Genomic DNA, 57,671 nt, shown 5'->3' on the forward strand with positions numbered 1-57,671 from the left:
TCAAAGGGACGAATCCTTGTGGTTCGACAACATCGACGCCATTTTTGAATCAAAGTACACCAAGGAACATCTTTATTTCTATGACAAAGAAGAGTATTCCTGTTATGCTGATTTTAGTGCTTTTCCCAATATTGACTTGCGATATTTTTTAATGCTTTATCAAACGATGTATTTGTCACCTCCCTTGGATACGAAGATTTCTGAATGGTTAAAGGGTTTTGATGTAACAGTACGGGAATTACTGACCTTGATTGAAAGAGGGCGCGTAAAGCTGATTCTTATAAATGATACTTCAAGATATGACCTGGGTTTCTTAAATGAGGTTTATGAATTGAGACCCAACGCCATAATCTCTAAAAGGGGTGTTTCTTGTCTGCAACAATGTGATATCGTAGAAATGTCAAATCGATACATCTTTAATGAAATGAAATTGGTTCAAGAACTGAAACTAATAAGTGAATTCTTGGCCAAAGAATTAAAAAAGGATACAAAGATGCTCTATAATGCATTAGTTTGGCCTATCAAGGCCCGACGTAAAAGCTTTGAGGTCTTACACCGGGGAGGTGTTCTCAGTGCTTCCCTCTACGGGGTGGACCAAATTATAGATAATCCTCCCAGTAGTGATATTAGTGAAGATACAAGCTTTTTATTGAAGATGTTTTCTTATGCCACCCATCTGTCACATTCTTTAAATGCTACCTATTTTCCAGTCAGGGGAGAAGAAGGGTATACTGATGAAAGTTATGCAGAAGTTATGGGGAAGCTTCTGAATTTTTACAGGAATGCAACAATAAGTAACCTTAAGGATTTTACGGATTGTGAGTCCTTTTTGGCCAATGGAAATACTTTTGTTTTACCCATTGAGCTGATTAAAATCAATCCCTACCCTTCCATTCTCGAATTCGAAGAGGTCTTGAGCAAGGAAATTGTATTTCCCAATAGCGAACGTTTAATCAAGACCCTTTCCCATCTCTCATTGGATGAGCAAAAGAAGAAAATTGCCTTCTATAATCGGGAGGTAACCAGATATCTTGGTAAAACACAAAAAACGGAACGCTTATTGGATTTAGGGGTCCAAACGTTATTCGAGATTATAGGGAGTCCCATGGGACTTCCAATAGGTTCGATTTTCAACTTTTCACAGTGGGCTACGAACAAGTACATGAAAAAAATTTCGCCAGCACAAAGAATCCAGGAAAAGATTGACCTTGCCCTAAATCAAAGTACCGATAGGAAGAATATTCATTTTTTATCCAAAATCAACCGAGTTGCGATGTTAAGAGAGGCATAACCTTTCTGGTAAAATCAAAAAGTTCGGACAGCAGCTAACACCATTTCATTGCAATTATTTTCACAACCCATCCAAATTGAACATATCCAACAACTTTGAACGGAAACCGGCCTGTCTTAAAATAAGGACATGGTGTCTTGCCCTTGTCACCCCTACCAACAATAGTCTTCTAGACCTGTCCATTCCAGCATTGTCATCCCGCAATTCGATAGGGGAAATGTGTTCATTTTGAAAAATGATGACACCATCAAATTCCTTCCCTTTGGACTTATAGGTGGTCATAACGTGTATGCCCTCCTCTTTGACCACATCTGATGACATTTGGGATTCCAAAACTGCCCTGTGTAGGATTCCACGTGCATCCACATATCCAGAATGTTCCAACCATGCATTTCCCAAGTCTCTCATGATGATTCTCCCTCGGTTGTATGCTACTAAAAATTCCGATTGTCGTGCGAATTTTTGTATTGGCCCCATTTCACAAGTAAACAGAAGTTCTTGTACATATTTCCAATCCTGTGCTGGATTGCCTGAAAATTGATGTTGACTAATTTTCTCAATCACTCCTTGAAAATAGGGTATGGTCTTACCACTAACTTTTCCGTCCTCCATTACTTTAGCTATCCAACCATCATATTTTGTACTTTCCTTTCTGTTTCCTTTTGCACTTTGGTAGTCCCTTAGGATTACCAAAACCCAAACCAAATGTTGCTTTTTGTCCAAAATGGGTTCCATCAGGCAGGCTACCAATCTACTGGAAAAGTTAGTGGCGGTCTCATCAAATTGAACCCTATGTGGTATTTTTCGGGCCTTAAGTGCACTTGAAACCATTTTAACTCCTTTCCACCAGGGGGTAAGGATGGCAATGTTCTTTGGTTTTTCTCCAGTTGCTTCTTCGATTTTGGAATTTAATATACCTACGCTTTGGCAAATACTACGGTCACGATATTTCGCAATTACAGCATACTTCATGGATGTCATACCTTTATATCCCCTATCTCTGGGACTATTATCGCGTAAGTCCCTTGCAAAATCTAGAATCTCTGTATTGGGATTCCGGAAATTATCCGATGCCAATGTTATTTCCAATGGATTGATTTGCTCCTTTATTTCCAAAAGCCGTCTCGGATCAATATCTGGTCTGTAATCAAAAATCTGTTGATCCAAATCGCCTAACAACAACAATTGGGAAATCCCGTGAAAAGCTTGTACAATTTGCCATTGTTCCGTGTCAGTATCTTGAGCTTCATCCACAATGATTAGGGGGAAGGCGCTCCCAATGGAATCCCGAATACGCTCACTCCTGGTGATGAGTTCCAATACAATTGCTGCAAAACGGTCAAAGGTTATCTTTCCTTCTTGATTGAAAAGGTCTTGTTTTTCCACTAGCCAAGCTGGGTCATCGTCCTTCCTGTCCCCTTTCAAAGCAGCTTCATCATGGGGTGGTATGATGGATATTTTTTTGGGACAACCCAAAAGATAGCCGTGGGTCTTTATAATTTCCAAAAAAAAGGCATGGAATGTCTGAACATACAACTTGGCACCAAGTTCCTTGAAATCAGGAAAGTTTTCCGCAGATTCTAAAATTCTGGCCCTGGCATTTCTGGAGAAACTGAGAAAAAGGATTTTCTCGCCTCGGTTCAATGATTGTTCCCGAATATAGGAGAATGCTTTGGCCAGGGCAATGGTGGTTTTGCCACACCCCGGGCCTCCTATGACCAACAAGTTTCTTTTACAGTCAAGGATGGCACGTCTATTTTCATCAATCTCAAGTGCCATGGGCTATTCCTCATCTGGTTCTGTGGCTCCATTCCCCTCCTCTTCAAATTCCATGAGTGGCACTTCCTCAGGTTGTTTGAACTTACGGTAGATTTCTTCCAGGAAAGTCTTAATTGTAATGGGGAGTTCTTCCATGGTACACTTTTCCACTAAAGAAGCCGAGCGCCTTTCCCCTTTCTTTTGTCTCAATGCCTCATCCAATAACTTTCCCACTGTGACATCATCCGGTTGCATTTCAGGGAGATGTGGTCCATTTGCAATCTCTCCATTTTCTTTGAGCTCTTGTAGAAATGCCCATTGAATGCTTACCGGCACCTCGTCCGCCAATAATTTCTCGATGGCCTTATGGTCAATTTCCTTGTAGAAGTCAAAAGCTTCATTCAGTTCTTGGATCTGGTCGGCGGAGCGCTGCATCTTATCAAAAAAAGCAAAGGTTGAAAGTCCTATTGATTTGAAAAACTTCCCCCAATCCGTAATATTTCCATCACCTTCAGCTTCAAAAATGGTCACTCCTGATAAATCGAATGGAAAATTGTCCCGATCCTGCTCCAGTATTTTTGCAGCAGCTGACAAGACTTCCAATTCAGTCAGACCTTCACCAACGATGACAGCATTTCCCAAGATTACCTCAGCTATGGAATGCCGTATTTTTCTCCGATAGTTCTTTGGTTTTAAACCGGCATAGGTAATATCCACACCAGTCACCTTGGAGCCTTCTTCCTTTTTCAGTATTTTGATGTTCTCCGGGTCGAACATTTCTATTACATATGGGGAATGGGAGGTCACAAATGCCTGAGTGGTCTGTTCCAACAAGTACTCAATGATTCGTCGTTGTGTATGGGGAGGCACCGCTATTTCCGGTTCTTCCATAGCGAATATGATGTTTTCCTTCTTTAGTTCTGCTATCGCGGAAAGCATTGCAAAGACCATAGTGCTGAGTGTTCCCGTGCCCAATCTCTGGAATGGAACCGGTTTCTGCTCCCCCGAAGATTTCATAAAAAAAGATAGAGTACTTCGAAGATGGTCCCTGGTCAATTGGGACACATGAAGAGTGGAAGCCTTTTCGTCGTTGGGAAGGGGAATATATTGTCCTATACGCAGCTCCAAGTTATCGAGTACTTTCCTAAGAACTCCGATGCTCTCCTCCAAAGGGGGGTCTAGCTCTTCAAGTCTGGTCCTTGTTTTCTCCCAAAATTTTGGCCGAATTTCACCAATTCGAAGTAGGATATCCAAAAGGGTTCCCCGCTCCAGACTCAACGCCCTTCTTCCAGTTCTTAATGCCCTGAGGTAGAGAAACCCTATTTCTCTTTTTCTGCGTTTTGGGACTTCTCTAAACTCTCCTTCATCTTCATCGGGGGAATGCGAGAAGTAGGTTTTTGCCGAAAACTCGTCCTCATCCCGATCATACTGACCAATGAATTGTAACCGCAGGCACATTTCAACGAATTCTTCATCGGTTGCTTCAATCTCCCCCTGATCAAGGATTTCTTGCCGTTTTTGATGCCAAAATTCCATATGATTTCGAAAGACGCCCTGCATCTCTATTGAAATGTCGGTGAGAATAACCTCTATATGGATTTGTTTTGGAGCTTCACCTTCCTCATAATAATAATCCCCATTGTAGAAATCATATTCATCGATGGCATCCATCCGGTTGAGACGGTCTGGACCCAAAACTAGATCAAGGGCTTCGCATATGGTGGATTTGCCAATATTATTTTTCCCCACCAATAAGGTATGGTCCTTAAAGAAAAGGGTGGCCTCCTGGATTCCCCTGAAATGGGTAATCTGCAATTTGCTTATTTTCATTTTGGTCAGTTCAGCTATTAAATGTAGTTCTTAACTTACAAATTTTCCCTTAGTATAGCTGGCTTTCACTTTAATTGTAGCGGAATCCTCGAGGAAATACACCTTTTAGGAATTGGAATGCTCGTTTACATCGGCATCAAGCAGGAAAAGCCTCTTGTTCTAAATAAGATATTTGGAGGCATCAATTCTTTCAGCTATTTCAGCAAATGCCATTGGTCTGGACCGCATTTTGAAATAGGCATCCCTGGCTTCATTGATAATGTCGTGAATATAAAACAGATCTAATCCTGATATTTGGGCCAATCGGTGTTTGCTGTTTTCCAATCCCGTAAGGAGTTTGGTGAAATCTTTCTGGTTGGCATTTTCATAGAACGATTTCAGGATTTCATACACGGTGCGAATGGGGTCAAAAAAATCATCCCCTTTGATCTCCTTAGACACCGATAGTTCAATTAATTCCAATAGTGCATTGATGGCTCCAGGTGCATAAAAATCGCCAAAGTCCACAGTGCTGAAAAACCGATGTTCCTTGCGATTGTACCTATTGCCAGCTCTAAGCCACTTGTTGAAAAAGGCAAGAGCCTTGGGATGACCTGCCCTAATAAGATACTTTATGGCGGTCAACCCTTCCATGCCCCCCTTATTTTTCTTTAATATCTCCATGGTCTTTTTGATTACGATTTCCTTCTGGCCTAAATTGATTAAGTGACCAGTGGCATCCCAATAAAGACTGTTATCGTCCTCTACAGGGGCTTCATTTTCCAAAATGTGCCGAAGCAACTGCACATCTCCTGTGGTCTCAACATATGACCCCAGCAATTTCCAACGACGATATCTGTTTTGGCTTTGGTCCAACAGATAGTCCCCAATCAGTGAATAAACTTCGCTCAACCCATGAGATAGCGCGAACTCTGCATGATTGATGAAAACAATGAACTCTTCCAAACCATTATGTAAATTTTTGATAACCCTGGCCTTGATCTTATCGATATCCACTTGCTCCAAAATATAGTCGTACCCTACCACGCCACCTTTTTCCAAATGATAATCGACCCAGAGCATGTCCAAATAGGTAGACTCTTGGTATTTGAAATCATAGCGTCTTCCAAAGAACCACAGGTACTCACAGATTAGGTAATTTTTGGATTGGTACCGTCCCAAAGCATGTTCGAAATCTCCATTTTTCTCATTCTTTAGGCACCACTTCTTAAGGTACGCAATATGCTCAGGTCGTTCAACAATATTCTTTTTTGATTGATTGGTCAATTCCCTTTTTATCTTGAACAGGATATAAAGCTCGTCATCGACGTATTTATGCACATCTGCTAATGTTATACTTTTACCTATCTGTCGCCTGGCATCATTGACAATTTCCAAGAAGGTGGGTAAGAACCGTTTTTGCAATTCTAGATCATCCCAGAAATTTTCCTTGTGGTCCCTCATGTCCTCCCAATCCAATTTGGACTTGCCAATTAAATCAAAATAGTCTTCTGCAAGTCTTTTGAGCCCTTTTCGATCAAACAAAAGGTCAAAGGAGCTTTGCTCTTTGGTTTCATGGTAATCCGCCCATAGTTTTCTTAGCTCGACATCTATGAAATCCTCCCTCAGTCGATACTCTGTACTTTCCAAAATCCTTTTTTCAAACTTGAGTGCAAGGTCTACATCCACTTGGCTCAAAACGTTTCTGAAAAAATACAATTCATTAGCTTCAAGTGTTCCTTTTTGGTAATCTTCAACGAGGACGGGAAGTGTGTTATCCGAAATCAGATAGGCCAAAAAGTATCTTTTGTTCTCCATGGTCGGAGGGGATTGGTAAATATCCATGAAGGCTTTGTCATTTGTTCCCGTTTTTTTGAAAAATGCTGCCAAATCTTCCTCATTTCTATAAGTTGTCAGCCTATTCTCCAAGGCTTTTGTCAACCACTCCATAGTATAACCATACATTTCCTTGGTATTCGCATAGGATTCGGCCATTTTTTGGGTCAACTTCGCTAAATCGTTATTTTCCAATCGTATGTCATCCCCATGTTCCAAAAACACCTGCAATGCATATACTTGGTTACGTGCTTGTCCAAGATTTATAAGGGCACTTCTGAAGTACCCTTTTTCGCTCGTCATATAGTTCTCCCTTGTTTGGTGTTTCCGCTGTTTCTCGCCGGCCACAATAGCAGTGATTGACCTTATATATTCAATGTGCTTGTCAACATCCGATTCCAAAATCAGCTTGAGCAACATACTGGTAATACGTTCATGATCAATGTGGGAAACCGTGGAAATCAATTTGGAAAGATATTCCTCTGACCTGTGGTAGCCCTTTTCATGGATAAGATGGAGGATTTCCGCTTTGAAGTCAATATCAACCTCTTCTAATGAAGCTTGCAGACAACAAAACAGAACCTTTTTGAATCGCTCATCCATTAAGGCAGTATCCATTTGAGAGAGCAGAAACATTGCTGAAATACGAGTTCGCCTATGATTGTCTTTATCACTAAGTTCCTTTATTAGAAAATTCCTGTTAACATCGGAATCTGCGAACCTGGCCACGTCTTTGGTTTCTTGGTCATATTTTCTCACCCAAAGCGTCTGTTCCTTGCAACGCTTGATAAAGTAATCTTGAAATACCTCTTTGCGTATACCATCATTGATCCTTGAACGGTCCGCTTGGAACAAAACAATGGCATCATTTTCCTGCAACCACTTGACCAGGCTGGCCATTTTATCTGATTTAGAGTCTAAAAGGTTGAGCAAAAAGGAAATCGAATTCAACCAGGAAGGATGAGTCTTTGGTTTGGCATCGTCCAAGGCTATGAATTCTATTATCTTGTCCACTTCAAAATTACTGAGCGTTTTCGCCACAAAAAACTCTTGGAGATTGCGGTGTTCAAACTCCCATTTGTCCGCATTGACCACCCTTTGTGCAAATCCTGAGTTGACGAAAATGGGTTTGGTCTCCTGTAATAACATGGTTAATTGCTCCCCCGAAATATTACGGGTTTGCATGGCTTCCAATGAAAAAGCCACCTTTTTACATGCTCGTAGTATTTTCCCTGGATCAAAATCTTGTGTCTTTCCCTTGGATTTTTCATCATCATGTAGCCTTTTCGCTATATAACGTTCCATTAACTCCGACTTGTTGCTGGGCAACTTTTGGCTTTCTTGGTAATAATCCCCCAATAGGTTCAGATAATAGGGGTTTTCGAAAAATTCCTTTTGTACACCTGCAATTTCGTGGTAATAATCGCTCTCTGAGGGCATTTGATATTTGTCGACCAAGTATTTAAGGGCATGCTTAAAATCCAGGCTGTTCAAGGTACAGCATCTAAAATTGGTGATGTCCCTGATTGTTGATTCATGTATATTGGTGCGGCAACTGATGACAAATTTGACGGTGGTCTCACCGTCATGGTTTTGAATGAAATTTTCAATCATGGTGCGGAAGGTCTGCCCATATGAAATTTCGTCCAGACCGTCCAAAATGACCAACAATTGTGGGATGTCCTTCCAATTCGGTGGTAAATGATTTTCAAGGGTATCTTGTTTCCCGAAACTATTGATGGACCGGTAAAATGGAATCCACAGGTTTTCTTCCCTATGTTCCCAATAATCCATGGCCAGTTCCTTGAGTTCAATGGACTTTCCCATACCTGGATTGCCCAATAATACCAATCCTGGACAAACCGCATCGGTTAAAATGTTGTGTAGCACATCGTTTATTCCAAACAGTGCGACTTCTTTGTTAAGGATATTGAATAGGTGTCTGTCATCAGTCTCAGGATCTTGGATAAGCGTAACCCCTCTCTGGATGTAGTGTGCCTCCTTGACCAGATGGGTAATGAATCTGGTTTTTCTGACAGCAGCTATCGTGAATTCTTCATTGGTCTTATAAAAAAGGAGTGTTTTGAACCTGTCCAGTTCTTTTTCTTCGTCAATTTCAAAAGACAGAGAATGGCCATACACGGCTTCATAGATTTCAGGTTCCAATGCAAAAAGCTTATCAATACCATGGGCCTTTTCGAACAGACAAACCCTGAAGGGATACTTGCTCCGATTAAAGGTGCGCTCTGATTTTTCTGGATTTCTGTGATTCCCAAAATTGGATCTTGGACTAATGAATATTGCAATATCATTTTCTTTGAGCAAATAGCCCGAGGTCTCCAAGTCATGGAGCTTTGCATAGATATTCCCGAAAGCTGGGTCGGTAGTGTAATCCTTGCATTCCACATAGATATTGCGCACGGTCATGCCATCTGTGACCATAAACTGTATGTCGAACCCATCCTGTGTACCACTAAATTGAGGGCGTTCTTTTAATATGGTGTATCCCAATCGCTGGAAAATCCTTGAAAAGAACACTTTGGCCTGTTCCTCAAATAATTTTCCACTGTTGCCTCCTTTCGTCATTTTCTGTACACCAAATGAAGGCTTAATCCTCCACTTCCCGAGTCATATAGTCCAACACTTTTATTCCACCTACAATCGCCAAGCCATTTCGCACCATTCTCCAAAAGGATTTCTGGTCTTCGGTTTCCTTGGCTTTCCGTATCTGCTCAACGGCATTCTTTAATAATTGGCTGATTTGGTGCCCTTGCTCTTGAAGGTTTCTGACAGTACCATCCAAGGTGATGTATTGTGTGACATTGGGCAAAAAACTACCTACGGCCGTCCCTTGCTTGACAAAAACAACAACAGGTTTGCCTAACATATAGGCCATTCCCGCCTCCACATGGATCATTTCGGAGAGTCCATATAGGGATTTTGAGCTATTGGCCATGTCCCTTTGTACATATCGTGGGGTGGCTACCACAACGAGAAAATCCGCCAGTGGAATGTTTTTCTTCATTTGTTCCACGATAGGAACTGGTGCAATGGAGTGACGCCCCACAGTGCCCATAGGCTTTATCTGGCAATGCAGTAATATTCGTTCCACAAATTCAACAAACGGCTCGTCCTCTTTTCGCAGACTACAACTGACAAAAGCTTTAGCTGCGTATTGGGCATCCTCTATATGAGGATTTTGATACTTGGCATCCATAGGGTTATTATACAATTACTTAAAGAACAACTAAAATACTTCTTTTGACTTTGGAGCCGTAAAATTGTTAATATTTATTCAAAACTCATGCCTAAATAGTTGACTGATAGATGTATACTGAATTTTTCCTTTATCATGTAAGTTTTAGAAGAGAACCAACTAAAGCAAAGTGTTATTTTGAAAGTAATTTGTGTGGATGATCTTTCAGGATAGACCCTTATAATTTTCCTTCCATTTTGGAACATGTAACACATCCAAAGGAGTTTCTTATTTTTTAAAAATTAGGCCCCATAGTACTTTTTCATTTCGTTTTTGACTTTAGTCATGTCTATTCCTTTTTTTTCGGAATACTCAATTAAATCGAGCTCAATTGAAACCTGCAATTTGTGAGCTTTTATTGTTGTCGCTTTTATTCTTTCATAAAGTTTTTCAAAGTATGAATCTGATTTTAAATCATCTTTATTCTCTGTAGTGCTCTTATGAATAAGCCAGTTTCTTTCTGTTAAAAGTTTTGACAACTCCAACTCCAAGGGTTTAGAGAATAGAGATTCTTTTTTGATAATGTTTATCGCCATGCCAAGTGTATACTTCTGTTGTTTTTTTAAAAGATCGTCTGCTTCTTTCCTTTGGTCAGGCTCTGTTTTTTTTAAGACAATGGAGTGACTTAGAGCATCCTCCAATATTTGAACGGCACATAAAGATTCACCCAAAAGGGTGTAGAGAGTTATTTCTCTTTTCGAGGCTTCTTTAAATTTAATGTTTTCAATCATTGGTATTTTGAGGAAGAACTAAATATTAATTATTAAAGGCAAAACTATGATACGCAGAATTCGATTATATTTGACTTTATTGGCTATATTTATTAGTTTGGCTGCTTGTAAAACTTTACCAATTTTATGCAGACATTTCCCCTTTCAAATTCTCAATCAAACATTGTTCGATTAAGTTGCCATCTTATTTCCATTTATTTTGTTACCAAAAAAGTAATTTAGATTTATTCTTCAATTATAGTCATGTATTCTAATTCACCGTTTTCCCATTGAAGAATTTCATGGTTGGTTAAACTTTTGATTGAGAGAACTTCAAAGCGTTTTTTTACATTTCCGTTTTCATCAACCTCATGTTTTTTGGTGTCCATTTTAAGCAATTTAAGTCTGATTTTTACTAAATCGTTTTTTAAAATCTCCTTGGGAAAAATATCTTGATATGACCTTAAATTCAGCGCTTTTGCAGCTCTAGCCATCATTCTCATATTGTATTTAGCTCTACTCTTCGGGTTTTCTATTTGCCCAACATAACCTTCAGATACCCCTATGCGTTGTGCCAGTTCTACTTGATCTATATATGGGTTTGATTTTACCCTCAATTCTCTTATACTTTCAATCACATGGAAGTCTATATGTGACATTATTATTTCTATTCTCATTTTGCATATATATAAGTATGTGAATCACGGGACTTGAAAAACATTATTCACATATACATGACTACGTGAACATTTTTTTATATATTAGCCTTGATTATTTATTTTTGCGATTCTTCGTATTGATAATATTTGAAGCTATCGCTTTGAATCTCTCGCTAGAAAACTGGTAACTTTTTGCAGAAGGGATGATAAGTAGATTTGCTCACGACCCGGGCGTGAGCTCACTTATCTCTGCAAGGTATACCAGTACCACTAGCGGTTAAGTTGAGTTTTCACGCCCAACTTTTTCTTAGCGTTTGGTTTCTTTAAATTTTCGAAGCATCGCCCAACCTTCTAGGTTATGGGAAACAATTGGCAACTTTTTTATGTGGGGTTCACTCTGTGTGATTGTCCTGTTTTTGGGACATCTCACTCAGTGTTCGATATCTTGTTTAAGAAAAAGCCAAAAAACCCCGTATAATCCCAAGGCTAGGGTTGTGGGATACCCGTTACACTGATTTTTCGGTTCACGAGATCTTTTAGTCCCGCAACCAACGACTACACTTTTTGGGTAACCGACCCAGCACGAAATCATGGTCTTTTTTTGGTTAAGGAATCCATTTCCACGGGCTTTTGCCCTTTGGACAGGACGGCCTTTGCCCGAACCTTGATGCCCTTCTGGAAGTTACGACTTTCCCGTGGCTTTTTTGGGTAGTGTGATGAACAATTAACAAAGAAATCAAACGAACTCAATTTATGAAAAAATCAATATCACGCATGTACAGGGTTTCCCTGTTCATGCCACTATATGTCTTTTTAATGCCCTTTTTTACAAACACAATGCAGGCGGGCAAAGTCTTGGAACCAACACAGGCCACTGTTTCCGGCACCGTGACCGATACTTCAGGGAATCCCTTGGCCGGGGTGAACCTTGTGGTGGAATCCAAGAATATTGGAACTATTTCAGATTTAGATGGTTCCTTTTCTATCAATGCGGGTCCTACCGATGTGCTTATCTTTTCCATGGTGGGCTACAAAACCCTTTCAGTGGCCATTGGGGATAGGGAAGAGCTTATTGTTTCCTTGGAGGAGGATGTTACCGTATTGGGTGAAGTGGTGCTCAATGCAGGGTACTATAAAGTTTCCGAAAAGGAACGCACCGGAAATATTGCCACCATTAAGGCAGAGGTCATCGATAAACAGCCCGTGGGCAATCCCTTGGCCGCCATGCAGGGACACATGTCAGGAGTCAATATTGTTCAGGATACAGGGGTGCCCGGAGGTGGGTTCTCCATTGAGGTCCGGGGCAGGAATTTCATCAACGGGGCATCCGATCCGTTGTTCATTGTGGATGGTGTACCCTTTAGTTCCCAATCGATGGGGTCGGCCCGTCTGTCAACCGCGATCGTTGGCGGAAACATTAGTCCCCTCAATGCCATCAATCCCAATGATATTGAGAGCATAGAGGTGCTGAAAGATGCTGATGCAACGGCCATCTATGGGTCCCGTGGCGCCAATGGTGTGGTGCTCATTACCACCAAGAAGGGCAGGGCGGGCAAGACCCGCTTCGATGCCCGGTTGAGTACTTCCCTTGGACAGGTATCCCATTTTATGGACTTGATGAAAACAAAGGAATACTTGGAATTGCGCAGGGAGGGGATCATCAATGATGGGGTTGATAACCTTTTGGGCAATCCAGGGTTGGATTTCTTTTGGCCTGATGTGACCCTTTGGGACCAAAATCGATATACCGATTGGCAAAAGGTACTTATCGGGGGCACGGCATACCGAAACAATGCGCAACTCTCTTTCTCCGGTGGCAGTGAACAAACCCAATTTTTGATCAGTGGAGCCTATCAAAAGGAGACCACGGTCTTTCCAGGGGATTTTAGATACAAAAGGGCAAATTTGAATACCTCCCTGAACCATCGTTCCGAGGATGGCAAGTTTGGGGTCAGCCTTTCGACCTCTTACGCCAAAGAGGATAATTATTTGCCCAGCACGGATTTTAGTACCATGGCATATACCTTGGAACCCAATGCCCCTGCACTCTATGATGCAGAAGGGAATATCAACTGGGAAGGCAATACATGGGAAAACCCTATGGCTGCATTGGAGGAAAAATATATGGTCGTTTCCAATACCCTCATCACCAATGCAGTGGTCTCCTATAAGATCTTGGACAATCTTGAAGTGAAGTCCAGCATGGGCTTTACCAACTATCGATTGGATGCCCAAAGGGCCATGCCCTCCTCGTCAAGAAACCCACAATATGGACTGACACCCCAAAATTACTCCTACCTGATGACCAATGTGTCCAAAAGGGAATCATGGATTGTGGAACCCCAATTGAATTGGATGAAACAATGGGACCAATTTTCGTTGGACGTCCTTTTGGGTACCACCTTTCAGCAGGAGACCACGGAACAGCTCGCTCTGCGGGGTCGGGGCTTCCCCAACAATGAACTGATCCTTAACATGGCCGCTGCGGACAATCTGGATATCCTTTCCAATACAGACAATGTATATAACTATAATGCTGTGTTTGGGCGTATCAACCTTAAATTCTTGGATAGGTATTTCATTAACCTGACCGGACGAAGGGATGGATCTTCCCGATTTGGACCGGGCAAACAGTTTGGAAACTTTGGTGCGGTCGGATTGGCCTGGCTTTTCTCCGAGGAGGGTCTTTGGTGTGAAAATTCTGTTCTGAGCTATGGAAAGTTAAGGTCGAGTTATGGCACTACGGGAAGTGATAATGTCGGTGATTATCGATTCTTGGATACCTATTCCGTTACCGGGGACCATTATGATGGGGTAACGGTCATTGAACCTACGGGACTGTTCAATCCCTTGTTCGGTTGGGAGGAGAACAGGAAATTGGAGGCTGCCCTGGAATTGGGTTTCTTCAAGGACCGAATATTGCTCAATGCATCATGGTACCGTAACCGATCATCCAATCAGTTGGTCGGGATTCCATTGGCGGCCACTACGGGATTTTCGGAACTGACGGGAAATTTTGATGCCATAGTTGAGAATACCGGGATTGAATTGGACATACGGACTGTAAATGTCCAATCGCGGAAATTCAATTGGTCCACCACCCTGAACCTGACCCTTCCGAAAAATAGGTTGGTGGAATTTGATGGACTTGAAAACTCAACCTTTGCCAATAGGTATATCATAGGGGAGCCCCTGACCATACTGAAACTGTACCATTCCCTAGGGGTGGACCCTGAAACTGGGATGTATGGTTTCGAAGACTTTAATGGGGATGGGATCATCAGCAGGCTGGAGGACCGGGAATGGGTCGAGGACTTGGCCCCCAAGTTTTATGGGGGGTTGGGAAATACCTTAAGCATGGGGAACTTTACCTTGGATGTCTTCTTTCAGTTCAAAAAGCAAAAGGCGTTGAATAATCTACTGTTTGGGACCGTCCCGGGCCTAAAGGGTAATGCCCCCAAGGAAATGTACGATCGTTGGCAGCAGCCTGGAGACCTGGTGCCCTTTTCTAGGGCCTATAGTGGCTTGGTGCCTATCGGGGATCTGGACCAGTACCAACAGCAAAGCAATGCTGCAGTTTCGGATGCTTCATTCATCCGTTTGAGGAATATTTCATTGAATTACAAGATTCCCGACATAAAGGAGGGGCTTGACATCAACGTATACCTCCAAGGCCAGAATCTCTGGACCATTACGGGGTATAAGGGACCGGATCCCGAACAGCCGACCAATACACGTTTGCCCGCCTTACGCCAGATGACCCTTGGACTCCAACTTAGTTTTTAACCTTAAACCCTTAATATGAAACGTTTGAACGATACAGCATTTGAGAATATAGGCCAGGGAATATCCGCGATTGGAGCGCCATTTGGAACTCCATGGACGTTCCTATTGATCTTGGTTATGAACATGATGGGTTGTGCCGATTTTGTAGAAGTAGATCCACCAAGGAACACCTTGGTATGGGAGACCGTGTTCGATGACCCGTCCACAGTGGAATCCGCCCTTGCCAATCTTTATTTTGGGATGCGGGAACAGGGAATGGTTTCGGGAACCACAGGGGTGACCCCAGTACTGGGCATATACGCTGATGAATTGGACTACTATGGTTTTGGAGCCGATTTGATCCAATTCTACCAGGGTGAAGTAGCTGCGGCCAATGGTATTATTGCCAATTGGTGGCGCCATACTTACCACTTGATCTATAGTGCTAATGATATAATCAATGGGGTGGATGCATCCAATGGACTGACCAAGGATGAAAAGAATGAATTCAAGGGGCAAGCTTTGTTCATCCGTGCCTACTTGCATAGTCAATTGGTACTTGCCTTTGGGGATGTGCCGTATATCACTTCCACGGACTATCTGGAAAACGGTAGGGTGTCCCGAATCCCAACAACCGAGGTCTATGCTTATATCATTCGGGATCTCTCCGAAGCACTGGATGCCTTGGAAAGTGTTGATTTTGTGTCAAGTGAAAGGGTAGTCCCGGATGGGGATGTGGTCAAGGCTTTGTTGGCTCGGATGTACCTCCATGAAGAAAATTGGGAAATGGCGGCATCCTTGGCCACGGAACTTATCGATTCCTATTCCTTGGAAAATGATCTTGACCGAGTGTTCCTTAAGGATTCCCAAGAAACCATATGGCAACTCAAGGCCGATACCGAATTCCCGTTGAACACAAGGGAAGGGGAGCAGTTGATCATTCGGTCCATTCCCGGACAGTCCTATGCCTTGACAGCGGATTTTTTGATGGCCTTTGAAGCGGATGATTTGAGAAGGGACCATTGGATGGGTAGTATGTCAGATGTGGACAACACCATTACCCTTTACTTTGCACACAAGTACAAAGCCGATATCAATGAGATGGAATCCCTAGAATATTCCATACTTATGCGATTGGCGGAGCAGGTATTGATCAGGGCAGAGGCCCGGGCACATATGGGGGATATGGTCGGGTCGCGAGCGGACCTCAATGCAATACGGAACCGGGCCGGTTTACCCGATGTGAATATCAGTACAACTGACGATTTACTGGATGCCATTGTCCTAGAACGAAGACGGGAACTGTTCACTGAACAGGGTTTGCGTTGGTTTGATCTTGGACGGACCGGGTTGACCGAAGAAGTTATGGGTGCCCTCAAACCCAATTGGCAGTCAACGGATGTGCTGCTGCCCCTTCCCGAGTCTGAGCTGGAGGCCAATCCCAATTTATTGCCGCAGAATGATGGCTATTGATGTTACCTGCAAAGATCGTTTGGGTGTTCCGCAGCTGCGAAAACGAAACTATCCCTATATGATCATGAGGATGGTACAACTTATTGTTTGGATTTTTGTTTCAACACTCCCAAGTATGGCTTTGGTAAAGCATTGCGATACAGTTCAGGTATCTGGGATTCGGAACGCAGGACCAAAAATGAACCATCCTTTTCTGACCACTTCAGTGGTTGACGGCGAACTTTTTCTGGATGTGCCAAAAGAAGTCTTGGGTAGACGACTTCTTTTCGTCCGGTACGATCAAGGAAGCCATCGGAGGTTTTTACAGGTTATCTGGTCCTTGCAAGGGGATCGGATGTTGTTGAAGGTTCCGAGTGTCCGCTCAACAACAGGTATTACCTTGCCCGTCGCACCAAATCTCACCATTACGGATAATATCCTGGCCATTTTTCCTTTGAAAAAGGACAAGGGAGAACCAGGGTCGTATAGGGTAAACATCACATCCTTGGTGTTGCAGCAAAGAATAGAATGGGAACCTGGATTTGCCGAGGAACTGGTGCCGGAGATTACCATGCTGATGGGGGCAAAGGATTTGGACGACGAAGTGATCATCAAGACCCGTAGGGGACTGGTCAAGGGAGGTTTCAAAGTATCGGTGCCCATATTCTTCGGATTTACCGTTTTACCTGACCCGATGAAGGCCAGAAGGTTCGACTATCGGATGGGGTTTTACAATGAGGAGTCCTCGGGCATGCATCTCCAATTAAGAAATGGATTGGCCAATATTTCCAGATGGCGTTTGGAGAAAAGGTTTCAAGACCAAGAGGTCAGTGTGCCCATCAATCCAATTAACTTTTTATTGTCACCTGACATTCCCAAAAAATGGAGGCCCTATATCAAGGCGGGTATTGAAGAATGGTTGCCTGCTTTTGAGTCGGCAGGATTCAAGGATGCATTGGTGGTCAAGGAATTGGATACTTTGGATGAATGGACGGCACATAGCATCCATTCCAATATCGTGTACTGGTCCGGGATCAATGATATAAGGGGTTCGGAATACGGGGACTATGGGGGTACGGCTGCCAAAATCGTCGATCTCAGGACAGGTGAGATTTTGCGGGGGGATATCTTTATAAGTGCCTCGGAACGGACCGTAATGGAACGCTATTTTGTCCGTTCAGTGCCTTTGGATCAAAGGGCCCGACAATTCCCATTTCCCGATGAACTTGTCGGCTCCCTCTTCCAAGTGATAGTGGCACATGAGGCGGGCCATGTTTTCGGACTCAAGGATGCCAATTATGGAGAGTTCAGTTATCCATGGGAGAAAATGAAAGATAGTGTGTGGTTACGGAATATGGGTCACACACCAAGCATTATGAACTATGCCAGATCTTCGAACCTTCCCCAACCAGAGGACAGTGTTCCACCTGACCTTTTGGTCCAAAGGGTAGGTCCGACGGATAGGTACAATATCCAATGGGCCTATACGGAGTTTCCCAAGGACATTTCAGGGAAAGGGGAAAGTATGGCCTTGGAGAAAATGATACGGTGGCAGGATTCCGTTCCTTGGTACCGGTTCAACAATGCCATTTTTGAATCCATTGGCCCCGCGACTTCCAGTGAGGTGGTCGAAACCAATGATCCCGTTCGTAGTACCGGATTGGCCTTGAAAAACTTGGAAAGGGTGATCTCCCTATTGCCCAAAGTAACCCTAGATCAGAAAGACAATGCACGATTGGGTCGTTTGCATGAAAAAACGTTGGAACTATGGTACAACCATATGGTCCATGTTTCGACACTGATCGGGGGATATGATATCCAGTATAAACCCTTGGGTCAACAAGGGCAAATGTACACGCCGATACCTTGGGAAAAACAATCAGAAGCAATGGAGTTTCTACTTGCCAATGCTTTTGATCCACCTAAATGGTTGACCCAACCAAGCTTTTATTCAAAGACAATGTACTCTACTTTTCCTGATTATATCTTGGGCTATCAACAAAGGCTCTTGTCTGAATTGGTCATGGCTCCCCGATTGAGGCGTTTAGAATTCATGGAAAGCAGTTCTGCTTCTGAAAATATGGTCCAAAATTACTTGGACCAACTACAATCCGGCCTGTTCAGGGAACTGCAATATAACTATGCCCCTGTAGAAAGTCAAAGGCAAACGATACAGATATTATATATTGACCTTTTGGTCAGATTTGTGCAACAGAAGGGACATGGGCCAAATTCCGAGGAGCGTTTTTTTTTCCATTCTGATTATGTAGTGGCTCAGTTTAGGATGCAATTGAAAGGGTTGAAAAAGACTATCCAAAATGGAATGAAAAGAAATTGGGATGATGTCAGTATGGCCCATTGGGAAAGATGTCTGGAAAAAATATATGGGATGTAGCTAAGGTCTGAAGGAATTTCATGAACTGGGAGAATTGCCCTAATGTTTGTGGAAGTTTGTTGAATTAGTGAAAAAGGTGCCTTGGAAAAGGCACCTTTTAATTGAATCAGAAAACCGATTATGGCACATTTTTGCGCAAAGGCGTGCTGCCAAAGCTTGGCATGGAATACAATTGATAACCAAGATGTTTACAAAGGGTATTCCCGGTTTCACCACAGCCTTCGGCGGGAATGGATCGCCATTCCTGCTCAGCGGTGTCATAATAGTGACCATCTTGAAAGACAGCCCTATCCTCAGTTGCAAATGCCAGGCCGACCGCCAAAAGGATGGCGAAGGCCGGTAAAACAAGTTTTAAAAAATTAGATTTCATAATACTAAGTATAAACGTTAATGCCTACTCTTTTCTAGGTTTTCGGCTTCCCCTACTGCACAGTATTTTGATGCGATTGCATGATATTCTGTTTGTTGTTACAAATGATTCCCAACAAGGCCATGAACATAAAAGTGATATTGAACAAAATATGGTCCGTCCACCCCAAGGTTGAAATGACCCCGCCACAGGAGCAAGGGATGGACTCACTGTATTTTAGAACTATACTGATATAGATGGTGAATGAACCCAATAAGACCAAGCTGGCATACAGGGCAAGTGTGCGGTATCTTGCGAACCACAATAGGCCTGCGATCACCAGCTCCACAAAGGGCACGGCCCATGAGATCACTGTGGCATAGGATGCAATGTAGGGCATACGCTCCACCCTCAATTGAAAGGTATCCAAATGCATCAATTTGCTGACCGCAGTATAAACGAACAGTAGGGTCAACAAAAGGCTGAACAGGGTAATAAGTTTGGAGTAGATTCCTTTGTGAGACATATCCTTTGATTTGATATGACAAAGTTCGGGAGTCTGATGTATCCCTAAGGGAGTATTTGTTATCTGAAACGGAGTAAATGCATGATATTAAGGATTTTATGACCTTAAATCAGTAGGGGATAGTCCATATTTGTCCTTGAATGCCCTTGAAAAATGGGTCTTGCTCTTAAAGCCGGTCATTTGGATGATTTGCTTTATCGTCAGGGTGCTGTGCTGGATTAGGGTCCTTGCCATTCGAAGACGTTCCCTGATCAGAAATCTAAAAATGGTCGTACCATAGATCTGTTTGAAGCCATATTTCAGTTTGTACTCGTTGGTGCCCTTCTGACGGGCAAGATCCTGCAAGGTGGGAAGATCCTTGTCCAGATTGTTGATGATCATATCATGGACGTCCCTGATGATTTGGATATCCTCTGGCGTCAATGTGACCTTATGCTCCTTGATGCCCTTGGTCACTTTGAGTTTATTTTTGGGCAGCCCTGTTTCAAAAGGTTCCCCCTTGGAAAAGAATACGGAGTTCAACAGGGTTTTTTGACCGCTCCCATCCAAGGCCTGGTACACCGATATTTGGCAATCCTTGGCCAGCAAAAGACCATCGTTGGTAATGAATTCCAGGAACAATACCGTTTCAGACCGCTCCCGTTTCAAATGTTTTGACATCTTCTTGTTCCATCTTTCACGGGACCTTTCCGTCATGAATTCAGAGATATGTTTTCCGAAAAGATCCTTAGGGGGATAGGACAATAGGGAGCAGGTGCCATTGGTGAGCAATTCAATGTGACCATTCCCATCTAAGATCATGGATAGTTGGATGACACATTGTGGGGTGTTGTGTGCGTTTGCAAAACCCTGATGGATAAAGGCCGCCCCTATTTCCTCATTGACCATGTTCAACATGACCACCAAAGAAGCAATATTGTCATTTTTATCGGAAGGCTCAATGGAATAGAAGAAATTGCCCTTGGCCATTTCCAAGAGCATCTTTTGTATCCGTTTTACCCTAAAGTCATCGCTGTTCGGCATATCCTTTCATTAAATTGGTTAGTTTTCATCGGTTTCCTTAATGCCCAAATAGGCCAAGGCCTCCGCTTTTCTGGTAAAGGATCGTGTAGGCACTTTCTGGGAATGGGTGTCCAAATAAATGGAGCTGATCATATCCGTAACCGGTGGATCGATCAAAAAGGCCAGTTTCTCGATCCAAAGGGAACCTTCCAAAGCCAAATAGTCCCTTGCGGCCTTATCGATATTTCTGACTTCCCGTATATCGCATAGCACCGGCATCGATTTACCTTCTTGTAATTCCATCCGATCCTTGACTATGAGTTGTGCCGCCTTACGGTTGATACACGGCACTTTCTTGTAGATAATATGTAAAAGATCATCAGTCAACAGATATATGGCATAGCTGTTTTCATGTGTTTTTTTCATCTCCGGAAAACTGGTTAGCGCAATCAATTTACAAAATTACTGCAATTGATTTTTTTACAGGAGAGCTATTGACGTTAATAAAAGGATTTTGGTTATCTGAAAAGGAGTATTTGTTATCTGAAAGGGATTAAATAGTATGTGTATGCTATATCAACTTACAAAATCCGTTTCTTTTTATCACAAATAATATCAAATAAAATGGCCAAGATCAAACACCACAATTTTTTGAACACTGTACATGAGGTATTCACTGATGCAAAACAAGCTGGGGTATTGCACCTTTATGCCGGCGGAAAGTCTTTTTCGGGAAGGACGATAGAAGTTGGCGGAAGGGAACTGTACCATTTTGGGACCACGGGTTATTTAGGGTTGGAACTGGATCCCAGATTGAAAAAGGCCGCCAAGGAGGCCATTGATAGCTATGGGACGCAATTTCCCTTATCCAAGTCCTATATCTCCAATCCGTTGTATGAGGAATTGGAAAACTCGATTTCCGAAATGTATGGCTATCCCATTGTCATTACCAAAAACAGTAGCCTTGGGCACTTAGGTGTCATTCCAAGTGCCGTGGACGATGACGACGTAATCATTCTGGACCACCAGGTCCATTGGAGTGTACAGAATGCGGCCAAAATGCTAAAGACCCGGAGTGTTCCCATCGAAATGATCCGGCATAACCATTTGGAAATGTTGGAGGACAAGATCAAAAAGTACCAACATTCCAAAGGCAGGATTTGGTATATGGCCGATGGCATTTATTCCATGTACGGGGATTATGCCCCGGTTAAGGAACTGATGGGGTTGGCAAAGAAATATTCCCAATTGCATTTTTATTTCGATGATGTTCATGGCATGAGTTGGGTGGGAAGGAATGGTACCGGATATGTGTTGGACCAATTGGGGGAATTGCCCGAAAATGTATTGCTCTTCGGTACCCTGAGCAAGACTTTTGGGGCCAGTGGTGCAGTATTGGCCTGTTCCAACCCACAACTATATGATAAGATCAAGACCTTTGGTGGACCGTTGACCTTTTCTGCCCAATTGGAACCAGCCTCGGTAGCTGCTGCCATGGCCTCGGCACAAATCCATCTATCCCCGGAGATTTATGTGCTTCAACAAGAATTGAGGGAACGTATCGATTATTTCAATGATTGCCTTTTGATAACGGAACTTCCCTTGATCGATAGAAATGAATCACCGGTGTTCTATATCGGGACCGGTATGCCCAAGACCGGGTACAATTTTGTGAACCGTTTGATGGGGGAGGGCTTCTTTGTCAATCTCGGTATCTTTCCAGCAGTACCTGTAAAGAATACAGGTGTAAGGATTACGATTTCAAGGCATAACCAAAAAGAGGAAATCAAAGCATTGGTGGACGCCATGGAATATCATTTTCCAAAGGCATTGGAAGATACCCAGACAGATGCCCAAAGGGTATTCCACGCCTTTAAAATGGAACCAAGGACCCTAAGTGGACCGAAAGTATCCTCTGAACTTACCGTTGAAGTATTCGATACCATTGATCAAGTTGAAAAGGAAGAATGGAACCAAAGTTTAGGTGGGCAGGGGGTTTACGATTGGGAGGGGCTGAAGTTTTTGGAAGAGGTATTCCAGGGTAACCCAAGAAAGGAACATAATTGGTTGTTTCGATATGTGGTCATCAAGGATGCTGATGGGGTACCAGTATTGATGACCTTTGTGACGCTTTCCCTTTGGAAGGATGATATGTTGGCACAAGCACAAATTTCTGCTGCCATTGAGGAGGAAAGGAAAACAAATCCCTACCATTTGTCATCCATGGTCCTGTCCCTCGGTTGTCTGTTCACTGAAGGTGATCACCTGTATTGGAATGCATCACATAGGTTGGGCAAGGAGGCCAGGGACAAGCTATTGGCAACCATGGAAAAACTGGAACAGCAGTTTGGAGCCAAAATGACCGTGTTACGTGACTTTGGTGAAGATACTTCATGGAACGAACCGCTTTACGGGCAGGGATTTTTAAGGGTGCAAATGCCCAACTCCTGTTATGTTGTCCTGGACGAGGTGGATTCCATGGAAGATTATTTGCAAAGATTGTCCTCCAGAAACAGAAGACATTTTCGAAAGGATGTCCAACCCTATCTCGATAGGGCAAAGACAGTTGTTCTCCCATCCATGTCAACAAATCAAATTGAACAGGTCAAATCCTTGTTCGGGGAAGTACAGTCCAGAAATTTGGGGCTCAATACCTTTTCCTTTCCGGACTCCCTGTTTGAAAAGATGAACGAAAACCATTTGTGGGAGTTTATTGTCCTTTGTTCATTATACCAACCTGAAAAGATAGTGGGTGTAATGTTCTGCTATACCAACTTGAAGCAAGTCTATGTGCCGGCCTTTGTGGGTATGGATTATGACGGTCTGGAAGAGTTTGCCATTTATCGCCAGTTGCTCTACCGGACCATTGAACGGGCCATTGGATTGGGCATTCCCAAAATCGATTTTGGGTTGACCGCTGCCTTTGAGAAACGGAAACTCGGTGCAACGGTAGAGAAAAAATATGCCTATCTCCAGACCAATGACAATTTCATCCTGGAATTGCTCGGAATCATGGAAGGCCAGCATTAATGGAAAATCGTCATGAAATACCAAAAGCTGCTATCAGAATTTGAAGGCCAATTGGATTCGTTGGAAAGCGGGAACGGGGATATCCTTTTCAAAGCGGAAAAGGGAATCGTACTTGTGGAGAAGAGCATCCGAAAACTACAAAAACAGATTACGGGCAAGACCTTTGATACCCAAGCAGACGAAATCTACTTCTTTAAGCATGTCAAACCCCAAATTTTTAGTAAGCTGATCTATTATGTAAAATTGTTCAATATCGAGAGCAAGCGGCCTAGGGGAAATGATACGGCACAGATCAAGTACCTACAACTTCAGATTGACAAGTTCCAGACCTTTTTTAACGATAATCTGGAGTTTTATAATTATTACCGTCGTGGGGCGATGTCCCTGGACGAACAATATTTTGTTAGGGGGAACCGAGATCTAAGGCTTCCCCTTGAATCCTTCCACTTTTTGATCGATGACCAGTTTTCCACCTGTCAGGATGGTACCGTGGCCACGATTATGGCCTATGACATGCTCATCGTGTACCTGAGAAAGGAGGTGGATGACCTACAAAACAATTTAGAACCCCAAAAGAACATGACCATGGAAAAACCTTCAAAACTCTTCTGGACCGGAAACAAGACCGATTTGATCGAACTTTTATATGCACTCCAATCCAGCAAATGCATCAATAGCGGTACCACGGACATCAAGGAGTTGGCCTCGCATTTTGAACATTTTTACAATGTGGACCTCGGTAACTACTACCACACTTTTATTGATATCCGGTCCCGAAAGACCAGTAAGACCCGCTTTTTGGACAAGCTCATTGAGATGCTCAACCAACGGATGGATTCCCTGGATGAATGAGTTTTAGTTTTTCCCAAGTTGGTACCAACTTGGGAATTTGCATTTTGATGGGCCATAGTGCCAGGATTATGGGTTTTCTGAGGTTTTCAATAGGTTTACAAAGGTCAAATTCAACCAAATACCATCAAATCCTATGCATTGAAAAAAACACCCACCTTGGTACCAACTTGGGAAGTTTTTTCAATTTTGTTTTTGAGTTTTGTCCCAGAAAGTCAAATCAGTGGATGGGTCACCAAATGACATGAAAATCATGTAGTGGCCCTTCCTATTAAATCACAAAACACATGGGAGCGACCATCATTACCACCGAAGATTTAAGGGAGTTCAAGATAGAACTGTTGGAGGACATCAAGGACCTTTTGCAGAACGAAAAGGGACAACGCAACAAAAAATGGCTCAAATCCAATGAGGTGCGGGACCTCTTGGGCATATCCCCGGGCACCCTTCAAAACCTAAGGATCAATGGGACCCTGCCTTATACCAAGATAGGAGGGGTGCTCTATTACGAATACCATGAGATCATGGAGGTATTGGAAAAGAACAAGGTCCATAACCGTATCTAGGGTGGAGGACATCAATTATATCAAACACCTGAACGGGGTGTTTGCCCAATTTGCCAAGGACAACCGGTTGAACCCGACCCATATCAGCCTGTACATCGGACTGTTCCAATTATGGAACCAAAATTATTTTGTGGCCGAGTTCTTTATCAGTAGGGAAGAGGCCATGGCTTATGCCAAGATCGGGTCCAAATCGACTTATCACCGTTGCATCCGCGAGCTCAGTCACTGGAACTATATTCTGTATACTCCATCCCATAACCCCTACAAGGGCAGCCGGATCAAGATGTTCGATTTTGGGACAAGTACTGGACAAGCTATGGACAACCACCGTACCAAATTCGGGACAAGCAATGGACAAGCATTGGTACCTATAAACAAACATATACAAACAACTAAAAACAATACAAACGGGAAGAAACAAAAGAAAATGAAAAAGAAAGTTTTTGAGATCGAAGAAAACAATGCCAAACGCACCCCCACTGTCCCATATCTGGACAACTTGCGGACCAGCAAAGACAAAGACTACAATGAGCCGTTATGAATTTTAAGGCCCCACATATCATCACCGAAGGTGACATAAGTTATGAACTGGGCTCCCTGAAGGGCAGGGAGATCAAATACGATTTCGAGAAGATACTGGTCTATCTCGATGCCAAGGGAAAACTCCTGTTCGGCAAAAAGTTCAGGATCCATAGGGAGGACCGGGAGATGCTGTACAAGCTCAGTCTCTACTTTATCCGGGACAGGGAACGTTGCAAACAGTTGGGCATCGATGTGGATAAGGGCCTTCTCCTCTCAGGTCCGGTAGGCTGTGGGAAGACCAGCCTGATGAAACTGTTCAAGTTCATGGTGCCCCACCAAAGGCCTTATGAGGTCATTCCCTCCAGGAACATTGTCTTTGGCTTCAACCATTTGGGCTTTAAGATCATTGGGGACTACGGGAATTCCCAATCCTTTTGTTTTGATGATCTGGGTGTGGAACCCGATGGGGTCCATTTTGGAAAGGAGTGCAATGTCATGGGGGAGATCTTATTGTCCCGCTATGAGCTGTTCACTGACCATAAGATCAAGACCCACGCCACTACCAATCTCAATGCACAGGAACTGGAAGCAAGGTATGGGAACCGGGTAAGGTCAAGGATGCGGGAACTTTTCAACCTTGTAGGGTTTGATAAGGACTGTAAGGACAAAAGAAAATAAGGTTTTGTGGCTGGTGTAGCATGTAACCTTGAATTTGGGCGAATTGCAACACTTTTTGATGGGCCGATCAGCTACTTTTGACGTTTTTGGGCTGGAGGGATTGGAACCAGATGGCACTTATCAACAGGGAGTGTTCGCTTTTTCATTAAATCTGCATGGATTCCAGACCAATTGAACCTGTTTCAATGCAACTATAATGATATTCACAAATAACTGATTATCAAATATTTGTGATGTGTATTCCATTAATTTTCACATATCAATAATCGTCTAACCCTTAAACGTTTACGATATGCGAAAATCTTTCTTCATCACCTTAATGTTGCTTTTTACCTCCAGTGCCCTTTTGGCCCAGATCGGGGGTATTGAGGATTCGGTCAACGATATTTCAGACACCATTCGGGCCATATTTCCCATCATATTGGGGGTCATCTTTTTAGTGGGCTTCCTTTTTAATGCCGGACATTTCTTTGGAGAGAATGCTGACCTAAAAAGGGGCATTACCCGGGTCTTGGTCTTTGTGTTGATTGCCGGGGCCGTTGTGGGCATCTTTACCTATCTCATCGGAATTGTGGTCTGATGAAACAGTTCGAGGTCTATAGAAATATACGAAAACGGGCCATGATCATGGGACTGTCCATTTCCCTGTTTGCCTTGATGATGGTTGCTGTCATCGGTTCGCTTTTGATCATCATTTTTTCTTTTCATTTTGGTGTCATCGTGTGCCTACTGCTCTTCAATGCCCTGCTCTATGGGGCATTGTTGCAGTGGGTGAAGAAACCCTTCCAATTCAAGGTAGTGCAAACCTTTCCCAAGATTATAAGCCTCAAACAATTGAATCCCATTGACTATGTCTAAGCTCAATTTCAATGCATATCACCCAATCCTGGATATCCAGAACCATGTGGTTTTTGGGAGCAATGGCGATGTGGTGTTGTGTTATCAAGTGGAATTACCTGAGATATACTCCCTTTCTGAGACGGATTTTGAGGAGCTGCACGGGATGTGGTTCCAGGCCTTTAAATCCTTGCCCGTGGGTGCTATTATCCATAAGCAGGATAGGTATCAAAAGAAAGGTTATGATGCTAGGAACCTTCCAAAGGAAACCTTTCTGGCCAAGGCCACCCATGATTATTTTGTGGGTAGGGAGCATTTGGACCATCAGAGTTATCTCTTCTTTGTACTTCCTCTTGATAAAGCCCTTAATGCCACCAAATATGTCAATCCCTTTCGAAAAGTAGAGAAAGGGTTGCACCGGAAACTGGATGTGCAGGTAGCGGAATTTGTGACCGCCGTCAACGATGCGGTATCCTATATCAACAACTCCAAAAGCGTGTCCATGGTACCCATGGAACCTGAAGCCATATTGGAGCATACCCATGCTTATTTCAATGGATACAATCTTGATTTTGATACGGATATCCAGTTTGGGAAAGGCCCCATAGAAATTGGTGACCATTATTTTGATGTGATGGCCATCAACCATGAAGAATGTTTTGGAGAAACCGTGCAAAGCAGTGTGCCCAACGGGAAATTCAGTTCGGACGGATTCAGTTTTCATAAAGGTTTTTTGGACGGTCTGGGACTGGAATTGGGGGAGAACCATATCATCAACCAAATCCTATATCTAGATGATACCCATCAATGGCGTAAACTATTGGATAAAAAAATTGAGGAACTCTCCAAGAGCTCCAATTTTGGTTCCCAGAACAAAGTGGTCCGCAACAAGGTCCAACATATCTTGGACAGGATCAATGGGGATGATACCGCACGAATAATTCGTGGCCATGTGAATATTGTTTATTGGCATACGGAAGTTGGGGTGTTGAAGCGAATTGCTTCTGGCATCAAGGCGCAATTGAAGGAACTGGATATACGACCCTATCATCCCCATGGGGAGGAGCGCAAACATTATTTTTTGAACTCCTATCCCAGTTATGCTTCCAACTTTTCCAATGAAGATCTTTTTGTGATGGACCTGAAGGCAGCCCTTTGTCTGTATATCAACAATACCAATTATCGCTCTGATGAAACAGGAATCGTTTTTAATGATAGACAGTACAATATTCCTGTGGTCAAGGATGTATGGGACGAGGGGAAAAGGCGTATCAAGGCCCGGAACTTTGCCATTTTTGCCCCGACAGGAGAAGGGAAATCCTTCTTGGCCAATAATATCCTACGTCAATACTTTGAGGCGGATGTACGACTGGTCATTATCGATTTAGGGGGTTCTTATGCCAAATTTGCCCAATTGTATCCCGATGATCACGTGGTCCTTCGCTATGAGCAAGGCAAGAATTTGGGTATTAATCCCTTTTATATCGCCGATCCGTCCGATTTGACCCCTGAACGACTGGAAGATCTGGCCCTCTTTCTTTTGGAGCTCTTGGCTGAAAACCAGGTGACCAAATCCAAGGAAGTGGCCTTGAAAAAAGTGTTGTTGCACTATTATGATGCTGTCAGGGCGGGGCATTCCTTGGCTTCCCTATATCAGTTTGTTGATAAGCACAAGGATACCTTGATCGAGGAGACCCGAGTTCATGAATCCGATTTCAATGTCTATGGATTTTTGCACATTCTTTCCGAATATGTGGATGGGGGACTGTACAGTTTTCTGTTCCATGTGGCAGAAGACCAGACCTATAAAATAGAGGACAAGCGCCTGATTGTCTTTGAACTGGACGAAGTGCGAGACAATAAGGAAATCCTGTCCGTAATGCTCAAATTGATCAAGTCCGCCATCCAACGCACCATTTGGAGGAACAGGTCGGAACGGGGCATTATTCTTTTCGATGAGTTTGCCAAGCAGCTTAAATTTCCCCATGTATTGGAGAGTGTGGAGTTCTATTACCAGGCCATCCGAAAGCAAAACGGGGCCATTGGTATCATCCTGCAATCCATCAACCAATTACCGGAAAATGCCACTTCGGCAAGTATCCTGGAGAATACGCAGGTCGTGTACAGTTTACGGAACGAGAAGGGCTATGATGAATTGGTTAGACGGTTGCACCTCTCCAACCATGATCTCAATCAATTGAAGTCCCTTAGAAACAACCTTACCGGGGTGCGCAAATACACCGAAATCTTTATCAAAATCGGGAAGGAAAGCAATGTCTTTCGCTTGGAGGTGCCCCCAGAGGTCTATGCCGCCTATCTCACCGATGGGGTGGAACATGGCCAGCTTATGGAGCTCTTTGAACAGTTTGGGAATATGGAACGGGCCATTACTGAATTTATAAATCAACAAAAGAAAATGATATGAGAGTAACAATAAAACAAACCCTTTGGAAGAATCCCAAGACTTTGATACTCGCTCTGATCTTGGCCATTTCCTTGCCCGGCCGTGCTACGGCCCAGGGAATGCCGGTGTATGACAATACGAACTTTATCAGCATGACCAAATCCCTGTTGGAATCTGCAAAGCAGACCTCTGAACTGCTAAAGACCGTGGAGTTTTTAAAGGAACAGAAGGACAATATTGTCAAAGTCAACAATACCATTAAACAATTGAAGGCGGTGCGGGAACTCGCACGGAACAATGAAATCCTTTTCAATACCGTGCAAAATGAATTGAGGGATATTTTGAATTCCCCCTATATCAAAGCCGGGGAGGTGGAACAGGTATCCAGAGCCTTTGAACAGATCATGGATACGGCCATTGATGATCTCGATTTTGTAAACCAGATTTTGTCCAGTGATTTTTTGAAGATGTCCGATGCGGAGCGCACGGCCATTTTGATGGAAAAAAAAGTGCAGTCGCAGGAAATGGTGGCCGAGTTGGAGGTCAAGACCCGACGCTATCGAGAGATTATTTCCTTTCGGAGGATGCAGGATATCATCAATAACCGGGAAACGGAATACTGATGGCGGGATACTTTTTGGGCATAGGATTGGAATATGTGGATGCGGTCTTCCAGACCATCAAGGACAGTGATTTCTCCCAATACACGATAGTGGGGATGAAGACCCTGGCCGTGCTGTTCTTTCTGATCAATATTTTGAAGAAATACAATGAGGGAATAGCTTCTACCGATGGCCATACCTGGGGGTTGACCCCAACGGAACTGGCCAAGAATTTTTTGGTGGTGCTCTTGGTCATCTTTTCAACTGAGGTATTGGGAGTTTTTGATGGGATTTTGGTCGCCATTGAGACCCAATACCGGGACACGGCTCCGGCACTCCTCCCATTACAGTTGCAGGATGTGGACCTGGAACGGGATGTGGGTGCCTTGGAAGCCGCCAAAAAGGCCATGGCACTCTTGTATGAGGCCTTGGTCACTCCTTTGTACGGATTAAAGGTCTTGGCCTTTATCATCGGGGTCATTCTTTGGTTTATGGACCTGTTCATCTATCCTTTGTTCCTTGCAGAGCGATATTTCCTATTGGGGATCCTACAGGCCTTTTTTCCCTTGGTCATCAGCTTGGCCGTCTTTGAAAAGTTCAGGCCATTGGCCTATAATTATTTCAAGCTCTATGCAGCAGTATATATGCTGGTTCCCGCCTTCTTTTTGGTCAATGTCTTCGTCAACAACCTTTATACGGAGATCAGTACCAACTTCTGGGGGAACCTCTTTGGTTTTGATTTTGGGCGTGAATTCTTTGCCTCCATCATTGAACTCGGGACCATTGGCTTTATTGTCTTGCTCAAATTTAAATTGTACCGAAGGGCGACCAGTTTTACCCTTCGATTGTTCACCGGTTAAATTGAAGTCTATGAAAACACCTTTTAAAAGTATTGTTCATGTGCTGCGGCTCAACCGTTTTGTGGTTCTTGGCGTGGTTATCGCCTCGGGTTTGGTCTGTATGGTTGCTATGGTCCTAGTGGGCAGGATATACCGTGAATCGTTGAACGGGGCCTTCGTGGTCAATGGGGAAGGGGAGGTCATACCGCTTTCCTGGGCCGAACAACGAGATCATCTGGAAGTGGAGGCCCTGGCCCATTTGGAACAGTTTCATAGGTGGTTTTATGGGGTGGATGCCGGCAGTTATGAGAAGAACATGGAGAAGGCCCTTTGGTTGGGCAATGCCTCCGTTGGTGCTGTCTTTCAACAGAAAAAGGCAGACGGTTTCTATAACCGGTTGTTGCAATATTCCCTTGTGCAAGAGGTCATCCGAATCGATACAGAGCTGGATTGGGATGGGTCTTCCTTTGCGTTTAGGACCCAATTGCACATACGGATCAATCGGGGAACCGTCACCGATACCTATGAACTGGTGACCTCGGGACATTTGATCCAGGTGGAACGGAATTTTCCCCATAATCCTCATGGATTGTTGATCACTGATTTTTTTGAAAACTCACTTCGTAAACTAGAAACTCATGAAAACACAGAAGAATAAAATAGTTTTTGTGCTGGTACTGGCATGTATGGTACTCTTTATCACCATATATAGCATCGTCACTTTTGGTAAGCCAAAAAAGGAAAGCCTTGATGTAGGGAGGATCCCCATGCCGGATCTGGAGGACACTTCGGTGGAGTTTGAAACCAAACTGGAAGCCGTGGAAGCCATCAAGGTGGAAAAACAATCCACGGCACCACAAGTGTATCCCGACCACATGGTGGATGATAAAGGGTATTTCAATCCCGATTATATGGAATATGAAAAGCAGCGTATCATAGACAGTGTCTTTGATACCAATGCCTTTACTGCGAAAAAAGTTTCTGTGTCGGATGCAGGCGTAATGCCCAGGTTGGGGACTGTAAAGAAGGTAAAGGTAGACGATGAAAAGTTGACAATGGGTTCCCCAAGGACGGAAACGGAGCTAGGATTGGTACATCAACTGTTCTTTGCCTCCAATCCAAAAAGGAACCGTTCCGATGGAAATTTACCAACTACTGCTGTGGCCAAGGTGTATGTGGATGGGGACCAGACCCTTCGGGATGGACAACGATTGGACTTGCGACTCGCCCATGACTATGTTGTGGATGGGAAAAGGATGCCAGGAGGTACCCGCCTCTATGGCTTTGTAAAGATAAGGCCCAACCGGGTGATGGTGGAACTTACCCGATTGGGGACAACCCTTATGGATATGCAAGCCTATGATGCCCAGGATGGGCAGGAAGGGATTTATGTGAAGAACCATCTGCGGGGTGAAGTGGTGGATCGGTCTTTGGATGAGGGCCTTGGAGAGATCAATGTGCCGGGTGTGCCCCAGTTCAATGGGATCAAACGCATATTTCAGCGTGATCAACGTACCGTTAAAGTTCAGATTTCCGACCATTATCAATTTTTCTTAATACCTAGATCATGAAAACACTAAACGTCATCATTGCAGTAATGCTAATGGCCTATGGGCACACCGTATCGGGCCAAAAGGTTTTGGACACCATCCAAGCCAATTCACAAATGAACGTGGCCCTCTTTTTTCCCAGTCCCATCAAACAGGCTATAACGGGAAACACTAAAGCGATCTTTACCTATAACCGGGAAGAAGCTCAATATTTTGGGCTATTGCAGTCCACAGCCAACACCATTACCAACCTTTTGGTGGTCACCATGGACGGACAAGCATATGAATTTAAGGTGGCCTATAGGGAAAACGTTGCCCAAACCCATTTTTTTGTGGACAAGGCGCATAGCATTGGTCCAGTACAGCCATTACCTGGTAAAAAAGGGGATTCCTTGGCTTCCCACACAGCTCGATTTCCTCTTTTAAGGGGATTGCCATCAAGTGATGGGAATGGTGCCTTGGCATCGGTGCGAAGAAAGGGAATCCGATTGCTGTTGAAAAGGTTGGTCTACCGAAACGCTCAAGTATTTATGGTTGTAGAGGTGCGCAACCGATCAGGCATTGATTTTGAAGTAGGCACCCTTGAGGCCCTAAGGATAAATGGCAGCTTGAAACGGAGATCCTCGTATCAAGAAACCAGGTTGGAACCCCACTTTATCTTTGAACGACCCAAAATTATTAAAACCGGGACTTCCCAACGATTTGTACTTGTGCTACCCAAATTTGTCCTATTCCATAAGGAGCATCTAAGACTGATTCTCTTGGAAAGCCGTGGAGGCAGAAGGTTGGAGCTCAACTATTGACCTATCGATAAAGAGAAGTGGAATCCCTTATAGGGTATACACTTTAACATGAAAACAAAATTTTGCCATAACAAAGGTTATAATGGTTACCAAGAAAGGAAATAAATTAGGAATGGTACACCTCAGGAAAAATGGAACTGGCTTCCAGCAGTATTAATACCAGAATCCAGTATTCTCTTCGTAGTGGCCTAATAGGATTGCGGGAACACTGAAAATCCGTATTGCTATTGGGAATGCACCCTTTTATATGCTAAATTGCTCTATTTGCCTATCATCCTTTTATCTGATTACTTCCTATCTTACGTTTTAACAACTGCGCATTGATGGCCACAATGATGGTGCTCAGGCTCATGAACACCGCACCGACGGCAGGGCCCATGACAAACCCTGAGGAATACAGTACACCGGCGGCCAACGGAATGGCGACCACATTATAGGCCGTTGCCCAAATCAGGTTCTGGATCATTTTGTTGTAGGTGGCCTTGCCGAACAGGATGAGATTGGCTATATCCTTGGGGTTACTGTTGACTAAGATGATGTCGGCGGTTTCCGCCGCAACGTCCGTACCGGAACCAACGGCAATGCCCACATTGGCCTTTGCAAGGGCCGGGGCATCGTTCACACCGTCCCCGGTCATGGCCACGAACTCGCCCTTACGTTGGAGTTCATCCACTATTTCCACTTTTTGGTGGGGCAACACTTCGGCATAATAGCCATCCAAACCGAGTTTTTCGCTAACGGCCCTGGCCGTTTTTTCATTGTCCCCAGTGGCCATCAATACCTTGATGTCGTTCTTCTTGAATACCTGAATGGCCTCTTGGGATTCCGATCGTATCTCATCGGCCAGTGCAATGTATCCGGCCAGTTTTTCCTCGATCAACACAAATACCACGGTTTCGGCGGCATCGCTATAGGCGTCTTTGGGAATGGGAATGTTGTTGTCCCTTAAAAAACCGGGACTGACCACTTTTACCGGTTTGTCCTCCACGGTTGCCTCGACCCCTTTTCCAGTGATCGCATGAAAGTTCAAGGGATTGGGAATGGTGACCTTTTTCTCTTGGGCCCTTTTGATGATACCCACGGCAATGGGGTGTTCCGAGCTTTGTTCCAAGGCACTTGCCAGGCGAAGGACTTCATCCTGGGAATAGTTGTCATCGACCGATTGGATTCGGGTAACGCCAAAATCACCTTTGGTCAGGGTCCCCGTTTTATCAAATAACAAGGCCGATATCTTCCGGGATTCCTCAAAGGCGGTCCTGTTGCGGATCAATAGGCCGTTTTGGGCGGATACCGCGGTGGAAATGGCCACCACCAAAGGGATGGCAAGACCCAGGGCATGGGGACAGGCAATGACCATAACGGTCACCATGCGTTCCAGGGCATAAACAAAGGGGAAACCCAGGGCCAGCCATACCGCCAGGGTTCCAAAACCAATGGTCAAGGCGATATAGGTTAACCATTTGGCGGCCCTATCGGAAAGGTTCTGCATTTTGGACTTGGTCTTTTGGGCCTCTTCCACCATCGTGATCACTTTGTTGAGGTAACTATCCTTGCCCGTGTGCTCCACTTTGACCTTTAAGGTGCTGTTGCCATTGACCGAACCGCCGATCACCTTGTCCTTTTCCTCTTTCTTTACAGGTTTCGATTCCCCCGTGAGCATGGATTCGTTCAGGTAACTGCTGCCTTCGACGATGGTACCGTCGGCTGGGACCTTTTCCCCCGGCTTGACCAGTATGATGTCATCTTTCAATACCGCTTCCAACGGTATGTCCTCTATGGTTTCCCCTTTGACACGGTGTGCTTCGGCAGGCATCATGCTGACCAACAACTGTAAGGCTTTTGAGGCACCAAGGACGCTCTTCATCTCTATCCAATGCCCGAGTAGCATGATGGCTATAAGGGTGGACAGTTCCCAGAAAAAGTCTTGGCCCTTCAGTCCGAATACGGTGGCCGTGCTATAGAAATAGGCTACGGAAATGGCCATGGAGATCAAGGTCATCATTCCCGGTGCACCCTGTTTTATTTCTGACCAAAAACCTTTCAAAAAAGGCCATCCCCCATAGAAATATACAATGGTGGAAAGCCCGAAAAGAAAGTAAGGGTTACCGGGAAGCAGGAATTCATATCCAAAGAAATCCTGGATCATCGGCGATAGGAACAAGATGGGTATGGTGAGTACCAGCGTTGCCCAAAATCGCTTTCGAAAGTCGGCGATCATCATTTTGTGGTGGTCGTGGCCCATTTGGCCATGTGCGGGGTTGTGCCCCGAATGGCCCCCGGGGCCATGGTCCATTTTGGAGTGGTCGGTCTTATCGTGGTTCATCTGTGAATGGTCGTGGTGTTGGTGCTTTTCCATGATCGGTCCTTTTTATGGGTTATCGTAATTTTTTTCTCATTTTTTCAGAAATGTTTTCGGCATAGACGCCATAGGCATCCACCAGGATGCCCCTGATGCCATCCTTGGAGGATATGGCGTACAGCACGCTGTTGTCATCGGTGCTGCTCATCCCCTCAAAACGATGGGTCTGGTCGACCTTAAAGTCCTCCGGTCGAATTTCGATTTTAAGGGAAGCGCATTCCAGGCAATGGGGCTTGAGGTTAAAATCATAGGTATAGCCCTTTGCCTGTAAATCGGATATGGCTTCTGAAAGGGTATCGTAATTTTTCATGGGCTTTCAATTATAGGTCATCGTGAAATAACTTTGGTCCTCTTCGGTAAATTTCTGAAATTTCAATAAACCGTCCTCGTTCAATTCCTCCTTGACGGTATAGTGGAGTTGTTTTATCCGTATGCCCAGGGCATAGGCCTTGATCTCGATTTTTGAATCAAGTTCATTTTGCCCGTTGTCCCAAGTCCGCCCGTAGATCCGTATCAGGCTCTTGGATCCAAAAAAGTTCAAAAGGCCCGAATCAAAGGTCAACTTCATCTCAATGTCCCCAAGGTGGTCCAAGTCATACAGCCCCTTGAATCCCGTGGATGTGGCGTTGATCTCGGTCTCCTTTGAACCTGGGTCGGAAAACGGGAAGGCCATGACCATCATACTGGCCTGATCGGGCTTGCAGCTATAGAGGGTGGAGTAGGTGTCGGTCGGTTCGTTGTCCCTATCGAACATTTGTGCGACCACCTTAATGGCATAATTGCCATTTTTCTCCATGATCGCGCCGACTTTGAACGTTTGTTTGTTGAGCAATGCTCCTTGGCCATCAAAATTTTCCCGTACGATGGATCGGCCTGAAATTTGGCCGATAAGCATGTCCGTCTGTCCGTTCGCGGTGAGAGCGAACATCAGGAATGGGAACAATAACAAAAAACCTTGTTTTTTCATAAGTGATGCATCATTTTTTGTACTTCACTTGCCAATATACCACTCAAATCGATGGCATTCGATGGGTGGGGGATGGTATTGCAGGTCACCACATTCCCGACCCCGGCGGCCAATAGGTCACCATAGGCATTGCCCGAGAATACCGCGTGGACACCGATACAAACTGGTGGTTTCATGCCCGCATTTTTAAGATGGCCGACAGTCTCGATCATGGTTCGTGCCGTGGATATGATATCATCCACCAAGATCGGGGTGGCATCCCTGTAGGTATCTATTTCGGGGACCGAAACTTCCACGTCCCGATCGCCGTGGCGAATCTTTTGCAATACGGTAAATGGGGCACCGGCATTCTTGGCGACCTCCGAGACCCACTGCTCACTTTCTGAATCGGGGCCGATCAATACCGGATCTTTGATATGTTCCGTTATCCACTTGGATATGTTGTCGGCCGCGGGGATGACCTTGTTGGGGATGGTATAGACCTTGCCCAAGGAGGTGATCCTGTGCAGATGGGGATCCACCGTGACCATGCTATCGGCAAAGCCCGAAACCAACTTTCCGAAAAATGCAGCGCTCACACCTTCCCCTTCCTGAAAGATCGTATCCTGTCGCATATAGGCGAGATAGGGGGCCACCAAACAGGTACACTTTGCCCCGAGTGCCTTGGCGGTGTGGCTTAAAAAATAGAGGGGCAACAGTTTCTCATCCGGTTCGTGAAGGGTACAGACCAGGACAACACACTTGCCTTCCACCTTTGAAAGGATGCGTGTGTAGGATTCCCCGTCGGGGAATTTCCTCAAGATGGCCCTTCCCACTTCGGCATTCATTTGCTTGGCCATAAGGGCAGTGAGCTCTTCATTTCCGGGTAGACTGAACAAAATGGTTTCCATAGGTGTTGTTTAAGTTTTATAGGATGGTTATGATGTCTTCATGATCGTTTTTATAGTCCAGTGCATATCGTAGTTCACCCTCTGTTACCGCATGCAGGGTATAAAGGGTTTGGCCCTTTGTTATACGGTCCCCCAAACGGACGTACAGTGAAATCCCTGCGGATTTGGCCCGGGGCGCCCCTGAAAGCTTGGCGAGCTTGGCAATTTTTCTGTTGTCAATGTGGTGTAGGACACCTGATCTTTCAGCTTTGACCTCCAAGGTATGGGGTGCCGGGACGGGGAGGGAGAAACGTCCCTGGGCTTCACAAATGGAAATGAATTTATCGTAGGCCTTTCCCGATTCCAATACTTGAAGTGCTCTTCTGTTGCCTTCCCCTGACACCACCTTTCCTGAAAGTTCCAACAGTTCGCCTGCCAATAAAACAGCACGTTCCTTTAGGTCCTGTGGGGCCTTGGCCTCATTTTTCAACACACTGAGCACATCCATGGCCTCCAGGGATGGTCCTATGCCCCTTCCCACAGGTTGGGTACCGTCCGTTATCACAATCTTTACCGTGAGGCCAACGGCCCTGCCGACCGCCTCCATATCCCTCTGAAGTTTTTGGGCCATCTCCATGCTTCGAACCTTGGCGGTCTCGCCCACAGGAATGTCTATGACCACATGGGTGGAGCCTGCGGCCGCTTTTTTGGATAGGACCGAGGCGATAAGTTGCCCTTCACTATCGATATCCAAGGCCTTTTCAATTTTGATGAGCACATCGTCCGCAGGGCTCAGTTGCGCTGTTCCGCCCCACACAAAACAGCCTCCTTCCTGGTTTACGACCCGCTCTATTTCATCCGATGAAAGCGTAACGTTGGTCATGACCTCCATGGTGTCCGCAGTACCTGCCGGGGAGGTGATGGCCCTTGAGGATGTTTTGGGCATCGTTAGCCCATATGCGGTGACCATGGCCACCACCAAGGGAGTCGTGCGGTTGCCGGGAAGTCCACCGATGCAATGCTTATCGACGATGATGCTTTGGTTCCAGTCCAGGGTTTTGCCCGAGGTGATCATGACCTTGGTCAGGTCGGTGATCTCATCCAAGTCCATACGGTCACCGGCACAGGCCGTGATGAAGGCCGACAGGTGGATGTTGGAATAGTCCCCCGCAAGGATATCCGTAATGATATGCCCATAGGCCTCACGGTCGAGTTTGTTGTTGTAGATCTTTGCCCTGACATGGCCAAGGGACGCTATGGGCTCCAAATGGGAGACGTGCAACAGGTCGTTTTCGGAAACGTCCAGTTTCTGGGCCGCAGCATCGGACAGACCGATCTCACCGGGTAAGAGCATGTTCGAACTTACCACGTTCAGGCTTGCCACAATGGAACGGGGTGCCTTGGAGACCCTTATCCGGACAAGGGCTTCGAATCCTTCCGATTTACAGACGTGGCAATCATACCGCATGTACACCACATTTTCATTTTGGGTGTATATGCCAAGGTGTTTGTATGTTAAGGTGTTTGAATTGGGTTCCATGGTCTATGCGATTTCTTCGATTTGATATAATTGTGGGATCTCGGCCTCCCAACCATAGGTTTCCTTGATGCCCCTTTGTAGGGCGATGGCACCATCCTTTTCCCCATGGACGATGAATATCCGTTCCGGTGCATTGGCCATCCTGTCCATCCAGCCCAGGAGTTCCTCATGGTCCGCATGTGCCGATAGGCCTTCGACCTCGCAGACCTGCATGTTGAAAGGCACCCATTTTCCATATACTTTTAGTTCTTTTTCACCTTCCAACAGCTTTCTGCCCCGGGTACCCTCGGCCTGATACCCTACAAAAAGCAAGGTATTGTTCGGGTTTGGGGCCTGGGTCTCTAAATAGTTGAGCATTCTCCCCCCGGTTAGCATCCCGCTTCCCGCAATGACGATTTTGGGGCTATGGTCCATACGCAGCTCCATGGTTTCACGATAGCTGCTTACCACGTTGAAGTGGGAACACATCTCATCACATTCATGGTCTTCCAACTTGTGCCAATCCCTTGTACGATGGAAAAGCTCCAATACATCGGTACCCATCGGACTGTCCATGATCATTTGGACCTTGGGGATTTTGCCCTCCTTCAGCAACCTCCAAAAAATGAGCATCATGAGCTGGGCCCGTTCTACCGAGAAGCTGGGGATAAAAAGGCTACCGCCCCTGGCTATGGTGTCCTGGACCAATTTTTCGATCAAGGGGAGGGCTTCCGCCTCATCGGGATGGAACCTTCCACCATAGGTCGATTCAATGAAAAGCACATCGGCCTTTCTCGGTTTTAGGGGTGGGTAAAGCAATAGGTCCTTGGTTCTTCCAATATCCCCTGAAAAAACAAAGCGCTTTCCGTGTATATCCAAGTCGATATGTGTGGCTCCCAGGATGTGTCCGTTGTATTGGAACCGTACCCTTATGCCATCGAATAGGGTAATCCATTGGGATTGGGGAACCCCCTTGAAATGCGGAAGGGTCTTTTCCACATCCTTTAGGTCGTAGAGAGGTTGGGCAGGACGGTGTTTCGAATAGCCCTCCTTATTCGCACGTTCGGCTTCCTGCTCTTGTATTTTGGCAGTGTCGTTTAAAATGATCTTTGTGATGTCCAAGGTGGGATATGTTCCATAAATGGACCCATTGAATCCCTGTTTCACCAATCGGGGAAGATATCCCGTATGGTCCATATGGCCATGGGTGAGCAATACCACATCTATTTCCGAAACCGTTACGGGTGGATATTCCCAGTTTTTAAGGCGCAGTTCCTTCAGTCCCTGGAACAGTCCACAATCCACCAGTATTTTTCTGTCTCCTGTGTCCAAAAGATATTTTGAGCCGGTGACCGTACCTGACGCCCCCAAAAAATGAATGTTTGTTTTATCTAGGTCCATGACTATGGGTTTTGCATAATTCCCTTGAATCGTTCAAGATGTTTTTTTGCCGGGATCTGGAGATTCCCATGTCATCCAACAACATTGGGTTTTCGTGGATGTCCTTGCAAAGGACGATGCCCTTATCCAGTAATTTTGTTTTTTCCCCTTTGGTAAGGGTCGTCAAGGCGGTCAAGGGATGAAGACCCGCCTTGTCTATTCTATCCTTGAGTCCGTTTCCGTTCGGATGGTCCCAACTGCACAGGAGCAATCCAACACAGTTCCCATATTGGATGGCGTCAGTGGTCAACCGGGTATTGGTGTACACCCCACCTTTATGGAGTTTGGCACCATGTCCCTTTTGGCGGACCCATTGCTTTTCCACATCCAGAAAGCGGGAATGGATATACAAAGGGGTCTTGACATTGCAAAACCGGCCTTGGTCACTGTGGTATTTGCATTCGATCATATAATGTACATTTTCCTTTTGGGCTATGACATCCACTTCGTGCTGTACGCAATTGCCCGCTACTATGACACCTACCTGGGTGGAGAATCCTTCGCGCCCCATGAGTTCACCGACCAATTTCTCGAAGGGAAAACCGGAGGGGCCCAATTCCATCAATGCTTTTTTGAGCTTGTATCTAGAGGCACTCACACGGGACTTTTTCCGAAGCATTGTAAAGGCCAGCTGATATACTTTTTTTGTGGTCATGCCATCCTGGATCTGGTGCTCGACTTGCTCCACAATTTGTTGTATGAGTACATCGCTTGCGCGGGCACGTTGTAAGGAATGGATCAGTTTTTTACGATCGAACGGGACTACATCGCCCGAATGTTTGATAAGGTTAACGGATTTGGCCATGGCTTAGAGGTGTAAGGTCATTACGGGCAAGGACGCATGGTTGGTGACGCCCTCGGCAATACTGGTTCGGAACAGGCTTAAAAACCCTGTTTTGCCGTGGGTGACCATGGCGATAAGATCAATGGGATGCTGTGCAACAAAGGTATTGATCCCCGTTTCAACGGAAGGTTCATTATAGACCGCCAGCGCATAGTTTTCCAATCCCGGGAATTTCTTCAGCAAATTTTCAATGGGGGACAGGCCCAATCGGATACTGTTGTGGTCGGTTTCGGTATTGATGCGCAAGAAGTGTATCCGGGCATTGCATTTTTTGGCAATGGAGATGACCTTCTCGAAGGCTTGGCTGCAATCTTCCTCAAAGTCCGAAACGAACACGATGTTCTTGAAGGGAAAGTGTAGCTTTTCATCCTTTACAACGATAACGGGGACATGGGCCTTTCGTACAATTTGTTCCACATTGCTTCCCGTCAATTCGCGGACGACTCCTTTGGTACCGCTGCTCCCGGTAATGATGAAGTCATGGTGAAAATGTCCCGAATGCTCCAGGATATCTGCTTGTCCGGCATCAAACTGAAGAAAGGTCCGGCACTTCAGTCCCTTCCGTTCGGCCGTTTTTTCCAACTCCCGTAAGGCGGCTTTGGCCTTGCCGATCTGTTTAAGGGTCTCCGGATAGCGCTTTTCCTTTTCCTTATCCAGCTTTATCCAATCCACGGGTGTTTTCATAAGGTGCAAAAAATGGATCTCGGATTGGTATGCCTTGGCCATTTCCAAGGCCAATTGTGCTGCTTTTTCACAGTTTTTGGAAAAGTCGGTGGGTACTAGAATATTGTTCATGGCTCATAGGGTTTTATGTGTTCTGCAATTGTGGTCGTGTCGTCCAGATATATCCATTGGACGTTGTTCAAAAATTGGATGCTACCCCTGAAGGGTCCATGGAAGGCCTTTCTTTCAAAAATCAGCCTCCCTTTGATCACATCATAGGATATTGGTTTCCGCTTCATTGGACTTTTTCTTTATGGTTCCCGAAGTTTCCCGTTCTGGATTTTTTAGGTGGGCCTTGGTCTGGAGGGCTAAAATTCCTTATAATCAAACGGTTGCCCTTTTCATAGGTGAAATAACTTGCGGCCCAGTTCAAACCGACCAGGATTCTATTTCTAAAACCACTGATGGACATAAGGTGAACGATGGACCACAATAGCCAGGCGGGATACCCGCCAAACCTGAATTTGCCCAAATCGGCGACGGCCTTGCGCTTGCCCACTGTGGCCAATGATCCCTTGTCTTTGTAGGAAAGGGGTTTTGTTGGTTTTCCATGAAGGGTGGCCCAAAGAGACCGCCCAAGGTACCTGCCTTGTTGGATGGCTACCTGCGCCACTTGGGGATGCCCTTTGGGAGTCGTTTCCCCGATCAAGGCGGCTATGTCCCCAATGGCAAAAATATTCCCATACCCCTCAACATGTAAATGGGGATCGGTCTTGAGCCGGTTGCCCTTTACCACTTTATCAGGGGCAATGCCTTTGGGGAACTGCCCCTGCACCCCTGCGGTCCATATGAGGTTTTTTGCCTTGATCTCCTTTCCACTTTTTGTGGTGACCACACTACCGTCATACCCACTTACCGATTCGTTGAACAGTACGTTTACCTCAAGTTCCCTTAAATAGGCCAGTGTCTTGGTGGAGGCCTTGTCCGACATGGTGCCCAATAGTTCGTCAAGGGCTTCCACCAAGTAGATTTCCATGGTGGAGGATGGGTACTCTGGATAGTCCTTTGGCAGGATGTATCTACGAAATTCGGCCAAGGCCCCTGCCATTTCAACCCCGGCCGGACCGCCGCCCACGATGACAAAATTGGTGAGGGCATCGCGTTCCTCCCCATCACAGGTAATGGCGGCCTGCTCCAGATTTTGCAGCATCAAATGCCGGATGTTGAGGGCATCACGTATGCCCTTCATGCCCAAACTGTTCCTAGCAACGCTTTCCATACCAAAAAAGTTGGTCGTTGTCCCAGTGGCCAAAACCAGGTAATCATAGGAAACGGCCCCCTTGTCGGTCACTACCGTATTGGACAAAGGTTGGATTTCTGATACTTCCGCCAATCGGAACACTAGGTTTTTGAAGCCATTGAACTGCTTTCTGAATGGGAAAACTATGCTGTCCGGTTCCAGGGCACTCGTTGCCACTTGGTACAATAAAGGCTGAAACGCATGAAAGTTGTTTTTGTCCAATAGGACCACTTGAACCTTCTTGTTTTTCAATTCCTTTGCCAAGGCCAGTCCGGCAAAACCACCGCCAATGACCACTATCCGGGGCATACCCGGCTCTGGTAGACAGATTATCTTTGATGTGTCGCAATTTGTTGTGTCCATGTTCAATTAGGGTTTGGGTCAATGGATAGGGTTTCGGATTTCACGGTTTTTCTCCAGAATAGGTGTTCGTACAAACCGGACCAGTACATTCCAAAAGTGAAAGCGAACCATAGCTCTTCCATGGGAATGCCGAAAACAAGGATACCGGTAAGATTGTCCAGGTTCCAGTACAGATCGACGTATTGGGGGTAGAAGGGAAGTATGCTCCCGAAATACAAAAAATACAACAAGGTGAACAGGAAGCCGCCCACCCAGACCTTTCCCTTTAGATCGGGCCTGCAATAAAGGGTGGCCAACCCACCCGCAAGCAGGGCCAAAACACCACAATAAATGGGATTAAGCTTGGTGAACAACGCCATGGGGACAAAGACCAATGCGGGCACAAAAAGAAGATATAGGTGCAGATTATGCCTTTTATGATGGCGCTCGATCAAAGGGATTTTGGAAAGGACCCTTCCAAATATCAAATTGTAGAGCACGGTGCCTATCCCACCTATCGCAAAGGAAAACAGCAAGCTTTCCAGGTCAAAACCCGTTTTTTCGGCCAATTGGAACAAAGAGGGGGGAAGCCAATATTCCGGCACGAACAGGGGCTCGGTCAATCCAAAGGGCATGGTGATAAGACTCATCTTGAGCATTTCTTCCCTATACCCTTTTTTCAACACAAAAAGGAGTGCCCAGAGTGCCAGGATGATAAGGGACCATATGAACCAAACGTACTGCATGATCTTCGAAACGTAAGGCTATTTTCGATGTTTGATCTGGGCATTGTAAAGCCCACCTATGCACGCCCCGATGAGCCAACCTATGATGAAGGTCTGTACAAGCCCCAAAAAAGCCTCGGACAGGGGCACATCCATTCGTATGATGCTGGTGGTGTCCAATCCGTGCAGTAGACTGTTGAAAAAGGATATCGTACCCTCTTTGCCGGCCGTTGCCATTACGATCATACAGCCCAAATAGATTATGGCCCCAGTAAGACCAAAGGCAAAGCCTAATTTTTTTACATTAAATCGATTCATGGTTTTTCTGTTTTAGATTCATTGTCAGTTTGAAGGACCTTTTTTGATTCCTCAAATTCCTCCTTGGAAATTTCGCCTTTCGCAAATCTTTTTTTTAAAATTTCCAGTGGGCTATCCTCTTGGTGCCTTTTATAGGGAATGTCCGATGGGATAAAGAATATCCAAGCCAAAAAGATGATCCAGATAATCCACCATATAAGGTGCATACCTCCAAAATGTCCGTCGTAATAATGCATGATACTTGATTTAAGGTTGTATTAAAATATTTCGTTCCTTGGAGTCCATGGGTGCTATTGTTCCGATCAACCCTGTTCGTTTTCCCTGTCATGGGTGTGGCCATTTCCACCATGTCCATGCGAACCGTGCGGTATGAACAGGTGGATGGCGAACATGACCAGGATGAAAATGAAAAGGGAAGCGCCATCGCCCATCCCGATTGAAGGCGCCAAAAAAATGAACAGCAGTGGTAGTCCACATCCCAGGACCATCCATATCCAGTGATTTTTCATGAGATATCCGTTTTAGTTGTCAAGAATTCAAAGTGTTCGGCATGGCCGATCGAACCCATGGTCTAATGGTTCATCCCCATTCCTTTGTCCCCCATCATTTTCATGCCGGATTGAATGCATTCCTCGCTCATCATCCCTTTGTCATGCATCATTTGCATCATTTCGCCCATCATCTCGCCATCCTTCATCATTCCGTTCATCATGGAATGCATCATTTGTCTGTTGCCCATCATTTGGTTCATCATGGTGCTGTCGCCCATCATCATTTGCATGCCTTGTCCCTTCATCATGGTGCCCATCATTTTTTTGTTTCCCTGCATCATTTGCATGGCATGGTCGCTCCCTTGCATCTGTTCCATGAATTCCATCATATAATCATGGTTTTGTACCAGATCTTTAAGGATCTCGCTTCTTGTTTCCTCGTTTTGAAGCAAGGCTTCTACATCGGTTGATTGTTTGCAACCGTTTAAGGACATAAGACCCATCACTGAAAAAAAAATTACTAAAGTTCTCATTGTATATGAATTAAAGATTATACGTCAATTGGCTGATTTCAGAAAGGTTTCGATTTTGGTGATCTCCTCTTCCGTCAGGTTGGCCCGAACCCGCATGTGCAGGCTTATGGTTTCCCAATCGGTATCGTTGTAATCCGCGGGTGAAGGGGCGATATGACATCGGTTGCACACCTCGCCCCAGAGCTGCGCCCCGGATTTTTCAATTTTGAAATCCACTTCACTCCCCGCCACCTCGGTCGCGGTATCCGTCGCAATGGGTTTTTTATTGGAGGAGCAGGCGACCATGATCGATGCCATGACGGACAGGATTATTGCTGCTTTAAAATTCGTTGTTGTTTTCATTTCACTTTCTTTTTTTGATTTTAAAATCCAATGGCCCAATGCACAAACAATCCATTGGTTCGGGTCGTGCCATCACTGTCATGACCACCTTCCATCTTGGTGGTTTGATAGCTGAGTTTGACCACGGAACGCCAACTCAGCCAATAGTTCAAACCAAAAGCGTACTGCGTTGACTTCTCTTCCCACTCCGCTCCTTCAGGGGCGTTAAAATCGGAATATCGACCCACAAATTCGAGTTGCTTTATAAAGTCGCTTCCCGACATGATGGGGCGATAGCTCAATTGTGTATAAAAGGAGCTGCTTTGGTTGTCAAAGGAGTAAGGTTCGGAAATCCCATCTTCGATTTCATAGTAGGTGGCGGTATCCACATTGGAACTGTTGTACTGGGCCTTGATGTCCACAACCCCTTGTAAGGGGGTGATCGATTTTACATAGGAAAGATCCAGCGCCCAAAGAAAGGCACCCACTTCCTTGTAATCGGAGTCCTCTGCGCCGGTACTGTTGGTGGTATAGGCGGAAATCCCCCATTCCATGGATGAATCCGAGAGCGGGAGTAGGCCGATCCTGCCACCCAAGGCCTTGGCCAGGTTCACATCTTCATAATAACCGAAATCCAGCATACCCGCTTCTTCAGGCTCCTCACTTCCATCCTTGATGCGCGGACCGTTGGTCACATAAACCGCATAGTTCATTTTGGGACCGCCCAGATCGAATGCCCCCCTGAGTTCGACACCGATATCGGAGGCCGGTGCAATTCCGTCGTGACCAAATCCAAGGGGTCTGCTTGGAAGTCGGTTGATCCATGCAGGGTGCAAACGCTCCATAAAGGTTCCAAAGGGAAGCAGGAATTTACCGGCCCTTACGGTCATGTGCTTGTTGAGCACATACATCACATCGGCATATTCCAGTCCCGTTTTCAATTCATTTCCTTCGAGCTCAAACTCCAGTTCGGCCTCGAACATGAGCTTGTCGGAATGCTTGTAGAGGAATATAGGGGCGAATGTGGCCCCTAGAAAGGTGGATTCTTGTTCACCACCGGTATCCAAATATTCAAATCCGGTGTGTCCGTAACCACGCAGCATGAACTGCGTCTTACTGGGTTCAAAGGTGTTGTAGGTCTGGGCCAAAGCCGAAGATCCCAACCCTAAGATAATTAGGGTCATTAGTAGTTTTTTCATTTTTTCAAGGTTCTGATATAGTTGATCAATTCCCATCTCTTGTTTTCGGGAAGTGCGGTTTCATAGGAAGCCATAGGGGGCTTACCGTTGGTCAATTTCCAGAATAGGGCACCGTCCGATTGGGACTGTACCTTGGCACTGGTCAAGTCGGTGGGTTTTGGGGTCAATCCGGCTCCGCCCATGCCGTCTCCCTTACCCTTGGCCCCGTGGCAGATCACACAGAGCATTCTGAAGGTCCGTTTGCCGCTTTCTGTCGCCGTGGCATCATTTTTTAAGGGATTGTTCAAATTGTCCGCACTGGCCGGGGCTTCCCATTGGGTCTGTGCTCTGGTCGCCTGTAGGGCCAAAAGGGTCATTAGGAACGTTAGCATTATGGGTATTGATTTTTTTTGTGTAAGTTTCATTTTATTATTTGTTAGGTTGTTGCGTTAAAACTACTGTTTGACCTGACAGGCCATCTTCATAATATTCCTGGATTTTTATATTATTTCGTCAAGAAAATCCCTTTGCCACATTTGTCCGTTTTTGTAATCCGTCATGCTCATCCCCATAATTTCCTTGAACTGTGCGGACAAATGGTTGACGCTGCTGTAATCGAGCATATAGGCGATATCGGAAAATGAATATTGTCCCAGTTGGATAAGCTCCTTTACCTTTTCGATCTTGAGCTTGATAAAGTACTTTTCGATCGTGATGTTTTCATTTCTGGAAAAAACCTTGCTCAGTACTTTGTAATCGCGATGCAATAAATCGACAAGGTAGTCCGAGGTGTTCCCTTTGTGGTTAATCGGGACGTTGGTCACTAAGGAAATCAAGCCTATCTTGATTTTCTCAACGATCATTTCCTCTTCGCTTTTGGCTATTTCAAAGCCATTGGAATGTAGGACGTCCACGACTTTTTGGTCAACTTCGGCAATCCCTATTTCCGGGGCATTTACCGTAAGTTTCCCCAGTTCAAGGGATAGAACCTCAATGCCCAGGTCATGCAATTCTTGTCTTATGACCTTGAGGCATCGCCTACAGACCATATGCTTTATCCAGTATTCCTTTTTGGAATCCATGGTGTCTGAGTTATTGTTAAGCGTAAATAATATCGGGTCAAAACCCGATAGGAGAATCGATCAGGATATGCCGTCGTGGAGATAGCACACGACAAAAAAGGTCATTTAGTGGCCATGACCAATGTGAAGAGCGAACGATTGCATTGACGTTCCGCCAGTGTAAAAATCAAATTAGGAAAGTTTCATGAAGGACAAGGAGATCCTGTTCGATCCACGGGGGATCGTAGTCTTTAAAAGGGATTATGTTTTCCTGTAGCCCTTCGAAACGATCGATATGGTAAAAAATAAAGGCATTTAGAAATACAAGTGTGCCGAAATCAAGGTCAAAGGAATCCAGCATCAGGTCATCCTTGCCAATATTGGCATAGGTATCGGTGCTGCAGCAATCCTTTTGTTCCAAAGAGCACTTCCTTGAGGTGTTTTTGGGATTTTGAAGCTTTTGGTCGCAGGGTTTTGCTTTGCCGGTCACAGAAAAACTGACCAACTTGTTACAGCAAAAATGGGCATTCGATGCAAAGGAAGTGGTACTGATCAATACAGAACAGGCCAGAAACAGGGACAATATTTTCGATGTGGTTTGCTTCACTTCCTAAAGTTACTAAATTTTGTTTAACTCGCTAAAAATCAAACTGTAATCAATTATGCAGTTATCCATATGATTACTGTTTGTGTGTGATTTCAGCAGGATTTGGTTCCAAATGTAAGGTATGGGATTCGGAAAAAACATGACAAATATCAGGTTTACCAAAAGTACTGGCATTGGGCCACCACAAGGATCACAATACTATACTGGTATACAATATGTGGGGAAAGGAATGACCGTCAGCTGTCCAACGATCGGATTCGGTATCGAGGAACTTTAAGGTCTGTTATGGTTCGATTGAAGACAAGGGTTCCACCTTTAATCGGGTTGAAAATACAATGCTATTGGTCAGGGTTCCATCCGTTGCCAGTAAGGAGGGCCTTCGAACCACGATGTGCTTTATACCGTCCCGGACCAGATACGATGGTCGTATAAATGATTGATGGTCAAAAGTATGGGGTGCCATGGTCGGTACTTTGAAAAGCAGGGGCTTTATGCGGAATCCTTGTATAAATTGTGTTAAATTTAATGAGGTTGTTAAAATTTTTGTAGTTTTGTAACCGCTTATGAGAATATTTTGGTTCAAAATATTATCTTGTTTTATGGCACTCAACGTGCTGGCATCCACCTTTTCCTTTGCGGTGGCACAACACTATTGTGGGGAAGATCTTGTTGATTTTTCCTTCTTCGGTAAAGCGGAATCCTGTGGAATGGATATGCAGCAGCCATCGGATTCACACCAGCACAAGCTGCAGAAAAAACAGTGTTGCGATGACGAAACGCTTTCCGTACAAGGAAATGGGGATCTATTGCTTTCCGTTGAAAATTTAAGTGTTGGGGAGCATCAGTTCCTGGTTGCCTTCACGTACAGTTACATCAATCTTTTTGAGGGATTACAGGAAAATATAGTTTCTGTCGTACATTACCCTCCGCCCCTTTTGGTCAAGGATATTCAGATTCTTGATCAAACTTTCCTTATTTAAGAGCATATCGATGACGTTTGGCCGTGCTATGGTTTTTGGCATGGCCCTAGGTATTTATTGCCTTTGGAACATTTTCACTATTTCCAACACAATAAACTCATGATATGCTTAATAAAATCATAAAATACTTTTTAGAGAACAAACTGGTGACCGTTCTCGTTTTAATAACGTTGGTTACCTGGGGGATTGTCACTTCCCCCTTCAATTGGAATACGGGCTTTCTCCCAAAAGACCCGGTGCCCGTGGATGCCATTCCCGATATTGGGGAAAACCAGCAAATTGTTTTCACGCAATGGCCCGGGCGATCGCCACAAGATATCGAGGATCAGATTTCTTATCCAATGACGACCTATTTACTTGGAATTCCAGGGGTGAAAACGATCCGTAGTTCATCCATCTTTGGATTTTCCAGTATCTATATCATTTTTAATGATGATGTGGAATTTTATTGGTCGCGCTCCCGGATCCTTGAAAAATTGAATTCACTTCCCGCAGGGCTGTTGCCCGATGGGGTAACCCCGACTTTGGGTCCTGACGCCACGGCATTGGGACAGGTATATTGGTATACCCTGGAAGGAAGGGACAAGGATGGGAACCCTACAGGAGGATGGGATCTGCACGAAATACGGACTGCCCAGGATTTTTATGTGAAATACGGGTTGAATGCCGTGGACGGGGTGTCCGAAGTGGCTTCGATCGGTGGTTTCGTCCAAGAATATCAAGTGGATGTAAATCCAGATGCCCTGAAAGCCTATAATATTCCTTTATACAAGGTCATGGAGGCCGTACGGAAGTCGAACAGGGATGTGGGCGCCAAGACCATTGAAGTCAATCAAGCAGAATATTTGGTCAGGGGCTTGGGATATGTCAAAAATACGGAAGACATAGAAAAGGCCGTGGTTGCCGTCTTTGACAATGTCCCGGTTCGGGTCAAGGATATTGGGGTGGTCAGCTTGGGACCGGCCACACGAAGGGGCGTGCTCGATAAAGGGGGCGCCGAAGTGGTAGGTGGCGTCGTGGTCGCCCGTTATGGTTCCAATCCTTTGGCGGTCATCAATAATGTGAAGGACAAGATCAAGGAAATCGCACCCGGTTTGCCCAAAAAGACATTGGCCAATGGTGTGGAAAGCCAATTGACCGTGGTCCCGTTTTATGACCGGACACAGCTCATCCACGAGACCATAGGTACTTTGGAAAATGCCCTGTCCCACGAAATACTGATCAGCATCATCGTTGTACTGGTACTTGTCCTCAACCTGAGGGCCTCTGTGATCATATCCAGTCTATTGCCTGTCGGGGTCCTAATGACCTTTATTGTCATGCAATATGCCGGGGTAGATGCCAATGTGGTGGCCCTTTCCGGGATAGCCATTGCCATAGGGGTGATGGTGGACGTGGGGATCGTGTTCGTCGAGAACATTATCCGTCATTTGGAAATGCCCGAGAACCATGGTGCCAAGGGCAAGGAACTCATTCAGGTAATATATAAGGCCACCGTGGAAGTGGCCTCGGCAATTACGACCGCATTGGCGACCACCGTCGTGAGCTTTGTGCCTGTCTTTGCCATGCAATCGGCAGAAGGGAAGCTATTTAGGCCCTTGGCCTTTACCAAGACCTTTGCCCTGTTGAGCGCCTTTGTGCTGGGAATCGTTGTGCTTCCGGCATTGGCCCATTTTGTAATGGGGGTGGATTATGACAAGAAACGGGTGCGACGGTTTTGGTCCATTCTATTGATATCCACCGGGCTTATTTTTGCATTTTATGCCCAGATGTGGTTGCCATTGGTCATTTCACTCATTGGGTTGAACAATTTGATGGAACCCAAATGGCCGGAGCACTATAAATCGTTTCCCAACTATATCAATTTGGGACTGACCGTTTTTATCGCTTCCTTCTTCCTGACCGAGGAATGGATGCCCTTGGGACCCCAAAACGGTATTGTGGTCAACTACTTTTTTGTGTTGTTCCTAGTGGGCATTATCCTGGCCGCTTTGATGGGAATCGTACATTTCTATACCCCGGTCCTAAAGTGGTGTCTGGAAAACAAAGGAAAGTTCATGCTCATCCCATTCGTGACCCTGTTTTTTGGGGTATTGGTTTGGCTGGGGTTCGATAGCACCTTTGGAATCGTGGCCAAAGGCTTTGAATCGGTAGGTTGGAAAAGTGTCAGACAGACCTCGGGATGGCAGGCAGCTTCCAAGAGATTCCCGGGAATAGGATCCGAGTTCATGCCATCGCTCAATGAAGGTTCGTTCCTGTTGATGCCGACATCCATGCCGCATTCAGGGGTGGAATACAACAAAAGGGTGGTTGGACAGTTGGATATGCTCTTGGGAAGCATACCCGAAGTGGACTTGGTTGTCGGTAAACTCGGTCGCGTTGAATCCGCACTGGACCCTGCACCCATTTCCATGTATGAGAACATCATCAACTATAAACCTGAATTCATTGTGAATGAAGACGGACATAGGGTCCGTTATAAAGTAGATCGAAAGGACAGGTTCATTACCCAGCATAAAGACACTTTGACCAATGAGGAGGCCTTGCAGTTAGGGATTGCCGAGAAGGACCTGATCGTGGATGAGGACGGTGAGTTTTTCCGAAACTGGAGGCCTCATATCAAATCCCCCAACGATATCTGGGATGAGATCGTAAAGGTCACCAAGATCCCGGGCATAACCTCTGCTCCCAAATTACAGCCCATAGAAACCCGGTTGGTGATGTTGCAGACCGGAATGCGCGCTCCCATGGGGATCAAGGTTTTTGGTCCCGATCTGAAGACCATCGAGGATTTTGGGATGCAATTGGAAGGTATCTTGAAGGAAGTGCCCTCGGTCAAGGCAGAAGCCGTATTCGCCGATAGAATAGTGGGCAAACCTTATTTGCACCTCAATATCAACAGGGACGGGATATCCCGATATGGTTTGAACATTGAAGATGTGCAGCAAAGCATCGAAACAGCGATCGGTGGGATGAAAATCACCTCCACCGTTGAAGGTAGGGAACGTTTTCCCGTGCGGGTGCGCTACCCGAGGGAATTGAGGGACGACCCGGAATCGTTGAAGAAAATTTTGATTCCCACACCGGTAGGGGCGCAAATTCCCTTATCCCAAGTGGTGGATTTTGAATATGTCCGCGGGCCTCAGGCCATCAAGAGCGAAAACACCTTTTTGGTGGGCTATGTGCTTTTTGATAAACGGGACGGTTTTGCGGAAGTCGATGTGGTGAACGATGCCCAGGAAGCCATCCAGAAAAAAATCGATGCAGGGGAATTAACGGTTCCCGCCGGAATAAGCTATAAGTTTTCTGGGAGTTATGAGAACCAAATCAGGGCAGTGAAAAGACTGTCCATTGTCATACCGATCAGTTTGATTGTGATTTTCTTGCTCCTGTTTTTTCAGTTCAAGACGGTCATCGCATCCTCCATCCATTTTTCCGGAGTTTTTGTTGCTTTTGCGGGAGGTTTCATAATGCTCTGGCTCTATGGTCAGGATTGGTTCATGAATTTTGCCATTTCAGGGGTCAACATGCGGGATCTGTTCCAAATGCACACGATCAATTTAAGCGTTGCGGTTTGGGTTGGTTTTATCGCACTTTTCGGTATTGCCACCGATGATGGTGTCATCATGGGTACGTACATCCACCAGGTTTTTGAGGAAAAGAACCCTCAAACCGTACCGGATGTAAGAGCGGCGGTTTTGGAGGCAGGGAAAAAAAGGGTCCGTCCCGCCATGATGACGGCCGCCGTGGCCATCATCGCCCTTTTGCCCGTGCTGACCTCTACCGGAAAAGGGGCCGACATTATGATTCCCATGGCCATCCCGACTTTTGGGGGAATGGCCATTCAGATCATGACCATGTTCGTGGTCCCGGTACTCCAAGCCTATTGGAGGGAAACAGTCATTATAAATCGCAACAAAGCATTGAAAAAAATACAGTAAAATGAAAAATGTATTGACCATCATATTTGTCTTGACAAGTATCCTTTCCAACGGCCAGACCTTGGAGGATTACTTTAAGGTAGCGGCTGAGAACAATCCAGGGTTGCTTTCACAGTACAAAGATTTTGAGGCGGCGTTACAAAAAGTACCGCAGGTGAAGGCTTTACCAGATCCAAACCTGTCCTTTGGGTACTTCATCTCCCCGGTCGAAACCCGGGTAGGGCCCCAAAAGGCAAGGTTTTCACTGACTCAGATGTTTCCTTGGTTTGGAACCTTAAAGGCCCAAGGTGATGCCGCTGCACTTATGGCAGAGGCCAAGTACCAGTCTTTTTTGGATGCCAGGAACAAACTTTATTACGAGGTTTCAGCAGCTTATTTTCCATTGTACGAACTTAAGGAGTGGGTACGGATCGAAGAGGACAACATTGCCATTCTGGAATCCTACAGGACGGTTTCCAATACGAAATTCAAAAATGGCTTGGGATCATTGGTCGATGTCTTAAGGGTGGACGTGCTTTTAAAGGAAGCCCGGACGAATCTGGGTATCCTTAAACATAAGGAAATCCCCCTTTTGGCGTCCTTCAATAAACTATTGGACCGTAAGGAAGATGAACAAATAAACATCCCTGAGACCTTTGGGGTCAATGTACTGCCCATTGATTATGTCAAAGATTCCTTGGTAGTGGACCATCCGCTCTTGAATTCCCTGGAATTAAAGGTCAAGGCTGCAGCGGCATCCGAAAGGGCAGCCCTTAAACAAGGCCTGCCAAAAGTGGGGGTCGGACTGGACTATGTAATGGTTGATAAGCGTACCGACATGGTGGTTCCCGATAATGGCAAGGATGTATTGATGCCCATGGTTACCTTGAGCCTGCCCCTATTCAGGGGTAAGTACAGGGCAGCCGAAAAGGAGGCCCAATTGATGCAGGAAAGTTATGCACTGCAAAAAAAGGAAGTCACCAATACATTGAAGACCAATTATGAAATGGCCGTTTTTGACATAAGGCAGCAGACGGATTTGATTTCCCTCTTTGATGAACAGATCATGGAATCGGAACAAGCACTCAATCTGTTGTTCACAGCCTATGGGAATTCCGGGAAGGACTTCGAGGAGGTGTTACGAATGCAGCAACAATTGTTGAAGTATACTAAATTGAAAATAAGCGCATTGACGCAATATGAAATAGCGTTGGCCAAGTTTAACTATATCACGGCAAAAAAATAATCAGATGAAATCAGAAACACAAAAAATAGTAAAAATAGCCTTGTCCACCTTGGTTCTTGGACTTTTGCTGGGATGGCTATTGTTCGGGGGCTCCAAGGGCAATGCCACAGAGGAACACCAACATACTTCGGAAGTATCGGGAGAAACCATTTGGACCTGCTCCATGCATCCCCAGATCAGACAGACGGAACCGGGAGATTGTCCCATTTGTGGGATGGACTTGATCCCTTTGGAAAATGACAACGGTTCGGAACTGGACCCCATGGCCGTTAGCATGTCGAAAACCGCCATGCAGCTTGCCAATGTCACTACGGAAATCGTGGGCAAGACCGCCCCGGTCAAATTGATCGATCTTAATGGCAAGGTGGAAGCGGATGAACGATCGATCTATTCCCAATCTTCCCATATTCCCGGCAGGGTGGAACGGCTAATGGTGAATTTTACAGGGGAGTATATCAAGCAGGGGCAGATCATCGCCTATATTTATTCCCCTGATCTGGTCACTGCACAAGAGGAACTTTTTGAAGCAAGAAAGGTGGCGGACACCCAACCGCAGTTTTTTAATGCCGCCAAGGAAAAATTAAAAAACTGGAAGCTTTCCGACAACCAAATCGCACAGATACTTCAATCCGGGACCGTTAAGGAGGAATTGCCGATACATGCCGATGTTTCAGGCTACGTTACCGAAAAAATGGTAAACCTTGGCGACTATGTCAACAAGGGCAAGGCATTATATCAAATTGCCAACCTGAACAGCGTTTGGGTACTGTTCGATATTTATGAGTCCGACATGCCCTGGGTAAGAAAAGGCGATGAAGTGGTCTTTACCATACCCTCGCTCCCGGGCGAAAACTTCAAAGGCAGGATTTCCTATATCGACCCGGTGATCAATCCCATGACAAGGGTTGCCAAGGCCAGAATCGAGATCGGGAACACCGGTTTAAGGTTAAAGCCGGAAATGTTCGCTTCCGGAACCGTAAAAGCAAAACAGCCCATTGCATCAGAAGCGATAACCATTCCTAAGTCGGCAGTGATGTGGACCGGGGAACGTTCTGTGGTATACATCAAGAATACCACATCCAATGGGGTGAATTTTGTGTTGCGCGATGTCACCTTGGGACCATCGTTGGGAAATGGTTTCATTGTCAAGGAGGGGCTGCAAGAAGGGGATGAGATCGCGGTAAACGGGACCTTTAGTATCGACGCGGCGGCCCAATTGGCCGGGAAACCGAGCATGATGAATCCTGAAGGTGGGCCCGCCATGACGGGACATAACCACGGAGGCATGAAGATGGGGGATGACAAGGGTACAGGCGGTAGCGATCATTCGGAAATGGATATGGGGGATCCCGGCTTGGAAAACAAAACAGACCATTCTGATATGAACCAGCGAATGACGGCGACAGCGACTTTTAAAAACCAATTAAAACAGGTGTTGAGCGCCTACTTGGAGTTAAAGGATGCGCTTGTCAATGATAATGCCGCCAAGTCCAATGCCGCTGCAAAAAAAGTGTTGTCGGCCTTGGAACATGTGGATATGAAACAATTGACGGACAAAAAGGCGCACGGCCATTGGATGACGATATCGAAGGAAATCTCCAATTCGGCGAATTCCATTTCAAAGATATCGGATATCAAAGCCCAACGCGATCATTTTAAACATCTGTCCGCCCATCTATCCAAAGGTGTCAAGCTTTTTGGGGTCGATCAAAAGATATACGAACAGTTTTGCCCGATGGCCGATAACAACAAAGGTGCCTATTGGTTGAGTACGACCAAAGAGATCAAAAATCCCTATTTCGGAGAGGCTATGTTGACCTGCGGTGAAATCACCGATGAAATGTAATTGAACAAATGTAAATGAATGAATGATGAAAATATTGAAATCTAAAATCTTGTTTTTTGTCCTAACTGCCTTGACGACCCATGTTTTTGGGCAAGTGGGGACAAATGGTGAGGACAGAAAAGAGGAAGGTAGACCCGTTCGGGAATACAATCTTGTACTGGAACAGAACAAATTGACCCTCGGTGGGGTCACTGCCGATGCAATGACCATTAATGGGAGTATTCCGGGACCGGTCTTGGAATTCAACGAGGGTGACTTCGCCCTGATCAACGTGACCAATAAGATGGATGTGGAAACCTCCGTACACTGGCATGGATTGATCTTGCCCAATTTTTATGACGGGGTTCCCTATTTGACCACACCGCCCATAGAACCTGGCACAACTTTCCAATATCGGATTCCGATCAACCAATCAGGTACCTATTGGTACCATTCCCACACCATGCTGCAAGAGCAAAAGGGGGTGTATGGCTCGATACTGATCCATCCCAAGGAAAAGACGTTGGACTACGATAAGGATTTGGTCGTGGTGCTCTCCGATTGGACGAACGAAAAGGCCATGAACGTGCTCCGAAACCTTAAACGGGGAAACGAGTGGTACCAGGTCAAAAAAGGGACCGCGGTGCCCTTGAGCAGGGTCATCAAGGAAGGTGC

The 57,671-nt window shown here is 45.3% G+C and carries 52 protein-coding genes (2 of these 52 only partly in view); 22 read left to right on the plus strand and 30 right to left on the minus strand.

Annotated elements, in window-relative coordinates:
• Nucleotides 1-1,291: the 3' portion of a hypothetical protein gene (locus RBB12_RS05705; RefSeq protein WP_306013273.1), read on the plus strand. 605 nt of this gene lie to the left of the window's left edge; the window shows 1,291 of its 1,896 coding nt (coding positions 606-1,896); its start codon lies beyond the left edge, outside the window; it ends in the stop codon at nucleotides 1,289-1,291.
• 60 nt (nucleotides 1,292-1,351) lie between these two features.
• Here RBB12_RS05705 and RBB12_RS05710 read toward each other — a convergent pair whose 3' ends face one another.
• The 6 genes from RBB12_RS05710 to RBB12_RS05735 all read right to left on the minus strand — a co-directional run bounded on the left by RBB12_RS05710 (nucleotide 1,352) and on the right by RBB12_RS05735 (nucleotide 11,337).
• Nucleotides 1,352-3,070 (minus strand): UvrD-helicase domain-containing protein, encoded by a 1,719-nt coding sequence (locus tag RBB12_RS05710; RefSeq protein ID WP_051947126.1) that lies wholly within the window; start codon nucleotides 3,068-3,070, stop codon nucleotides 1,352-1,354.
• A 3-nt stretch (nucleotides 3,071-3,073) separates the two neighbouring features.
• Nucleotides 3,074-4,879: an ATP-dependent nuclease gene (locus RBB12_RS05715; protein WP_036379038.1), complete on the minus strand. Its 1,806-nt coding sequence runs from the start codon at nucleotides 4,877-4,879 to the stop codon at nucleotides 3,074-3,076.
• A 159-nt stretch (nucleotides 4,880-5,038) separates the two neighbouring features.
• Entirely contained in the window at nucleotides 5,039-9,280 is a 4,242-nt protein-coding gene (locus RBB12_RS05720; protein ID WP_306013272.1) for an NACHT domain-containing protein, read from the minus strand.
• A 22-nt stretch (nucleotides 9,281-9,302) separates the two neighbouring features.
• On the minus strand, nucleotides 9,303-9,911 hold the full coding sequence (locus tag RBB12_RS05725) for a hypothetical protein (RefSeq protein ID WP_036379035.1): 609 nt from the start codon (nucleotides 9,909-9,911) through the stop codon (nucleotides 9,303-9,305).
• Nucleotides 9,912-10,192: 281 nt separating this feature from the next.
• On the minus strand, nucleotides 10,193-10,681 hold the full coding sequence (locus tag RBB12_RS05730; RefSeq protein WP_036379034.1) for a hypothetical protein: 489 nt from the start codon (nucleotides 10,679-10,681) through the stop codon (nucleotides 10,193-10,195).
• A 224-nt stretch (nucleotides 10,682-10,905) separates the two neighbouring features.
• A complete protein-coding gene (locus tag RBB12_RS05735) occupies nucleotides 10,906-11,337 on the minus strand; it encodes a helix-turn-helix domain-containing protein (protein ID WP_051947125.1) in 432 nt (143 codons plus the stop codon).
• A gap of 735 nt (nucleotides 11,338-12,072) precedes the next feature.
• On the opposite strand from RBB12_RS05735, the gene RBB12_RS05740 reads away from it, so the two are divergent.
• Genes RBB12_RS05740 through RBB12_RS05750 form a run of 3 tightly spaced genes read left to right on the plus strand, consistent with a single transcriptional unit; the run spans nucleotide 12,073 to nucleotide 18,931 of the window.
• Entirely contained in the window at nucleotides 12,073-15,105 is a 3,033-nt protein-coding gene (locus tag RBB12_RS05740; protein WP_036379033.1) for a SusC/RagA family TonB-linked outer membrane protein, read from the plus strand.
• A 15-nt stretch (nucleotides 15,106-15,120) separates the two neighbouring features.
• The gene (locus RBB12_RS05745; protein ID WP_051947124.1) at nucleotides 15,121-16,557 is read left to right on the plus strand and encodes a RagB/SusD family nutrient uptake outer membrane protein; all 1,437 of its coding nucleotides are present in this window, start codon (nucleotides 15,121-15,123) and stop codon (nucleotides 16,555-16,557) included.
• A complete protein-coding gene (locus tag RBB12_RS05750; RefSeq protein ID WP_306013271.1) occupies nucleotides 16,544-18,931 on the plus strand; it encodes a zinc-dependent metalloprotease in 2,388 nt (795 codons plus the stop codon). Before RBB12_RS05745 ends, RBB12_RS05750 begins: the two co-directional genes overlap by 14 nt.
• A gap of 118 nt (nucleotides 18,932-19,049) precedes the next feature.
• On the opposite strand, the gene RBB12_RS05755 is transcribed toward RBB12_RS05750, so the two are convergent.
• From RBB12_RS05755 to RBB12_RS05770, 4 genes are all read right to left on the minus strand, one after another.
• The gene (locus RBB12_RS05755) at nucleotides 19,050-19,301 is read right to left on the minus strand and encodes a DUF6520 family protein (protein WP_036379030.1); all 252 of its coding nucleotides are present in this window, start codon (nucleotides 19,299-19,301) and stop codon (nucleotides 19,050-19,052) included.
• A 52-nt stretch (nucleotides 19,302-19,353) separates the two neighbouring features.
• Complete coding sequence (locus tag RBB12_RS05760) at nucleotides 19,354-19,806, minus strand: MauE/DoxX family redox-associated membrane protein (RefSeq protein ID WP_036379029.1); 453 nt, start codon at nucleotides 19,804-19,806, stop codon at nucleotides 19,354-19,356.
• A gap of 96 nt (nucleotides 19,807-19,902) precedes the next feature.
• Complete coding sequence (locus RBB12_RS05765) at nucleotides 19,903-20,829, minus strand: helix-turn-helix domain-containing protein (protein ID WP_081894154.1); 927 nt, start codon at nucleotides 20,827-20,829, stop codon at nucleotides 19,903-19,905.
• 18 nt (nucleotides 20,830-20,847) lie between these two features.
• Nucleotides 20,848-21,234, minus strand: coding sequence for a hypothetical protein (locus RBB12_RS05770; RefSeq protein ID WP_036379027.1), 387 nt, complete (start codon nucleotides 21,232-21,234; stop codon nucleotides 20,848-20,850).
• 198 nt (nucleotides 21,235-21,432) lie between these two features.
• Between RBB12_RS05770 and RBB12_RS05775 the strand changes: the two genes are divergently transcribed.
• The 13 genes from RBB12_RS05775 to RBB12_RS05835 all read left to right on the plus strand — a co-directional run bounded on the left by RBB12_RS05775 (nucleotide 21,433) and on the right by RBB12_RS05835 (nucleotide 33,488).
• The gene (locus tag RBB12_RS05775) at nucleotides 21,433-23,838 is read left to right on the plus strand and encodes an aminotransferase class I/II-fold pyridoxal phosphate-dependent enzyme (RefSeq protein ID WP_306013270.1); all 2,406 of its coding nucleotides are present in this window, start codon (nucleotides 21,433-21,435) and stop codon (nucleotides 23,836-23,838) included.
• 12 nt (nucleotides 23,839-23,850) lie between these two features.
• The gene (locus RBB12_RS05780; protein WP_119618892.1) at nucleotides 23,851-24,690 is read left to right on the plus strand and encodes an RteC domain-containing protein; all 840 of its coding nucleotides are present in this window, start codon (nucleotides 23,851-23,853) and stop codon (nucleotides 24,688-24,690) included.
• Nucleotides 24,691-24,974: 284 nt separating this feature from the next.
• A complete protein-coding gene (locus tag RBB12_RS05785) occupies nucleotides 24,975-25,253 on the plus strand; it encodes a helix-turn-helix domain-containing protein (RefSeq protein ID WP_306013269.1) in 279 nt (92 codons plus the stop codon).
• Nucleotides 25,204-25,794, plus strand: coding sequence for a hypothetical protein (locus RBB12_RS05790; protein ID WP_306013268.1), 591 nt, complete (start codon nucleotides 25,204-25,206; stop codon nucleotides 25,792-25,794). Before RBB12_RS05785 ends, RBB12_RS05790 begins: the two co-directional genes overlap by 50 nt.
• Nucleotides 25,791-26,453, plus strand: a complete 663-nt coding sequence (locus RBB12_RS05795) for an ATPase (RefSeq protein ID WP_306013267.1) — start codon at nucleotides 25,791-25,793, stop codon at nucleotides 26,451-26,453. Before RBB12_RS05790 ends, RBB12_RS05795 begins: the two co-directional genes overlap by 4 nt.
• Before the next feature lie 292 nt (nucleotides 26,454-26,745).
• A complete protein-coding gene (locus RBB12_RS05800; RefSeq protein ID WP_163636516.1) occupies nucleotides 26,746-27,033 on the plus strand; it encodes a hypothetical protein in 288 nt (95 codons plus the stop codon).
• Nucleotides 27,033-27,311 carry a hypothetical protein gene (locus RBB12_RS05805; RefSeq protein WP_163636517.1) on the plus strand — a complete coding sequence of 93 codons (279 nt, stop codon included), beginning with the start codon at nucleotides 27,033-27,035 and terminating at the stop codon, nucleotides 27,309-27,311. Before RBB12_RS05800 ends, RBB12_RS05805 begins: the two co-directional genes overlap by 1 nt.
• Nucleotides 27,304-29,715, plus strand: a complete 2,412-nt coding sequence (locus tag RBB12_RS05810) for a TraG family conjugative transposon ATPase (protein WP_163636518.1) — start codon at nucleotides 27,304-27,306, stop codon at nucleotides 29,713-29,715. Before RBB12_RS05805 ends, RBB12_RS05810 begins: the two co-directional genes overlap by 8 nt.
• Nucleotides 29,712-30,317 (plus strand): conjugal transfer protein, encoded by a 606-nt coding sequence (locus tag RBB12_RS05815; protein ID WP_306013266.1) that lies wholly within the window; start codon nucleotides 29,712-29,714, stop codon nucleotides 30,315-30,317. Before RBB12_RS05810 ends, RBB12_RS05815 begins: the two co-directional genes overlap by 4 nt.
• Nucleotides 30,317-31,156 (plus strand): hypothetical protein, encoded by an 840-nt coding sequence (locus RBB12_RS05820; RefSeq protein WP_090294850.1) that lies wholly within the window; start codon nucleotides 30,317-30,319, stop codon nucleotides 31,154-31,156. Before RBB12_RS05815 ends, RBB12_RS05820 begins: the two co-directional genes overlap by 1 nt.
• Nucleotides 31,157-31,166: 10 nt before the next feature.
• On the plus strand, nucleotides 31,167-31,793 hold the full coding sequence (locus RBB12_RS05825) for a conjugal transfer protein TraK (protein ID WP_090294852.1): 627 nt from the start codon (nucleotides 31,167-31,169) through the stop codon (nucleotides 31,791-31,793).
• Entirely contained in the window at nucleotides 31,774-32,706 is a 933-nt protein-coding gene (traM, locus tag RBB12_RS05830) for a conjugative transposon protein TraM (RefSeq protein ID WP_090294854.1), read from the plus strand. Before RBB12_RS05825 ends, traM begins: the two co-directional genes overlap by 20 nt.
• Nucleotides 32,703-33,488 carry a DUF4138 domain-containing protein gene (locus RBB12_RS05835; RefSeq protein ID WP_090294857.1) on the plus strand — a complete coding sequence of 262 codons (786 nt, stop codon included), beginning with the start codon at nucleotides 32,703-32,705 and terminating at the stop codon, nucleotides 33,486-33,488. Before traM ends, RBB12_RS05835 begins: the two co-directional genes overlap by 4 nt.
• A gap of 271 nt (nucleotides 33,489-33,759) precedes the next feature.
• Here the strand turns inward: RBB12_RS05835 and RBB12_RS05840 are convergent, their stop codons facing one another.
• From RBB12_RS05840 to RBB12_RS05935, 20 genes are all read right to left on the minus strand, one after another.
• The gene (locus RBB12_RS05840) at nucleotides 33,760-35,844 is read right to left on the minus strand and encodes a copper-translocating P-type ATPase (protein WP_306013265.1); all 2,085 of its coding nucleotides are present in this window, start codon (nucleotides 35,842-35,844) and stop codon (nucleotides 33,760-33,762) included.
• Nucleotides 35,845-35,863: 19 nt separating this feature from the next.
• Nucleotides 35,864-36,157, minus strand: a complete 294-nt coding sequence (locus RBB12_RS05845) for a phosphoribosylpyrophosphate synthetase (protein ID WP_090294862.1) — start codon at nucleotides 36,155-36,157, stop codon at nucleotides 35,864-35,866.
• Between the two features lie 6 nt (nucleotides 36,158-36,163).
• On the minus strand, nucleotides 36,164-36,814 hold the full coding sequence (locus RBB12_RS05850; RefSeq protein WP_090294866.1) for a hypothetical protein: 651 nt from the start codon (nucleotides 36,812-36,814) through the stop codon (nucleotides 36,164-36,166).
• Nucleotides 36,811-37,704: a ribose-phosphate pyrophosphokinase gene (locus tag RBB12_RS05855; RefSeq protein WP_090294868.1), complete on the minus strand. Its 894-nt coding sequence runs from the start codon at nucleotides 37,702-37,704 to the stop codon at nucleotides 36,811-36,813. The genes RBB12_RS05850 and RBB12_RS05855 overlap by 4 nt, the downstream gene beginning before the upstream one ends.
• Nucleotides 37,705-37,720: 16 nt before the next feature.
• Nucleotides 37,721-39,223: a thymidine phosphorylase family protein gene (locus RBB12_RS05860; protein WP_090294871.1), complete on the minus strand. Its 1,503-nt coding sequence runs from the start codon at nucleotides 39,221-39,223 to the stop codon at nucleotides 37,721-37,723.
• Between the two features lie 3 nt (nucleotides 39,224-39,226).
• Nucleotides 39,227-40,603, minus strand: coding sequence for an MBL fold metallo-hydrolase RNA specificity domain-containing protein (locus RBB12_RS05865; RefSeq protein ID WP_275648312.1), 1,377 nt, complete (start codon nucleotides 40,601-40,603; stop codon nucleotides 39,227-39,229).
• Nucleotides 40,590-41,447 carry an ATP cone domain-containing protein gene (locus RBB12_RS05870; protein WP_090294876.1) on the minus strand — a complete coding sequence of 286 codons (858 nt, stop codon included), beginning with the start codon at nucleotides 41,445-41,447 and terminating at the stop codon, nucleotides 40,590-40,592. Before RBB12_RS05870 ends, RBB12_RS05865 begins: the two co-directional genes overlap by 14 nt.
• A gap of 3 nt (nucleotides 41,448-41,450) precedes the next feature.
• Nucleotides 41,451-42,281 carry a universal stress protein gene (locus RBB12_RS05875; protein ID WP_090294878.1) on the minus strand — a complete coding sequence of 277 codons (831 nt, stop codon included), beginning with the start codon at nucleotides 42,279-42,281 and terminating at the stop codon, nucleotides 41,451-41,453.
• Nucleotides 42,282-42,444: 163 nt separating this feature from the next.
• Nucleotides 42,445-43,812 (minus strand): NAD(P)/FAD-dependent oxidoreductase, encoded by a 1,368-nt coding sequence (locus tag RBB12_RS05880; protein WP_306013264.1) that lies wholly within the window; start codon nucleotides 43,810-43,812, stop codon nucleotides 42,445-42,447.
• A gap of 2 nt (nucleotides 43,813-43,814) precedes the next feature.
• Nucleotides 43,815-44,537, minus strand: coding sequence for a lycopene cyclase domain-containing protein (locus RBB12_RS05885; protein ID WP_090294881.1), 723 nt, complete (start codon nucleotides 44,535-44,537; stop codon nucleotides 43,815-43,817).
• 18 nt (nucleotides 44,538-44,555) lie between these two features.
• Nucleotides 44,556-44,834 (minus strand): DUF5676 family membrane protein, encoded by a 279-nt coding sequence (locus tag RBB12_RS05890; protein WP_090294883.1) that lies wholly within the window; start codon nucleotides 44,832-44,834, stop codon nucleotides 44,556-44,558.
• Complete coding sequence (locus RBB12_RS05895) at nucleotides 44,831-45,070, minus strand: SHOCT domain-containing protein (protein WP_090294886.1); 240 nt, start codon at nucleotides 45,068-45,070, stop codon at nucleotides 44,831-44,833. The genes RBB12_RS05890 and RBB12_RS05895 overlap by 4 nt, the downstream gene beginning before the upstream one ends.
• Before the next feature lie 66 nt (nucleotides 45,071-45,136).
• On the minus strand, nucleotides 45,137-45,343 hold the full coding sequence (locus RBB12_RS05900) for a hypothetical protein (RefSeq protein WP_090294888.1): 207 nt from the start codon (nucleotides 45,341-45,343) through the stop codon (nucleotides 45,137-45,139).
• Nucleotides 45,344-45,405: 62 nt separating this feature from the next.
• Entirely contained in the window at nucleotides 45,406-45,858 is a 453-nt protein-coding gene (locus RBB12_RS05905; RefSeq protein ID WP_090294890.1) for a hypothetical protein, read from the minus strand.
• A gap of 24 nt (nucleotides 45,859-45,882) precedes the next feature.
• The gene (locus RBB12_RS05910) at nucleotides 45,883-46,155 is read right to left on the minus strand and encodes a cytochrome c (protein WP_090294892.1); all 273 of its coding nucleotides are present in this window, start codon (nucleotides 46,153-46,155) and stop codon (nucleotides 45,883-45,885) included.
• 65 nt (nucleotides 46,156-46,220) lie between these two features.
• Nucleotides 46,221-47,378 (minus strand): hypothetical protein, encoded by a 1,158-nt coding sequence (locus tag RBB12_RS05915; protein ID WP_090294894.1) that lies wholly within the window; start codon nucleotides 47,376-47,378, stop codon nucleotides 46,221-46,223.
• Nucleotides 47,375-47,782 (minus strand): c-type cytochrome, encoded by a 408-nt coding sequence (locus RBB12_RS05920; RefSeq protein WP_036385883.1) that lies wholly within the window; start codon nucleotides 47,780-47,782, stop codon nucleotides 47,375-47,377. Before RBB12_RS05920 ends, RBB12_RS05915 begins: the two co-directional genes overlap by 4 nt.
• Before the next feature lie 75 nt (nucleotides 47,783-47,857).
• The gene (locus RBB12_RS05925; protein WP_036385881.1) at nucleotides 47,858-48,439 is read right to left on the minus strand and encodes a helix-turn-helix domain-containing protein; all 582 of its coding nucleotides are present in this window, start codon (nucleotides 48,437-48,439) and stop codon (nucleotides 47,858-47,860) included.
• Nucleotides 48,440-48,605: 166 nt separating this feature from the next.
• Nucleotides 48,606-49,025 carry an HYC_CC_PP family protein gene (locus RBB12_RS05930; protein ID WP_036385880.1) on the minus strand — a complete coding sequence of 140 codons (420 nt, stop codon included), beginning with the start codon at nucleotides 49,023-49,025 and terminating at the stop codon, nucleotides 48,606-48,608.
• Nucleotides 49,026-49,308: 283 nt separating this feature from the next.
• Nucleotides 49,309-49,488, minus strand: a complete 180-nt coding sequence (locus RBB12_RS05935; protein WP_139297725.1) for a hypothetical protein — start codon at nucleotides 49,486-49,488, stop codon at nucleotides 49,309-49,311.
• 100 nt (nucleotides 49,489-49,588) lie between these two features.
• Here RBB12_RS05935 and RBB12_RS05940 point away from each other — a divergent pair, with 100 nt between their 5' ends.
• The 5 genes from RBB12_RS05940 to RBB12_RS05960 form a co-directional block, all read left to right on the plus strand.
• On the plus strand, nucleotides 49,589-50,005 hold the full coding sequence (locus tag RBB12_RS05940) for an HYC_CC_PP family protein (RefSeq protein ID WP_036385878.1): 417 nt from the start codon (nucleotides 49,589-49,591) through the stop codon (nucleotides 50,003-50,005).
• A gap of 104 nt (nucleotides 50,006-50,109) precedes the next feature.
• A complete protein-coding gene (locus RBB12_RS05945) occupies nucleotides 50,110-53,946 on the plus strand; it encodes an efflux RND transporter permease subunit (protein ID WP_036385877.1) in 3,837 nt (1,278 codons plus the stop codon).
• Between the two features lies 1 nt (nucleotide 53,947).
• Nucleotides 53,948-55,171, plus strand: a complete 1,224-nt coding sequence (locus tag RBB12_RS05950; protein WP_090294896.1) for a TolC family protein — start codon at nucleotides 53,948-53,950, stop codon at nucleotides 55,169-55,171.
• Between the two features lie 4 nt (nucleotides 55,172-55,175).
• Nucleotides 55,176-57,017 (plus strand): efflux RND transporter periplasmic adaptor subunit, encoded by a 1,842-nt coding sequence (locus RBB12_RS05955; protein WP_036385873.1) that lies wholly within the window; start codon nucleotides 55,176-55,178, stop codon nucleotides 57,015-57,017.
• 25 nt (nucleotides 57,018-57,042) lie between these two features.
• Nucleotides 57,043-57,671, plus strand: partial view of a multicopper oxidase domain-containing protein gene (locus tag RBB12_RS05960; RefSeq protein ID WP_036385870.1) — the start only. It continues 1,828 nt past the right edge of the window; only the first 629 of its 2,457 coding nucleotides appear in the window; it begins with the start codon at nucleotides 57,043-57,045; the stop codon falls past the right edge of the window.

Origin of the sequence: Allomuricauda sp. MMSF_3307 (assembly GCF_030733585.1) — a bacterium.
GTDB lineage: Bacteria > Bacteroidota > Bacteroidia > Flavobacteriales > Flavobacteriaceae > Flagellimonas.

Excerpts from the sequence above, each read along its gene's own strand:
- RBB12_RS05825 (WP_090294852.1), top strand. The coding sequence starts at position 31,167 with ATGAAAACACCTTTTAAAAGTATTGTTCATGTGCTGCGGCTCAACCGT.
- RBB12_RS05910 (WP_090294892.1), bottom strand. The coding sequence starts at position 46,155 with ATGGCATCGATCATGGTCGCCTGCTCCTCCAATAAAAAACCCATTGCG.
- RBB12_RS05865 (WP_275648312.1), bottom strand. The coding sequence starts at position 40,603 with ATGGACCTAGATAAAACAAACATTCATTTTTTGGGGGCGTCAGGTACG.
- traM (WP_090294854.1), top strand. The coding sequence starts at position 31,774 with ATGAAAACACAGAAGAATAAAATAGTTTTTGTGCTGGTACTGGCATGT.
- RBB12_RS05880 (WP_306013264.1), bottom strand. The coding sequence starts at position 43,812 with ATGGACACAACAAATTGCGACACATCAAAGATAATCTGTCTACCAGAG.
- RBB12_RS05890 (WP_090294883.1), bottom strand. The coding sequence starts at position 44,834 with ATGAATCGATTTAATGTAAAAAAATTAGGCTTTGCCTTTGGTCTTACT.
- RBB12_RS05820 (WP_090294850.1), top strand. The coding sequence starts at position 30,317 with ATGGCGGGATACTTTTTGGGCATAGGATTGGAATATGTGGATGCGGTC.
- RBB12_RS05885 (WP_090294881.1), bottom strand. The coding sequence starts at position 44,537 with ATGCAGTACGTTTGGTTCATATGGTCCCTTATCATCCTGGCACTCTGG.
- RBB12_RS05915 (WP_090294894.1), bottom strand. The coding sequence starts at position 47,378 with ATGAAAAAACTACTAATGACCCTAATTATCTTAGGGTTGGGATCTTCG.
- RBB12_RS05920 (WP_036385883.1), bottom strand. The coding sequence starts at position 47,782 with ATGAAACTTACACAAAAAAAATCAATACCCATAATGCTAACGTTCCTA.
- RBB12_RS05750 (WP_306013271.1), top strand. The coding sequence starts at position 16,544 with ATGATGGCTATTGATGTTACCTGCAAAGATCGTTTGGGTGTTCCGCAG.
- RBB12_RS05810 (WP_163636518.1), top strand. The coding sequence starts at position 27,304 with ATGTCTAAGCTCAATTTCAATGCATATCACCCAATCCTGGATATCCAG.
- RBB12_RS05845 (WP_090294862.1), bottom strand. The coding sequence starts at position 36,157 with ATGAAAAATTACGATACCCTTTCAGAAGCCATATCCGATTTACAGGCA.
- RBB12_RS05715 (WP_036379038.1), bottom strand. The coding sequence starts at position 4,879 with ATGAAAATAAGCAAATTGCAGATTACCCATTTCAGGGGAATCCAGGAG.
- RBB12_RS05735 (WP_051947125.1), bottom strand. The coding sequence starts at position 11,337 with ATGAGAATAGAAATAATAATGTCACATATAGACTTCCATGTGATTGAA.
- RBB12_RS05950 (WP_090294896.1), top strand. The coding sequence starts at position 53,948 with ATGAAAAATGTATTGACCATCATATTTGTCTTGACAAGTATCCTTTCC.
- RBB12_RS05895 (WP_090294886.1), bottom strand. The coding sequence starts at position 45,070 with ATGCATTATTACGACGGACATTTTGGAGGTATGCACCTTATATGGTGG.
- RBB12_RS05945 (WP_036385877.1), top strand. The coding sequence starts at position 50,110 with ATGCTTAATAAAATCATAAAATACTTTTTAGAGAACAAACTGGTGACC.
- RBB12_RS05800 (WP_163636516.1), top strand. The coding sequence starts at position 26,746 with ATGCGAAAATCTTTCTTCATCACCTTAATGTTGCTTTTTACCTCCAGT.
- RBB12_RS05935 (WP_139297725.1), bottom strand. The coding sequence starts at position 49,488 with ATGGCACCCCATACTTTTGACCATCAATCATTTATACGACCATCGTAT.
- RBB12_RS05710 (WP_051947126.1), bottom strand. The coding sequence starts at position 3,070 with ATGGCACTTGAGATTGATGAAAATAGACGTGCCATCCTTGACTGTAAA.
- RBB12_RS05855 (WP_090294868.1), bottom strand. The coding sequence starts at position 37,704 with ATGGAAACCATTTTGTTCAGTCTACCCGGAAATGAAGAGCTCACTGCC.
- RBB12_RS05905 (WP_090294890.1), bottom strand. The coding sequence starts at position 45,858 with ATGAGAACTTTAGTAATTTTTTTTTCAGTGATGGGTCTTATGTCCTTA.
- RBB12_RS05775 (WP_306013270.1), top strand. The coding sequence starts at position 21,433 with ATGGCCAAGATCAAACACCACAATTTTTTGAACACTGTACATGAGGTA.
- RBB12_RS05925 (WP_036385881.1), bottom strand. The coding sequence starts at position 48,439 with ATGGATTCCAAAAAGGAATACTGGATAAAGCATATGGTCTGTAGGCGA.
- RBB12_RS05955 (WP_036385873.1), top strand. The coding sequence starts at position 55,176 with ATGAAATCAGAAACACAAAAAATAGTAAAAATAGCCTTGTCCACCTTG.
- RBB12_RS05870 (WP_090294876.1), bottom strand. The coding sequence starts at position 41,447 with ATGGCCAAATCCGTTAACCTTATCAAACATTCGGGCGATGTAGTCCCG.
- RBB12_RS05770 (WP_036379027.1), bottom strand. The coding sequence starts at position 21,234 with ATGAAAAAAACACATGAAAACAGCTATGCCATATATCTGTTGACTGAT.
- RBB12_RS05720 (WP_306013272.1), bottom strand. The coding sequence starts at position 9,280 with ATGACGAAAGGAGGCAACAGTGGAAAATTATTTGAGGAACAGGCCAAA.
- RBB12_RS05875 (WP_090294878.1), bottom strand. The coding sequence starts at position 42,281 with ATGAACAATATTCTAGTACCCACCGACTTTTCCAAAAACTGTGAAAAA.
- RBB12_RS05840 (WP_306013265.1), bottom strand. The coding sequence starts at position 35,844 with ATGGAAAAGCACCAACACCACGACCATTCACAGATGAACCACGATAAG.
- RBB12_RS05835 (WP_090294857.1), top strand. The coding sequence starts at position 32,703 with ATGAAAACACTAAACGTCATCATTGCAGTAATGCTAATGGCCTATGGG.
- RBB12_RS05725 (WP_036379035.1), bottom strand. The coding sequence starts at position 9,911 with ATGGATGCCAAGTATCAAAATCCTCATATAGAGGATGCCCAATACGCA.
- RBB12_RS05850 (WP_090294866.1), bottom strand. The coding sequence starts at position 36,814 with ATGAAAAAACAAGGTTTTTTGTTATTGTTCCCATTCCTGATGTTCGCT.
- RBB12_RS05785 (WP_306013269.1), top strand. The coding sequence starts at position 24,975 with ATGGGAGCGACCATCATTACCACCGAAGATTTAAGGGAGTTCAAGATA.
- RBB12_RS05790 (WP_306013268.1), top strand. The coding sequence starts at position 25,204 with ATGAGATCATGGAGGTATTGGAAAAGAACAAGGTCCATAACCGTATCT.
- RBB12_RS05795 (WP_306013267.1), top strand. The coding sequence starts at position 25,791 with ATGAATTTTAAGGCCCCACATATCATCACCGAAGGTGACATAAGTTAT.
- RBB12_RS05780 (WP_119618892.1), top strand. The coding sequence starts at position 23,851 with ATGAAATACCAAAAGCTGCTATCAGAATTTGAAGGCCAATTGGATTCG.
- RBB12_RS05745 (WP_051947124.1), top strand. The coding sequence starts at position 15,121 with ATGAAACGTTTGAACGATACAGCATTTGAGAATATAGGCCAGGGAATA.
- RBB12_RS05900 (WP_090294888.1), bottom strand. The coding sequence starts at position 45,343 with ATGAAAAATCACTGGATATGGATGGTCCTGGGATGTGGACTACCACTG.
- RBB12_RS05815 (WP_306013266.1), top strand. The coding sequence starts at position 29,712 with ATGAGAGTAACAATAAAACAAACCCTTTGGAAGAATCCCAAGACTTTG.
- RBB12_RS05755 (WP_036379030.1), bottom strand. The coding sequence starts at position 19,301 with ATGAAATCTAATTTTTTAAAACTTGTTTTACCGGCCTTCGCCATCCTT.
- RBB12_RS05740 (WP_036379033.1), top strand. The coding sequence starts at position 12,073 with ATGAAAAAATCAATATCACGCATGTACAGGGTTTCCCTGTTCATGCCA.
- RBB12_RS05765 (WP_081894154.1), bottom strand. The coding sequence starts at position 20,829 with ATGCCGAACAGCGATGACTTTAGGGTAAAACGGATACAAAAGATGCTC.
- RBB12_RS05805 (WP_163636517.1), top strand. The coding sequence starts at position 27,033 with ATGAAACAGTTCGAGGTCTATAGAAATATACGAAAACGGGCCATGATC.
- RBB12_RS05860 (WP_090294871.1), bottom strand. The coding sequence starts at position 39,223 with ATGGAACCCAATTCAAACACCTTAACATACAAACACCTTGGCATATAC.
- RBB12_RS05940 (WP_036385878.1), top strand. The coding sequence starts at position 49,589 with ATGAGAATATTTTGGTTCAAAATATTATCTTGTTTTATGGCACTCAAC.
- RBB12_RS05730 (WP_036379034.1), bottom strand. The coding sequence starts at position 10,681 with ATGATTGAAAACATTAAATTTAAAGAAGCCTCGAAAAGAGAAATAACT.
- RBB12_RS05760 (WP_036379029.1), bottom strand. The coding sequence starts at position 19,806 with ATGTCTCACAAAGGAATCTACTCCAAACTTATTACCCTGTTCAGCCTT.